A 57,671-nucleotide genomic window follows, 5' to 3' on the forward strand; every position below is an offset into this window, starting at 1 on the left:
CTTTCTCCGTTTGTTTAACCATTATGCCGAATTTAACCGTCCCCTGAGTCGCCATATTCAGCGGCATATCGACGGCATTATGCAGGTGGAGGAAAGCCTGATTGACCGAATGAAACTAGGCAACCCGATCCGGGGGCATTTGTTGTCACTGACCCTGAACCCCGATGGTTATGCCAATCCGGGAGAAATGTACCGCTTTTGCCGCTTAATCCATGAGGCAATGGCCTGTTTTGTTAGCCAGTCCACTTTCGTCAAGCTGGATGTCTCTACCCTCAATCAAAAAATTCTCTGGGAATTCAAAGAAGTCTATGGATCACGCATGGAGATGTAACTGTTCAACCATCATGACAAGGAGCAAAATAGGATGAATATCATGAACGGGCTGGCGGCGGCCAAAAGCGGATTACGCTTTACTTTTCAGATAGCAGGTCTGCCTGAATCCACCTTTGCTGTGGGCGAATTTTCCCTTCAGGAAGGGTTATCTGAACTGTTTACCCTCAATCTGACATTGGTTCAGTCGCTGCCTGATAACCCCTTTCGACCGAAGCCGGAAATCGATTTAACCACGCTGTTGATGCAGGAAGCGATGTTGCAGGTGTTTAACGGCGCAACGCTGCAACGCAAAATTACCGGCATCGTCTCCCATGCTGACTGGGCAGGCACCGATGGCAATAAAACCCTTTATACCGTGACGGTGCGACCTGCACTCTGGCGCCTGACGCTTAATCAGGACAGCCGGATTTTCCATCAGCAAAATGTGCCTGCTATCCTGAATGGCTTGCTGAAAAAGCATAAAGTGCGTGCTGATTTGAAGCTCTACGATCCCCATCAGGACAGGGAATATGTCACTCAGAAGCGAGAATCTGACTATGGTTTTTTCAGCCGTCTTGCAGCGGAAGAAGGGATCAGCTTCTGGTTTGAAGATGAAACGTTGTTTTTCAGTGACAGCCATCTGGGAATGACCGCCGGATTGCCACTGACCTACAGCCCGCAGCCGGAAACCGCCCACGGCATCGATACAGTTTGTCAGGTGCGGCTGGGTGTCGGGATGAGTCCGCAACGCAGTTTCCATAAAGATTTCAACCCAGAAAACCCGCGTTATCACCTTTCCCATATGCACAGCAGCGAAGGCTTCCGCGATTTCGGCAGCAAAACGCCCTATACCGTGTTTGAAAGTTATGGGCGTTTTCAGAAAGATGCGGCGGCTAAACCGTTTCTCAAATACCGCCATGAGGCGCTGGATAACCAGAAAAAAACCGGCAGCGGAAGCAGTAACTGCATCAAACTGATGCCGGGCAAAATTTTTGAGATCAAAAGTCACCCCCACGCCCCGCTGAATGCCCGCTGGCAGGTAATCGGTATCAACCATCACGGGCGCTGCCCGCAAGCATTGGGGCACGACGGTGGTGAAGGCACCACGCTCAGTAATCATTTCAGTTTTATCGACGGCCTTGTCGACTGGCGTCCACCTTTCCACTACAAACCACTGGCCGATGGCGATGAAACCGCAATGGTGGTCGGGCCGGAAGGGGAAGAGATTTTCGTTAATAAAGACGGCGCGATTAAAGTCCATTTTCACTGGAATCGCTATGACCAACCCGATGATGGCGCTTCTTGTTGGGTGCGTGTGGCGCAGGGCTGGAACGGCAACGGCTATGGCTTTATGGCCATTCCGCGTATCGGGCAGGAAGTGATTATCTCTTACCTCAATGGTGATATTGACCGTCCGATAGTGACCGGTTGTGTTTACAACGGCCTGAACCGCCCGCCACTGGATTTACCGGCGCAGAAAACCCGTACCACTTTTAAAACTAAGACCCATAAAGGCAAGGGTTTTAACGAGCTGCGCTTTGACGATGCCAAAGGCAGTGAAGAAGTGTTTATTCATGCGCAAAAAGATATCAAAGCGCAGGTGCTCAATGATGAAATCCACAATGTAGGCCATAACCGGACACACCACATTAAAAACGACGCCCATTTATGTATCGATAATGAGTACCGGATACAGGCAGGTAATGACATTTCGCTGTCAACCGGGCAAAAGCTCCATATCAAAGCCGACGATGCGCTGTTAACCCAAAGCGGCAATGAAATTCATTTGAGTTCTGGCACTAAAGTGGTGATTGATGCGGGTTCTGAATTGACCATTCAAGCCGCCGGCCATTTTCTGAAAATCGACGCGGGCGGGATCAGCAGCAGCGCGGCGATTAATTTTGGCAGTGGTGCGCCGGGTAATGGCTCGGGTTGGGGCGGTAAGTTGCCCGATATGCTGGATAAACTGGCCCCCATTAATGTAGCCCAGGCTGAAAAAATGGTCACCGCCCCACCGGAAAAAATTTGTTTGTCCTGTCTGATGGAAGCGGCATCAACGGGGTCTGTGATGGTCATGAGGGGAGAATGATGACAACCACGTTAAAGGAAAAATGGGAAAAATACCGCGAAACCTGTCCGGAAATGAAATTATATGCCTTGGTGGATGGTTTACAGTACGAGCGCCATTTTGATGAAGAACTGGCTTATATGGCAGGACTGAATAATCCGTTGTTCCGTCAATTTCCGGATTCGGAAATCGCCTTTGCCGGGCCGTGGCTGTTTGATATGTGTCAGGCTCAGGTATGGGAAGAAAAATTTCTGCGGCTAGAAAGCGCTGCACCGACTGTTTCCTGGCTGTATACCACACAGTCACTGGATAAACTGACCCGCCATCTTGAAGCGCATTTAAATATTCGGTTAAAGAACGGGGAAACGGCATTATTGCGCTTTTATGACCCCCGTGTTCTGCATCAAATTCCACACCTTTTTACGCCGGAACAGTTGACTCATTTCACTCAGAATATTGAGGAGTGGCGGTATCAGCTTAATAACAATGCCTATATTGTAAAAGGAATTGCATTATGAAGGAAAAAAACAGCCTGGCTTCAACCTTATCTGGTTGGAAAAATGACATTGCCAAAAAGATTGAAAAAGAAAAAAGTAAAATCCCTCACCCGACCAGTGTTCCTAACTGTGCGGGAAAAGTGGGGGATGTGGGTGTGAAATGCAACCAGAAATTCAGTCATCAGCTAAAATTAGTGCCGATTGATAATCAGGTTAATATCAGTAATGTGCCTTATGCCTATATTTCCATCTCCGCCAGGGGATTTGGTAAAACGAATGACAAAGGCGAAACTGACCGTATTATGACCCGACAACCGGAAGAGGTAGCCGTGCTGGTTGGCAAGCTGGCGAAAAGTTATGAAAGAAGACGTGGTAGTTTTGGTTCACTGAAGGAACTGGAAGAAAGAAAGATCAGCTTGCTCACAAATACGAATGAACCCTCCACAGAGAAACCGTATATTAGCGGGTATGATTATATTACTGTGGTGGGAGCCAGAACCGCACCTTGGGAACTTAGCCTAGGATCAGTTAAGAGAACATTTACAGAGGGGGAATTCCTTAGTGAATCACTGGGAAATCAGTACCGTTTTATTAATTGTGGATTACACCAGTTGCAGCTTTTTCCTGAAGCCAGTCAGGGCGATCATGCACTTCAGCGTATTATGGTAGTGTTTCAACAGGGGTATGCCCAAAAGGATATTGAGAGAATTAATGATTATACCCAGAAACTGGGTGGGCGGATTGTCTATGTGAAGGGCAAGCAAGAACTGATCGAATATCTGAATCAGAGGAAAAAAAAGAAAAGACTGATCAAGGAGATGGTGTTTTTCTGTCATGGCATTATTGATTATGCCACGTTTCATTATCAGGGAGATAATGTGGAGGAAGGGTTGTTTGGGCCAGCGGAAATTGAAAAGGTATATGAATCAATCTTTGATTTTGACGCGGAAATAACAACCTATGCTTGCCGGGCGGGTATCTCAAAGTCTGGAGGCGATTTTACAGGCGAGGATGCGGGACAGGATAAGAGCCCCGCACAGCGGATGGCAAATACCTGGGACGTTGAAGTCAAAGCATTTGAGAAGCGCTCTATTTATACCATAGTTTATGGGACGACACAGGAAATTCGAGATGCTAAGGAATATAGTAAAGTCATTAAAGAATATGAGGAATCTCGCAGAAATTATGAGCGTGAATTAGCTAAAGGGAATAAAAATGCCAAATTACCAGAAAAACCAGAAGATTATGACATAATGAAAAAACGTAATGAGGACGTGAAAACAAGAGAACATAATGAAAACAATGATGGTGGCCCTATATCGCCAAATGGTTCTTTTCGGTTACCGGGAACAGCTAAGACACCAACAGGATTAAAGGAAGGTCTACAGAATTATAAGCCAGCAGAGTGGATTTTATGAATTTACTGAAAAAAAATCTTATTGCTAAAATTTTTATTCCAATAGTTTTTATTTTATTTTTTTTAGGTGCTTATTATATGAATATGCAAAAATATCAAATGTATGTTAGGGTGACTTCATATGATGAGAATTCGCCTGAATTCCCGTCTAAAAAGGTTTGGTTTGATGCTAGTGAATGGTTAAGCTCTCCACAGTACATCAAGGTTCATGATACTTATCTGATAAATAAAAAATTTATCCCTATCGAAAATTTGAATATTTTAAATATAACAATGACACTGCAAGATGAAATTGATAAATCAAGGATATTCCCTGAACTCCAAGCGTTAACTAATATGAAACCTATGGAGTTTTTACATTTAATGAAAGATAAAATGAACTATGAATATATATATACAAAGTTTAATGAAGAATCATTAAAACCAGAACTAGACTTTTTTTTGATTAAATTTCCTTATAAAGAAAAAATGTATGAATTATTATTAATGAGAAGCGTATATAAAAATGAGTATGTATATGAACATTACGATTCCATTTACAATGAAGGAGGATGGCATAAAAATAATAAACACGCCATGACCTACCGAGATTACCTTGAAGGTAAAATTGATTCATATAAACAATAAATCGGAAACTATAGTTGCTGGGTTTAAAATAACATAACGAATAAATTACACCAGCAACTATAACTTTAACCATTATGATCGGAGATATCATAAATATGACTATAGAATTTAATGAAGAACAATGCAATAAACTAAAAAACCATGCATTTAATGCGTATCTTGATGAATTGGTCGTGCATTGTAATGAATACTTTCCCTATCTTGAAATAAAATTAGGCAAAGAAGGATTAAAAGCCGCACTGACAGACGCTGTAGAAAAAGCAAAAAACGATGGTTTCGATCAACGCGGTGCCGTTCAATTTTATATTGATATGCTTATTTTATTCGGATCAGAATTTCAGACTGACCCACAATATTTTTGGATAAGGAAAATCCTTGATAATCACCCCCATCTTGGTCAATTAGAAAAAACAACCCTCCTTTATCATGAAGTCACTCGATATTTAAATGAAGTGCATGGTGAGCAAGATGAACATTTAAAAACCAGCATATTTAAGTTCCAAAATATCAATATTGAAGACTTAAATACACAATGGCATACTTATGAAAGTAACGTAGGTACACTCTTAAACTCTATTTACCCGCAAAAATATCGATATATCAAACAAGAAAACATCAGAAAACTCATCCAACTTGGTATCGAAAAATCGAACCAGCATGGTATAGAAAATGCCGTTCATTCAGCTTTATTAACCCTGATAATGTTTTTATTAGGCCATGAATTCGATCAGGATATCTTCTTACCTCACTTAAATAAACGGATATTCAAGCAATATTATTCTGATATTGAATCTCCCATAATAAAAATAGAAAAACAAACAAAAGATTATTTTGAAATATTGCTTCAATCAAATTAGAAATATTTTAACCTATTATCTTAGAGGAAGAAAGCATGCCAAAAAAATCCGTTATTCGATTAAACGATACAACCGATCATGGTGGTCAAGTCATTACCGCTATTGAAAAATATATCTATCAGGATGCTCCTATTGCCGGAAAAGGTGATTTAGTCGTTTGCCCAAAATGTGAGGGCACATTCCCGATAATAGAAGGAAGTGAGTCATTAAAATATCAGGGTAAGCAGATTGCACTGGAAGGTATGAGCACCGAATGTGGTGCAAAACTGATTGCCAGCCAGAGCGAGTTTCTCGCTTAATAACGTGTCGCGTGCAACAAGAGTCAGCGTTGATCTTATTAGAGCATCGCTAATGCTGGATTAATGCAATAAGTATATAAAATGAATTATATAAGTAACATATATTTACTTTTCGCAAAAATCTTAAGTGACGAAATTAGTTTTTTTGTAAATTAAATATTTAAAATACATAAATTGTCAAGAGTATAGACATATGCCATTTATTCTCATTATTTTTATCCAGATTCTATGTGGGGTTCACGTTGTCAGAACTGATCAGGAGCGCTTTTGGTTATATTTGATTATCGGTTTACCCGGTATTGGCTGTACTATTTATATACTATCAATCATGCTCCCAGAATTCTTCGGCGGTCGTTATGGTCAACAAGGGCTTAGCCACATTCTTGATAAAATTGCGCCTGAACGCCATATAAACAGACAGCGTGATGCGTTAATGATCAGTGAGAACAGTGAAAATTACACACAACTGGCGGATGAATTAGCCTGGCTGGGGCGGTTACAGGAAGCAATACAAAATTATCAAAAGGCATTAACTGGTCTTTTTGAACATGACCCCACAATTATGGCTAAATTAGCAAGGGTTCAATTTGACAATAACGACCCGATTGGCTGCGAAAAAACGCTAACTGAACTGATCCAGGAGAATCCTGATTTCCGCTCCCAGGACTGCCACTTACTTTATGCCAGAGCACTACAACAAATGGGAAACTTAGACAAAGCGGAAGAAGAATATCGTGTACTTGTCGAATATTTTACCGGTCCTGAAGCCCGTTTTCGTTATTACGAGATGTTGTGTGAGAAAAGTGATTTAATTTCAGCAAAACAGCAATTAGAAACAATTGCTATTATCGCTCGTCGTTCCAAACCACACTACCGTAAATTGCATAAGGTGTGGCTACAGCAAGCCCGTCAGGAATTACACAAATTGAATTAGAGTAGGTTTGAGGAAGGTTTCTTGTCATGGATAGATAAGTATTTTCCCCAGCTTAGCGTTCCTCTGACGCGCTGCGCTTGTCTTCTCTGATTTATCTGGCTAATACATTAACCAGATAAATCAGAGATCCTTAAAACACCATACCCGCCAGAAAAACCATTTTTATTTAACCCCCCCCTCCCTATTAAAGAATTAGGGATAAAACTGTTCACCCTGTTCACCTCTAAATATTTTTATTTATATTCATAGTGTTAAAGGGTGATGACTTGAAATCCAACTCATCACCACTCTTCACCTAACCCTTCACCCTTAAATCTGAAAAAGGTGAACAGGGGTGAAAACTTGTGAACAGTTTAAAAATAACTGTTCACCCTTCAATGTATTGATATATATGGTTTAAATTACAGAGTAAATAGTGATGAACACTTTTCTATATTTTTCAGAAAATCTTATTAGGGTGAAAAAAATTATTCTTCTGGCAGGCTATCCCTTACCAATTGAGGTAACCATTCGATGGCGGTGTCGATATTCAGATCCAGATTACTGCGAATGCCCTGTTTGCTTTTTTTGCGCAGGTAGTGCTGGCTGTACTCAGACAGTGCACCGGGCATATCCATACCGAATCGGGTCACAGAAACCGGTTTATTCAGGTTGTTGCCTTTCATATAGGCAAGGTAGGCGTGATAAAGGTATTTACGGGGATTGAACGGCACAATCTCTGCATTGCCGATTAGCAGACCGTCGGCTTCATTAGAAGCAACAAGATAGCCGCAAAAATCAACCAAAGGATCTGTACCCCGTTTGATATCTAGCGCCTCTCCAGATTTTTGTTGCTCTGCCAATAAACGCCTTGCAGTTTGTGGATCAGCAAACCGGTGAAGCAATTGTCGGATAATAACCGGCAGTTCTGCCGCGATTTTGTCCCGCAAAAGCGGATCACGTTCATTTTCCGGCACGACTTCGGAAAAATTGAAAATCACCCGACGCCGCGACACCCCGCCACTGCGATCACTGAAACTCATGGCGTTATTGTTCACCGCCAGCACCACAGCAGGAATTCGGGTTGAATAAGGCTGTTTGTGCTTCGGGTCAATAGCGACTTCATCCCCGCCTGTGATGGCCTTGATGCCGGAACCATCGCCCACATAGCGGGTCTGGTCAGGCAGAATAATCAGCGAATACCCAACAATCAGCGCACGATCCCGTGGGTTTTCCAGTGCGGACATATTTGCCGATACCGTATTCCCTTTGCCTGCCAGCATTGAACAAATTTCAGCAAAGATACTTTTACCGCTGCCTCCCGCTCCAGTAACTTCCAGAAATAACTGCCAGTCGTAACGGTTTGCCAGCACCATAAACAGCGCAGCCAGCACTCTTTCTGCTTTGCTTTCACAATTAGCAGTTGCCCGGTTGAGCCAGCGCCAGAACTGAGGGGCATGGCTTTGCAGGGTTTCCCCCGAAACAGGAGAGTTGAATTCAACGTCATTCGCGAGCAATAACCAGTCATGTTTGTGGTGAGGCCGAAACTGACCGATTTTCAGATCAAATACCCCATTACGAAACCCGATTAAATGGCGTTCTGGCAGTTGCATCATGGGAAGCTGTAGTTTCAGAGCATCCACGGCAGCACTAATACCATGCGGTGAATATGGCATTTTTTCTTCCATAAAAGCCGCCACCATTTCCCGCTGTAAATCGCGGTTACTGACCGGACACCAAACAATACCATCATAGTGATGAACGGTTTCCGAAGCGCCATCCAGTGCCAAATCACCATCATAACGTGCCAGTAACACTTCTCCGCGCTGGCTGGCACCCATCTGACATAAGGTCAGTTTTGGCGATTCGGCATCATTGGGTTGAATAACTGCTTTTTTCTTCTCTGCCTCCGGTCGATAAAGCCCCTGAGCAAACGCCAGCTTTGCCGTTTCTACACCGTGTTGTTGGCGGTAGTCGTCCCAATCGGCTTTATATTCTGTCGGTGGCAATGTGATCCAGCCATTCACCGCAATAGCCGCTTTTTCTGCCGAGATTTTGCCGGTATTCACTTTCGGTTTACTGTTTTTATCCAGTTCGCCGGGGTGATGCCAGTCGTTATCAGCGGCAAGAATGATTTTCGTGTCCGGCCAGCGTTCTCTGACTGATTGAGCAACGAAGAACAGATTGCCTGCGTCCAGTGCTGCCAGAACAGCGCCGTTACAGAGTTGGTTAACCGTGAGTGCTGTGGCGTAACCTTCGGTAATGATAACCGTATCGGGATGTTCTCCCAGCGCTGACAGAGCAATAAACGCACCTTTCTTCTGACTACCGGTGAGTAATTTTTTCTCGCCATCCGGTTTGATGATCTGCGCACCTGTTACTTTTTTATCCAGTGCTGCGAATCGCAACACTACCGAATTATCAGGCAGTAGCCTTTGATTAGGGCAGTGCAACCCCTTTGCGGTCAGATAGGGAGATTGTCCGACAACAGTTTGCACCATCAGAGCCGCCACTCTGTCGGCAATCGGTTGTGTTGTTTGAATGGTTTTTCTGGTTGGTCTGGGTTCGGGCAAAGGTAATGCCAGTGCATCAGCGACGATTTTGGCTGCCTCAGCAATCGATATCCCTTGGGTTCTTGCCACTAAATCCAGCCCATCGCCATAATTTGGGGTGTCACACTGGCGGCAATGCCAGTTACCATGATGGTGATCATCAATAAAGTGAAAACGGTCAGTACCGCCGCAAATCGGGCAGACGCCATGTTTATCTTTTGCCGGGATATCAATACTACAGGCAGGCAGAAGATTTTCCCAATGGTACATAGCGGATTGCTTCACGGTTTGGATAATGCCAATTTGACGATTTTTCTGATTATTATTCCCATGACTCATGATTACTCGTCCTCGCCATTAACTGCCGCATGAAGTGAATAATGGACTTCATGATTGGTATCGCATACCAAAGAAAAAAAATCGTGTAATTCTTCTGAATAGTGTTGGCTGGACTTAGCAAGAATGACTTTACATAAAGAGGGGTATAAACTCGCACGAAACGTAGCCTCTGAACGCTTAGTGTTCAAAAACACGAATTTGAAGTGAGTTGGGGTAAGGGTTGTCGCCATAGTTGCGATCTCCGTGTGTATGTTTACGGAGTCACCGCGAGAGGTGCAAATCTCTATAGAGGCGGTGACGCTAGCAGGGTTTGCACTACTGGCACACACGGAAACCAGCCAGCCCGAAGGCTGCCCCGCTAGCATCACCATTGAATATGTATAGGTGAGTACAGACCTAAATGGTAGGTGCTGCGATGCTGTGACACAAAAAAAGACGCTTAGCGTCTCATATGTCGCCGTGTTGTTGTTATTCAGGGTGCAAATCCTGACACCAGATTTTGCTGGTGCGAAGCCAATATAGCCAATGTACGATGACAAAGTAAAGAGGTAATGAGTTCGATTTATTCCGTGGTGGTTCTTGTTTATGAACTCTGAAAACTCAATTCCTCGTGTAGTAGTGTAAGAAAAGCCTTTGAACGATATAATTTCTCTATTATTTAAATGGGCTTTCAAAGCCCACATAGATGATAAATCAGCGCAATATTCCACTAATAAGTGTTTGGAAATAATCGTACATCTAGAGGCTAAAGTTTCAGCCAATGGTTGAGCAAAAAGATTTGCAGAGATCATTGATTCAATGACCCTTGAGTCAGCAGAAAATCATTCACGTTGCAGGCAGTCATTAATTCGCCTCCATGCGCTGTGCTAGCCACTTTTGAGATAGTCCAGCCAGCTTGTTTTTACGGGCATGATAATCCATACCTAACTCAATCAGTGTTGTGTTGGTCTGTTCTAAATAAGAAAGGTGCTCAAGTTGGAACTCTCTCATAGCATCACGGGGATCGCCAATAATGCAGTATTGTTGCGCCCACTGTTTAGCTGTCAGGCCAGCCAGAACAATACGGTTCAGCATATTTGATTCATTGGTGTAATGGCGTGGCAGTGTGGTTTTTCCCTGCTCCATGCGTGCCATTTCCAATGCTGAACACATAGGTTTAAAGTAATTCGCAACTTTTAAGCGTGATTTCAGTTCATTACGTAACTGCTTACTGATTACAGGGACTACTTTGTGTAATGCTTCCTCACATTTGATAAAATACTGGCGGATTAAGCGGCCTTGTTCGGTACGTTCAACCATCCCTAGTTCTTTACCCATATTGAGAGACAGAAGATAATCTTTACTACGCCTGTCATCTCCACGCTTAGATTTCCATTGTTTTTTTTCTGTACTTTGGTTCCCCAAAATGGGGGAATCAAAGACTAAAAAATCGATATTTTTAATAAAACCATATTCCGTAACACGCCCATCGATCCACGTTGAAAAGTCGCGTCCTACACCTAATGCCCTATGTAATGCTTTTGCACTCACTCCATTGATTAATTGCCCATTAATATTGCTTTGAATAACAGGTAACATCTCAGCAAAAGATAATTCGTTAATATCGTTCTGGCTGTTTTCAGGATGAGAAAGCTCCTGACCAATTAAGGCCACATTTTTCTGTGTCATGTTTATTACTCCGTTATTCGGTAGGGTACAGAGATAAAATTAATTCAATTTGTGATTCAGGTATGCTTTATATATCTACCATCTTTAACGCATTTATTGATTCCTCGGTGCATCCTGCTGATTACGAATACACAAGGGCGCTTTCTTTTACATTATCCCACTTCGCGTTGTGCTTTTTTAGACTCGACCCATGCACGTATCTCCGCCGCGTCAAAGACAGAAAATCCCTCTTCAAGCTCAAATGGTGATGGTAGCTTTCCTGCTTTAACCCATCGATTAAGAGTTGCATCAGATATGCCTAAAAAATCGGCAGTGTGGCGTTTTCGAGCATTGCCACTGATAGGATATGGGGCGTTATTTTTAATGCGAGTCTTGCGCTGTTGATTCATGCTATCACTGGCTCCTTTGTGACTTGATGTGCCTATCCTAGCGTATGAAAATAGGGCTATCTATAGATAATGGAATCTATTGAAAAAACATATAAATCTCTTGAAATATAAAAATCTATCAAGAAAAAATAAAGTAGGTCACTGATATGAATGATAGGCATTTAATAGTTATAACATATTGTTTTTTAAAATGAGTCCTCTCAATCTTGATGGCTGTTATCTGTTTGATTTTGTTTGTTTTTGTTCCTATGTTTTATCCGATTGTTTTAGGTTGTTTTCCACAATATTAATTTCATATTGGCCGCCCAATAAGAATATTAATCGGTTACATTGATGAATATTGATGATCACTACTGGACGTAGTGAGACTAAACTTGCCTTTGGTTGCCTTTGGTTGCCTTTGGTTGCCTTTGGTTGCCTTTGGTTGCCTTTGGTTGCCTTTGGTTGCCTTTGGTTGCCTTTGGTTGCGGCGTATTGAGATAACTTTGAAAGGAATTGAATATGTTTGAAAGAGCTAGAAAAATGGGGCATTACGCCCCCGTTAGTCATGGATAGATGCTACTGCTTTCTGTATTTTATTATAGAAAGTTGCCCTCGCAAGCCCTTTCATAGTCACCCCTTCCGTTTCCACCATTCTTAAAACGTCTTTATAAATTTCTGATATTTTAGGATTTTCTGACGTTCCATATTTATCAGCTTTTGATGCCAGCAACTTAACTATAAGCCCTAACAGCTTATTTGTGCCCGCCTGTTCGTCGTCCTTACGGTGTGTTCCTCTCCCTGTCTTCCTGATCTGACGAACAGTGAAAAGCAAATCATTCCCGCCAAATGCCAGCATGTGATCTTCCCAAGTATTCCTATGGATAAATGACTCGACCGCATTACTTATATTTTCAGCTATTATTGGTGGTGTTTTCTCATTAGCATATCTAAAGGCGACGGCAAGAACTAAATCAAGAAAGCATTCAGTTGATGGTGTAAAAGATCTATTCCCATAATATTTTGATATTGAGTCTAGGTTGCGCCTCATATACGTCCTAACCTCTTTTATCAATGGTTTTATATCATCAGGTATATCTTTTGCTGTGGTAAAAGGAGATAAACCAAAGATAACAAGTGATACCTCGTTTATTGTTGAAGAACTTTGCATTAAGAAACGTTCGAACACATCTGCACTTAACACACTTTTAGTGCTATTCATTTTTTGACTCTCTGCTTACCCATTGGGATCACGTTGTAATCTTCACCTTTTTCCAGTGCCGTCAGCAAATTACACCATTGAGCTAATGCGGATTTACGTTCATCAAAATAATCATGCCTGTTATAGATACCCTCAACACCTTTTATACGGTGATTAAGGCAACGTTCAGCCACAAACGGATCAACACCTAACGCGGCTAAGTGAGTTCTGGCAGTTCGTCTAAAGTCGTGGATAGTGAAGTTAGGCATATCAACAGGTAATTCCCGTCTTACTTTGGCAAGCGCAACGGGTAAGGTAGATTCCTGAATATGTGGGATCATGCGATGCTGCATTTTTCTGGCGGGTAGAACGTACTGACTACCGCAGGCCATAGCCTTTAATTCCATAAACCACTCTATAACCTGCGGACACAGTGGAATGTCTACCGCATCACCGTTCTTGCTGCGTTCTGCCGGAAAATACCAGACTGCCTTTTTAAGGTTGAATTCTTCCCAGCGTGCGGCGCATAGCTCCATTTTCCGTAAGCATAGGGCAAGTAGTATCTTAAAACTGATTTCATTCTGGCGGCTGATTGAAGACGTTCTGAACGTTCTCAGTACAATGATTAATTCTTCTCTGGTTAGCCATCTATCGCGTGATACTTCTTTCCCGCCAGCGTCCGCAACCTCAAATGCCGAACACGGGTTAATCTCTATCATCTGCCGCTTAATGGCATAATCAAACATGCGCCTTAGCCACCGTAGAACATCGGTCGCCATAGTGGGTGCACCTCTGTCTACAATGCTCTTTAGCATTTCATCAATATGACGGGGTTTAACATCCTCCAGCTTCATATGGCCAATGCGAGGGTTAATGTCTTTGTCTATTCGTCTGCGGAGTATGTCGGGATGTTTCCAGCGTGGGAGTATCTGGCGCTCAAAATATTCAGCCGCTAAGTCTGATACCTTTATAGCGTTCTTTTCAGCCTCAATCTTTGCCAGCGCTTCGGCTTTGCGTTCCTGTTTCTCTCCGGCAACGTCATAGCCCAAAGCAACACGAGCTGATAGCTCTCTGGTGAGTTCTCGTGCTTTTGATAGTGATAGGTCAATGTATGAGCCTAGTATCATCACTCTGGGTTTTCCTGAGAATTTATACCTAAAACGCCATATGGGGTGCTTATAGGTTTGTCGATAGCATAGATACAGCCCGTTGCCGTCCGCTTTTCCTTCGAACCTTTCGCCAGATTTTATCCACGCCCTGATCTCTTTATCGGTGAGTTTAGGCATTGTGCAATCTCCAATAAAAAATAGCCTGTGTACCCCTAAATAGGTTGTGAGATCTTAAGGGGTACACCCTAGGGGTACACGATAATCATGCGCTACTGTGATTCGCTCTGCAATGCTCTGATAGTAAAAAAGCCAGATATAACAATGTATATCTGGCCTTATGGTCTTCTCTGAAATGCTAAGAAATATTACTCAATATTTTGGATCTGCTCTCTCATCTGCTCAATCAGCACTTTCAATTCAATTGCAGAGTTAGTTACATCAGAATTAATTGATTTGGAGGCCAATGTATTCGATTCGCGGTTAAATTCCTGCATCATAAAATCCAGTCGGCGGCCGACGGCTTCTTTTTTCTTCAGGATATTACGGGTTTCTTTGACGTGGGCATCAAGACGATCCAACTCTTCCGCGACGTCAACACGCTGTGCCAACAAAATCAGCTCTTGCTCCAGACGGTTATTCTCCAGCTGAATTTGTGCTTCTTCCAGCTTGGTCTGCAAGCGCTCACGCTGCCATTGCAGGATTGCCGGCATTTGCTCGCGGACTTTAGTCGCTTCCACAGTGACAGCATCCAAACGTTGTTCGATAAGTGCCTTAAGTGCCTGCCCTTCGGTCTCACGGCTTTGGATAAAGGCATCCAGTGCCAAGTCCAATTCTGCCAGTAATTGTGTGCTGATAGCATCCAAGTCTTGCTCTTCAGCGGACATTACGCCCGGCCAACGCAGGATATCCACCGGATTGATTTCACCTTCACCACCATGCGATTTAACCCATTTTGCAGATTCAACCAGCTGTTTTGCCAGTTTCTCATTCAGCATTAAAGCACCTTGAGCACGGGAATCCAGTTCAAAACGTAGGTTACATTCTACTTTTCCGCGAGTCAGGCGGGAACGAATGCGCTCACGGATGACAGGTTCAAGGCTTCTGAATTGCTCTGGCAGGCGAATATAAGTTTCTAGATAACGTTGATTGACGGAACGCAGTTCCCATGCTGCGTTTCCCCAATCTGCCTTGATATCTCGCCGTGCAAAAGCGGTCATACTACGGATCATAACTCGTTCCCAATTTATAAAATGATGGGCAGATTATAGCGCCCCATGTAGATGCAGGATAGGCATTCGCCGAGTTAGGCCGTATAATGCGCCCCCAATAATGTTTTAACAACGGAGACCACACTATGAGCTTAGTAGGAAAGCGTCCGGCAGGAAGAACAGCAGGACAGGTGCGTCCTATTAAAATGACCCGTCATTACACCAAACATGCTGAAGGCTCAGTTCTGGTGGAATTTGGGGATACCAAAGTGTTGTGCAATGCCTCCGTTGAAGAAGGTGTTCCACGCTTCCTGAAAGGCCAGGGACAAGGCTGGATCACGGCGGAATATGGTATGTTGCCACGGGCGACCAATAGCCGTAACGCACGTGAAGCAGCCAAGGGCAAGCAAACCGGTCGGACAATGGAAATCCAACGCCTAATTGCACGCTCATTGCGTGCCGCTGTGGATTTGAAGAAGCTGGGTGAATTTACCATTACGCTGGACTGTGATGTGATCCAAGCGGATGGCGGTACGCGTACCGCAGCTATTTCCGGTGCATGCGTGGCATTGGTTGATGCATTGAATAAGCTGGTTGCTGCTGGCAAATTGAAGGTAAGCCCGCTGAAATCGATGGTTGCGGCAGTTTCTGTCGGTATCGTTGAGGGCGAAGGCCTCTGTGATTTGGAGTACGTTGAAGACTCTGCGGCAGAAACAGACATGAATATCGTTATGATGGATGACGGTAGAATGATTGAAGTGCAAGGCACCGCAGAAGGCGAACCGTTCAGTCATGATGAATTGCTCTCATTGCTTTCGCTGGCAAAAGAGGGATTGGAAACTATTTTTGAAGCGCAGAGAGATGCGCTAGCACAAAATCTATCGAAATAAAAAATTTATCAGGCGGCTGAAGAGTCGCCTTTTTTATGCCTGCAATACCTGAAATACAGTAAAGAAAAACAGTAAAGACCAAAGAGGAGAACCCCAATGAAAGCCTATCAGCGCGAATTTATTGAGCTGGCACTGAAGAAACAGGTGCTGAAATTTGGCGAGTTTACGCTGAAATCTGGCCGTAAAAGTCCGTATTTTTTCAATGCGGGGTTGTTTAATACCGGGCGTGATTTGGCGTTGATTGGTCGTTTCTATGCAGCAGCATTGCTGGATAGTGGTATTCAGTGTGATCTGTTGTTTGGGCCTGCATATAAGGGAATCCCCATCGCAACGACCGCCGCGGTGGCACTGGCAGAACATCATGATATTGACATGCCTTATTGCTTTAACCGCAAGGAAGCCAAAGACCACGGTGAAGGTGGAACACTGGTTGGCAGCTCGCTGCAAGGCAATGTTGTGGTTGTGGATGATGTGATTACGGCAGGAACCGCTATTCGTGAATCAATGGAAATTATTAAGCAGCACGGCGCCACTCTGTCAGGGGTCATTTTGTGTCTGGATCGTCAGGAACGTGGACGGGAAACGCTTTCTGCTATTCAAGAAGTAGAACGTGATTACCATTGCCAGGTTTTCTCCATCATTACCTTGAATGATTTGGTGAGCTATTTGCGTGAAAATCCGGAGATGAAATCTCATCTGGATGCAGTTGAAGCGTATCGCAAAGAATACGGTATTTGACGGGTTAACTGGCTGAATGCCGATGACAGCACGGCTGTAGAAAAAGCGGTGAAAAAAATCCCTCGCCCAAAAGTGGGCGGGGTGAGTAGTAGAAATGGTACCGCGCATGATATGTAGGGATACATATGGTTGGGATACCATTATTGAGCTACTTTATAGTGAACTCAATGAGTTGTGGTATGTTAACACAACTCAATAAAAAAACCGCACGTTATCATCATTCACTGCATAAAAAGGAAAATTACAGCAGGGAGATAACTTATTGCAATTGGGTCAAGATCAATGGCCATCGGACTTCAAACTCTGTTGTCGGGCGATAGCGAAATTCGGAGCGGACAAAGCGGGAAAGCATTCCCTCACAAAATGCCAGCAATTGTGAGGCCAACACGGTCTCTTCATGGCTGAATCCCTGCCCATCACGGATCTTTTTCTCTTTTAAAATTTGACGAAGCTGCACTTCAATTCGTTCAAATAACTGGTTGATTCTATTTTGCAGCCTGTCTTGTTCGAACATTAGGGCATGACCCGTCATGATCCGGGTTAGACCTGGATTTTTCTCTGCAAAGCCTAAAATCAGAGTGAGGATTAACCGTATGCGCGTGATGGTATCTTTTTCATCTTGCAGGATTAGGTTGATGCGTGAAATTAAAGAATCTTCAATAAACTCAATCAGGCTATCAAACATCCGGGTTTTGCTCGGAAAATGACGGTAAAGTGCTGCCTCAGAAACGCCAACGTTTGCGGCGAGTTTTGCAGTGGTAATGCGCTGGCTGCCATCACTGGACTCAAGCATATGCGCCAGTGCCTGCAAGATTTCCTCGCGTCTATTTTTCTTTTTTGTACGTTCTTTTTCTGCCATGTCTGATAAAACCCCTGTAAAACAGCAAAACAAACCCTGCTATTTTTGCCCACAACATGATTGCTGAAAACGGTCTTCATCAATCACCCTGTAGGCAAAAAATATAAAAATCGGTTGACGGTATCAGGCTTTATGGAAAGTTATTGACGACCGGAATGACCAAAACCACCACTACCGCGTTTGCTGGTTTCAAAATCTTCAACCACATTAAATTCAGCTTGTACAACGGGAACGAAAACCATTTGAGCGATACGTTCACCCGGTTCAATGATGAATGTTGTGTTTCCGCGATTCCAGACAGAAACCATCAATTGCCCCTGATAGTCGGAATCGATGAGGCCGACCAAATTTCCCAGAACGACACCATGCTTATGGCCCAACCCTGAGCGAGGAAGAATAACCGCAGCCAATTGCTCATCCGCGATATGGATAGCAATTCCGGTTGGCAGAAGTTCAGTCTGACCGGGAGCCAGCTCCACTGCATTATCCAGACAAGCACGTAAATCTAAACCCGCAGAGCCAGGTGTAGCATAAGTCGGTAAAGGAAATTCTTGCCCGATGCGGGGATCAAGGATTTTAACGTCGATTTTTTTCATCATAGCGTTTGAATATCTCGTCTAATAAGCGGTGGCTGAGTTGTAATTTACCACTGTGGGGCAAATGAACACTACCATCATGCCAGAATAGATGTAATGCATTGGTATCACTGTTGAAACCGTGTCCGGCCAGGGATACATCGTTCGCGCAAATCAAGTCTAAGTGTTTTTGCTTGAGTTTTCCGCGGGCGTATTCTTCCACATTCTGGGTTTCGGCTGCAAATCCAACGACGAATGGACGATTTTTTTCCAGCGCTGCAACGCTTGCTACAATGTCAGGATTTTTTATCAGGGTGAATGTCATTTCGTCACCCTGTTTTTTGATTTTTTCAGGCGCGATTTGTTTGGAGCGGTAATCAGAGACGGCCGCACATCCGATAAATATATCTTGTGAGGTGGCTGTTGCCTGAACTTGCTCGTGCATTTCCAGCGCACTTGTTACGTCAATGCGTTTGACTCCGGCGGGAGTTGGTAGATTAACCGGGCCGGAGATTAAAGTAACCTTCGCTCCGCGCTCTGCCGCCGCCTGTGCAATAGAAAACCCCATTTTGCCGGAGCTGTGATTGCTGATGAAACGGACGGGATCTAAGGCTTCGCGGGTTGGGCCTGCGGTAATCGTGATGCTCAGGCCGGCAAAATCTTGTCGGGCGTTGAAATGTTGCGTTGCCTGTTCGACAATCGCCATAGGTTCTAACATTCTTCCGGGGCCCACATCGCCGCATGCTTGATTGCCTTCATCTGGACCCCAGAACATGACATTGCGCTCTTTAAGAACCTTCAGGTTATGTTGGGTGGCGTGCGCACGATACATTTGCTGGTTCATCGCTGGAGCAACTGCAATCGGTGCCGCAGAAGCCAAGCAAATTGTGGTCAATAAATCATTTGCCATACCCGCAGCTAAACGCGCCAGCAGATCGGCAGTCGCAGGGGCAAGAATGATTAAGTCAGCCCATTTTGCCAGTTCAATATGCCCCATCGCGGCTTCGGCTGCCGGATCCAAAAGATCGTCAGAAACAGGGTAGCCTGATACCGCCTGCAAGGTAAGCGGAGTAATGAAAGCTTTAGCCGCGGGCGTCATAACGACACGTACCTGAGCACCGCGATCACGTAAACGACGTACCAATTCGGCGGTTTTGTAAGCTGCGATCCCGCCGCTGATGCCGAGTACGATTTGTTTACCAGAAAGTTGTTTACCAGATATTTGTTGGCCGGAAGATCCTGTCATTTTGATTGCCCAGATGTAAGTGACGGTTCCTTAGTATTCTATCATAAGAAAATATTGAGTTGAGAATCCCTCTAGCTGCGGTACCTAAAAATAACGAATTTGCGAAGCGCTGCGCAGGCCATGAATATGGGGCTGGCGGTGAATTTTTCATCATGGGATATTGAGCGGGAAAATATTGCGGTGAGGGAGTCAGCCACCGGGGATTAAGGATGGTGGTTCATTAATGGGCATTATGGGATGGCCTGGATGGGACAAAGGATATGGAGAGTGAATATCATGGAAACAGACGATGAATTGCATTCAAATCTTGCTCCTCGGGAGAAATTACTGGCTTATGGTGCCATTTCCCTAACAGACGCTGAATTGTTAGCTATTTTTTTGCGCACAGGAACCCGGGGTATCCCTGTCGTGCAAATGGCAGAGAATTTACTGAAATCATTTGGCTCTCTTTATCATCTATTAACTGCCGATTATGCTGATTTTTGCTCCCATAAAGGCATGGGGCAATGCAAATATGTGCAATTGCAGGCAGTATCAGAATTGGCAAAACGTTTTTTCTCCGGTCAGTTTATTCATGAAGATATCATGAGTAGCCCGTCAATGACCCAGAGTTACTTACAGAATTTATTGTCTTGGCAAGATAGGGAAGTCTTTGTGGTGTTATTTTTGACGAACCAAAATAAAGTTATCTGCCATGACGAAATGTTTAAAGGAACGATAAACAAAGTTGAAATTCATCCGCGTGAAATTGTGAAACAAGCGGTTAAGGTTAATGCCGCTGCAATAATTCTTGCCCACAATCACCCTTCGGGCAATCCGGAGCCGAGCTTGGCAGACAAATTAGTAACAGAAAAAATTATTGCTGCTTGTGATTTGGTTGGTGTTAAGGTTTTGGATCATATAGTCATTGGTAAACAATATTGTGTTTCATTTCTGGAAAGAGGTTGGATTTAAAACGTTTTTTTAACGATCCGGTCAGATCTTAGTTGTTCGGGACTTGAGCATCGGCGAATGAGGGCGTATACTACGCCACCTTTGAGGATCTTGGGTTTGGCGAGAAGAGCCTATCTCAGTAGCTTTTTTACTGATAAATTGTGAGTCTTTTCAGTGACAGTCTTTTCGGTAAAGACGTTTTTTCGGTACAAAAATGTACTGAGATGGGCTCCTAAGCCTGACGAGGCGGCCACTCCCAATACGAAGCTCGAGCTGATTTGATTTTTGGAGAATAGACATGTCCCGAGTCTGCCAAGTTACTGGCAAACGTCCAGTGAGTGGTAACAACCGCTCGCACGCATTAAATGCGACTAAGCGTCGTTTTCTGCCTAACCTGCACTCTCACCGTTTCTGGGTTGAGTCTGAGAAGCGTTTTGTAACTCTGCGTGTATCTGCTAAAGGTATGCGTGTGATTGACAAAAAGGGTATCGATACAGTTCTTTCTGAACTGCGTGCCCGTGGTGAGAAGTACTAAGGAGCTGAAAAATGGCTAAAGGTATTCGCGATAAAATTAAGCTGGTTTCTTCTGCCGGTACTGGTCACTTCTATACCACTACGAAGAACAAGCGTACCATGCCTGAAAAACTGGAACTGAAAAAATTTGATCCAGTTGTTCGTCAGCATGTTATCTATAAAGAAGCTAAAATTAAATAATTTTAGTGGATTGAAAAAACCCAGCGATGCTGGGTTTTTTTATGCCTATTGATAAGGTTTCGAATGCCTGAGACAAATCAGGTTATTCGTAGACGTAACCCATTGTTCAGTTATACTACGCCTTTTTCATTATTAACCATCGGGCGTGACTGAAGGAAAATGGCTAAAAAGACCTTGAATATCTTACACACAGAATCGTCGTGTGGCTGGGGAGGACAGGAGATCCGTATCCTGACCGAATCTCAGGGCATGATACAGCGTGGTCACCATGTGGTTATCGTTTGTTGTCCTACTTCCACCCTTTATCGTGAAGCCCATCGTTATGGCGTACCTGTTATTGCGCTCCCGATAGAAAAAAAGCGTCTTGCTTGCTTGCAGGCAATGCGTCGCTGGCTAAAGACGGAAGGTGGTCAATTTGATGTTATTAATACACACAGTTCTACTGATTCCTGGCTGGTTGCTGCGGCATGTGCCACATTGAAAGACTCCCCTCCGGTTGTCCGTACACGTCATGTTTCCACCCATGTGTCTAAATCTATAGCAACGCGTTGGTTGTATCTGAATGCCAGTCAGCATATTGTGACTACGGGTGAAAAGCTGCGGCAATACTTGCACACACATAATGCTTATCCACTCTCCCATATGACTTCTGTGCCTACAGGGATCGATTTGACTCGCTTTCGCCCTGAAAATAAGCAGCAGAGCCGTCAACGTATCGGCATCAAGGATAAACCCACGCTTGGCATTGTTGCCACCATGCGAACTTGGAAAGGGCATCGTTATCTGCTTGAAAGCTGGAAAACCCTTCATCAGCGTTATCCAGACTGGCAGTTGTTATTTGTGGGGGATGGTCCACAGAGAAAAAATCTCGAGCCACAAGTTCAGCAGGAAGGATTGAACGAGAGCGTTATTTTTCTTGGCAACCGGCAGGATGTTCCTGATTGTCTGAATGCAATGGATATCTTTGCCTTACCTTCGTTTGGCAATGAAGGTGTGCCACAAGGTATCATGCAGGCAATGGCGTGTGGATTGCCTGTTGTCTCGACCTCTGTAGGGGCTATTGCAGAGGCTGTAATTGATGGGGATACGGGATACGTTATTGAACCCAAGCACGTCGAGCAGTTAACGGAAAAATTAGAATTTCTGATGAATGATGATGAACTGCGTTTGCGAATGGGAAGTACTGCATTGGGGCGGGCTACGGACTTATTTGGCATGGATAATATGTTAGAAAAAATGGAATCTATTTTCTATCAGAGTATAGAAAATAAGCGTTGATGAGCAGCCACTTAAAATTTATCGGGAAATGATGCTAGCGAGCACTGATTAGCTGAGTTAATTAAAATATGATGATTTTGTTTTTTTGTTGCCGATGAAAGCTATCTGTCAGTAAATAGAACATTTAATTACTTTGCGATATAGTGTGTGCAATATAGAGTATTTAAGCCAGTGATTGAATTGATTATTTGATATTCATTATTATGCAGCCTAAAAATATTCTGATCATAGATATAGCCCGTATTGGCGATACCTTGCTGGTAACGCCGGTTATTCGTGCATTGAAAGCAAAATGGCCGTCAGCAAATATTGATGTATTGGCGCATAAAAAAACAAAAGAAATACTAGAACACATTGACACGATTAATGAATTGAAGGCTTTTTCAAAAGGTAAGGCCAAGTGGTGTGGGTGGTTTTCTCGCCAACAATACGAATTGGCGCTAGTTTATGGTCACGATAAATCACTGGTGCAATATGCCAAGCGTAAAGCAAATTTGACCATTTATTTCTCGGATATTTCTGAGAAAAAATCACATGAATATACGGTGGCAAAACCTTTGCAACTTATGCTGGCACAGCAGGAAAGGGCACTGCTGTTAAATGTTCTGGGGGTTGAAGTAAATGATTGGCGTTTGCAGTATTGTGTCAATCCAGATGAAGAGGAATACGCCAGAGATTTTCTTCAGCGGCAAGGATTGGTTAATCAATTGCGGATAGGCTTTCAGTTACAGAGTTTTCCGGCTAAAGCTTACCGTGACTGGCCAGTTGAATACTTTCACGAGCTTGCCCAGCGTATTTATTGTGATTACCCGCATGCGCATATTTTGTTGTTGGGCAGCAAAGAGGGTGAAGAGAGTGCCCAAAAACTGGCTGACAAACTGGGAGCAAACAGATGTACGTCGTTGGCGGGTCAAACAACAATGCGGCAGAATGCGGCAATCATGAGCCAACTCGATCTATACATTGGTGTGGATACGGGAACGACTCATCTGGCAGGGGCATTGGGGATACCTATGGTTGCTTTGTATCATAGCTTTCATCCGGGCCGTTTTCTTGCCCCCCAGCAACATCCCAAGTTAATGGTAATTGAACATCCGGTAGATTATCAGCAGGCAACTCGTCAAGACACAATGTCAGCAATAGCGGTGGAGCAAGTTTGGCATTCTGCAAAGAGACTGCTGGAAAGTAAACGAAAGGATAATGAATAAAATGAAAATAGGGTTTATCGATGTTACCGTTACGATGTCTTATGGCGGAATTCAAACGGCTGTTTGGGAGTTGGCTAAAGCGTTGACAGATGCGGGGCATGAAATCCATATTTTCGGCGGCACGGGGGATGTTCGACCTGCATTGGGTGATCGGAATATCCATGTGCATACATTCCCCTTTACCCCCAGGGAGCGGGTAATTAACATTGGGCGCCGTTTTCAACGCATTGTTGAACGTTACTCTTTTGCCCGGCATGCCCGCGAAACGGTGATTGCTGAAGAATTTGATTGGGTGGTTTTAACAAAGCCCTTTGATTTTTTCTGGCCCAGAATGATACCTGAAACCTCTCATACAAAGTTTTGCTATATGAGTGGTGGCACCAGTTTTTTTAAAGGGGATCGCATCTTAGGCAAAAAAATATCCGCATGGGTTGCATGCAGCCATTTTAATGCCTGGCAGATACAGCATCATTTTAAGCAATTCCCAAGAGTCATCTATAATGGTGTAGATATTGATAAATTCAAGCCTGCTGACTCTGATGTCAGAACCCGACTGGGTATTAGTGAAGAAACATTTTTGTTAACTTTTGCTGGTAGATTGGTGGGTTGGAAAGGCATGAAGGTGGCTATTGATGCAATGGCTTTGCTGCGGGAGCAGGATGTGAAGCTATTGATTATTGGTCATGGTGAGAATTTGCAGTCACTGAAAAAGCGGGTTTCCGATCTGCGGTTGGAAAAATCTGTTATTTTCCATCCGTCAGTCAATCATGATCAATTACCTGAGTTTTATGCTGCGGGAAATGCGGGTATTTTTCCCAGTATTGGTGATGAAGCATTCGGCATTACAATTGCTGAAGCGATGGCATGTGGACGCCCCGTGATCGCCAGTTATATTGGTGGGATACCTGAAGTCGTTGGCAATGAGAATAATGCAGGTATTCTGGTCGCCCCGGGAGATGCCAAAGCCATTACTGACGCAGTCAATCATCTTTTATCCTTGCCTGATAGAGGAAAACGTATGGGCGCATGTGCTCGCCAGAGGATTGAGTCCCTGTATACTTGGGAACATTCTGCTATTCGTTTATTGAGTGCCATAAAAAAATAATGAAAATAGCCTATATTGATCCTTATCCAGTGCCTGATTACCGAGTGGCCTCATTGCAGATTTTGCAAAATGTAGATGCTTTTGCGCGTCAGGGGCATCATGTGTGTCTAATCACGCCGAAAGGACAAAATTGTGTTGAGGAGATCATTGATAGGCCATTGCCACCTTCTGTGGAATTAATCTCTTTGCATAATATTCGTAGGAAATGGTATTTCCCGCTGAATACACAGAAATTGTTTTATTTTCAGGTAACGAAATGGCTTAAAGAACATAAGATTGATGCCATTTTCACCCGCAATATTAAAATGGCAAACTATTTGTTGTGCAAACATCCGGAAATCCCTCATTTCTTTGAAAGCCATGAAATATTCGCTCAATCATTTAAAGAATCCCATGATTTGCTAAGACGCCAAAACCAACGCAAATATCAAAAATTGAAGAAAATTGAACGGCAGGTTTATGGTAAGTCTCAGGTTATTTTTACCCTGACTTCGTTGTTGAGGGAGGATATCTATCAGGAATATGGTGTGAAAACACCGATTGTCGTGGCTCCTGATGGTGTTGATATACTGGCGGTTGAGTCGGTGCAACAAACACTATCTGGCGGAGAAAATAAACGTCCAACCCAAGTCTTGTATCTGGGAAGTTTACATCGTTGGAAAGGGGTTCCTACGGTGTTGAAAGCGATGTCTTACCTCGATGATGCTGTATTGAATATTGCAGGTGGTACTACCGAACAGATCTCAAAATTGAAGCATACCGCTAAGCAGATTGGTGTAAGTGATAAAGTTAATTTCCTCGGTTTTATTCAACCTAAAAATCGTTTTCAGGTTATTGCCGATAGTGATATTTGTGTTCTGCCATTGACAAAAACCAGCATTGGCAGCCGTTATACATCCCCTCTCAAACTTTTTGAATATATGGCAATGGGCAAACCTGTTGTTATTTCTGATTTCCCTTCCATTCGAGACGCCGTCGATGAAAGGGCCGTCAATTTTGCTGACAGTGAAAATGCAGAAAGTTTTGCTGAGCAGATCCGATGGTTGATTCATCATCCTGTTGAATTGGCAGCAAAAGTTGATCATTCTCAACAATTAATTACGGCACGCTTTAACTGGGATCAGCGTGCAAAACTGATTACGGGCGTGATGGCAGAAAAATTATCCCTGTGATTATTAATTTGAAGCAAATGATGTGCATAAATCCAGCCCAAAACATTGGTGATGTATGGGCTGGATTTATTGATTAGCCAGCCTTTTTATCGGTGGCTTTTTTGGATAGCGCAATCATTAAGCCAAATAAGATACCTATTTCATTAATATAGGCATTTTCAAAAGCACCTCTAACGATGAATAACCCAATAAATGCTGTCAGAAGAATAAGTCCAGCTTGTTGAATAATAGCGCTATGTTGCCGGATGATTGCTCTTCCGGTAAATAATGCTGAAAATGTCATCAATAGTGTTGTTATCAGGCCGAAAATACCAGCTGAAAACCAAAGTGACAAAAAGACATTATGTGGGCCAATTGAAGTTCTGAACGTCCAGTCAGGGTAATCGGCTACGCGGCTATTGTATATTTGATGATAAATTTTATTGCCAAAACCATATCCTTTAATTGGATTTTCCGTAATCAAAGACCAAGCTGAGCCCTGGGTTCCATTATGATAGCGATAACTGCTGTCTGTTTGGGTAAGTTTATGGAGTAGTAGCTGAGTGTTGGGATTGGAAGTGGCTGACCAATGTGTTATTCCAGCTAATAAGCTCAGACATATCGTTGCAGCAATGGCAAGTTTCCATTCTCTATTAATGGCAATGATTAATACGGTGGCCACTGCAACGGCAACCCAGGCACCGCGAGCCAGGGTTCCGAGCAATAAGAATAGGCTAATTGCGGAAGAAGCCATCAGTAGGAACCAGCTTAACAAAGAATGCTTTTTCCATAACGCCCAGCTGCATAGCAATACAGGGAAATAAAAAATAAATCCGTAGGAAAATTCACGATGATTAAAATTCGTGAATGGCATTTCACCAGTGGTATGGTAATTGATAATGTATTTCGCAATATCTGCCAGAGAAATAGCAACCATGCCGGCGATAAAAGCAATGAGGATCATTTTCGCGATATCTTTTTTGCTCTCTCGATAAAGCACAATGGGAAAGGTAACGCTGAATATTAGCAATCCATTCAAGATAGGCTTGTTCATTTCTTTGAAACTCAGCGCAGGATCGATGGATATCCCGACAGAATAGAACATAGCCAAAACAAACAGCACAATGGATAAGAATAGATGACTGCGCAGAGTGCTGATTACTTGGCGATAATCTTTTACCAAATAATATAGCGCGGTTATGCCGATCAGGATCATGACAAGATTTTTATACCTTGTGATATCAGGGAGATATACAAGAATAATGTACAACCCTACAATGGATAAGTTCCACAAGGATTTCTTGTTGTTATTAAGGTCAAAAGCATTTTTTATATTAAGCATAGTGATTAACCTGTTTTCTCAACTATCCCATCAAATCTGGCTGCAAATAATACATGAAAACGGTATTGTTATCTGCTTAGATGTAACGCTGTAGATAAATTATTCAAGGAGTCGGTATGCCGGAGTTGCCAGAAGTGGAAACCAGCAGGAGAGGGATTGAACCTCATTTGGTTGGTAATGTTATCCAATATGTCGAGGTCAGGAATTCGCGTTTGCGCTGGCCTGTTTCCGAGCAGATCATGAAACTCTCTGAGAGGCCGGTTCTCAGTGTCCAGCGGCGGGCAAAGTATTTGCTTCTTGAGCTGCCTGAAGGATGGATAATTATTCACTTGGGAATGTCTGGTAGTTTACGCATTTTGTTGCATGAACATCTGCCGGAAAAACATGATCACGTCGATTTGGTTATGGCTGATGGTAAAATTCTCCGTTATACTGATCCCAGACGCTTTGGCGCATGGCTATGGAGCGATAATCTTGATGAGTGCTCCGTACTGACTCACTTAGGCCCAGAGCCTCTTTCTGAACAATTTGATGGTGAATATCTATATTCTCTTTCCCGCAATAAAAAAACTGCCATCAAACCTTGGTTGATGGATAACAAAGTTGTTGTTGGTGTTGGAAATATTTATGCCAATGAAGCTTTGTTCGTTGCGCGCATCCTACCTGAGCGTCCGGCGAGTTCACTGACACAGCAAGAAGCCTATTTACTGGCTGATATTATCAAACAAATTTTACGCCGTTCTATTGAACAAGGCGGAACGACGCTGAAAGATTTTCTGCAATCAGACGGTAAACCAGGATACTTTGCTCAGGAATTGTTTGTTTACGGCAAAAAGGGTGAACTTTGTCCGCTATGTGGTGAAAAAATTGAGAGTATAAAGTTGGGGCAGCGTAGCACGTTTTTTTGCCGCCAGTGTCAGCATTAGCAATATAGGGGGCGGAGAATGATAGTTGCCCCCGATAACCCGTTCACTGGTCGTATTACTTGCCTAATTTTTGTAACATTGCGTGTTCAACGGGTTTAGGCAGGAAGGATGAGACGTCGCCACCATGATATGCAACATCCTTGATTAAGGATGATGAAACAAAAGACAGTTTCTGAGATGGCAATAAAAAGACACTTTCCAATTCCGGCGTAAAGTGGCGATTCATATTGGCAAGCTGGCACTCATACTCAAAATCAGAAACAGAGCGCACGCCACGAATCAAAATGGTCGCCTGTTCTTTTCTGGCAAAATTAGCCATGAGTTCACTAAATCCAACAACTTCGACATTCTCCAAATGAGCTGTGACTTCTTTTGCTAATGCAACACGCTCTTCCAGATTGAACATCGGTTTTTTTCTGTCGCTGTTGGCGATAGCCAGTAATACATGATCAAACATGTTTGCGGCGCGAGTGACGATATCAAGGTGACCGTAAGTGATGGGATCAAAGGTGCCGGGATAAATCGCTTTTCTTTTCATTTTTTTTACTCTTTGTTTGAGTCAGTTCCCAAAGTGCAGCATATTTATTGAATGTATATTGGGCATTTACGATTGCCAATATTAACCCTTGCTTACCATCAAGAAACCCAGCCCTTAACAGCCAGGTTTTACAGAAGGCACCTAATGTATGGCTTATGATAGCAAAATAATGGGTTTTTCTGCCTTGCTCATAACGATGTTTCGCCCAATCCCTCGCATAATTCAATTGTTTTTGCTGAAATTCCATTAAATTGCGGCAGGTTAGATGACGCAAATCACCGTTTAGTGCCACGATGGTTGCACCTTGAGTATCAAGGGATTCATGAACATGATTGTCATTATATTGGTAATGTTCACGGCGATAGAGGCGAATAACCCTATCAGGATACCAACCGCTGTGTTTCATGAATCGCCCCATAAACAGATTGAGGCGAGCACAGCTATAGACTTTATTACTGGTATCCGGGTCAGCATCCGGAGCTGCCAGAATATGCTCGATAGATGCCCTTAACTCTGGCGTTACGCGTTCATCGGTATCGATCATAAAAACATAATCACCGCTGGCGTAGGATTGTGCTAGTTGCCGTTGGCGCCCAAAGCCGGGCCATTGTGTATTGGAGTAAACTTTTGCTCCCATCTCACGGGCTATTTGGCAGGTTGCATCTGTACTGCCGGAGTCTAACACGATGATTTCATCTGCCCAATTTACGGAAAGCAGGCAATCGGTAATTAAATCGGCTGAATTTTTGGCAATCATGACCACTGACAGGCGTTTTTTGGCATTCATCAATGGCTCCTTGGCGGGAGATAAGGTTCCAGTAATTTTAGTAAGCGCTGAAGAGCCCCTTGATTCTCGTGCAAAACCTCTGCGGCATGGTGCCCATAATAGCGGCGATAGTCTTCGTCTGTCAGCAGGCTATAAATGGCTGAATTTAACGATTGGCTATCAGTGACAGTAATGAGCCCATCAGCTTTGTCCAACTTGGCACAGATATCTTTAAAATTGAATGTATGCGGCCCCATAATCACCGGGATAGCATGCGCTGCTGCTTCCAATGGGTTATGCCCTCCACGCTCTACCAAGCTGCCACCGACAAAAGCCAAGTCAGCAATGCCATACAGGAGCATTAGCTCACCCATGGTATCCCCAATAACGACTTGCGCATCGGCATCCGGAACCGTTCCGGTACTTCTCAATATCGCGTTCAATCCGGCTTTTTGCGTTAACTCTGCAGCTTTGCTGAAGCGTTCAGGATGGCGAGGAACCAAAATCAGTAAAAGATCAGGAAATTGCTTAAGCAGTTTACAATGGGCTTCCAGGATAATGCTTTCTTCACCATCATGGGTACTGGTTGCTATCCAGACGGGGCGATGGGGAGCCCATTGGCGGCGTAATGTGAGAGCTTTTGCTGCCAGCTCAGGTGTAACGGAAATATCGAATTTAAGGCTACCCGTCACTGAAAGTTGAGAGCGTCTTAATCCTAGTTCGATAAAACGTTCGCCATCTTCCTGATTTTGCGCAGCGATTAGGGTTATTTTATTTAAGATGGTTTTGATAAAACCGTTAATTTTCTGGTATCCCGCTGCCGAACGGGCTGATAAGCGTGCATTGGCGATAACCAGAGGAATTTCACGCTGGTGCAATTGTGTGATCAGATTGGGCCACAGTTCAGTTTCCATAATGATCACCAACTTGGGGTTGATGTTATCTAGAAACCGGCTCATTGAGCCCGGTAAATCGTAGGGAAGATATACATGGTTAACATCAGCCCCAAGTGCAGATAGAACCCTCTCAGAGCCTGTTGGCGTCATGGTGGTGATAGTAATGGGCAAAAAAGGGTAATGATGCCGCAAGATCCGCACTAATGGAATGGCGGCCAGTGTCTCTCCAACAGAAACGGAGTGAAGTAAAATTCCCCCTGGAGTCACCTTCTTGGCACAAAAACCATAACGTTCTCCCCAGCGTTTACGATACGCAGGGGATTTGCGGCTGCGCAGCAGCAGACGTAACCAGATAATGGGCTGGATAAGGTAGAGAAGTACCTGATATAAACGAAGCAACATTCTATCAAATTCACTGACATAGACTGCGGGTATAATATCACATTGACTCGAAGAAAGTGTGTAAAATACAACCCTGTTTAGCCATAACCAAGCATCGCTTGGCTATTCCTCTATTAATTCAAGATATTGTTTCTGTATATAGCGTGCATCAAACTTGTCATACATATCATCTGTGATTAGTGGTGGCGAATCGTAAACGAGCTGTATTTTTTTTGCCAAAGCATCGGGATCGAGAGCGGACAGATATTGTCCCAACTCACCTGTCATTATTTCCCTGACCCCTCCGGGGCAATCTGTACTGACAACAGGGGTATGGCATATTAACGCTTCAATTAAGACCGTTGGTAACCCTTCGCTATCTGAGCTGATAACAACCGCTTTTGCATCATTGATAATAGGGTGCGGATTAGCATGGAAACCAGCCAAAATGACTTTATCATCTAACCTATGCTCATGAATTTTCATTTTGAGCTGTTCTTCCATTGTTTTTGTGCCCTGCCCCACGATGAGCAGCTTGCATGGAATATTAGCCTTTGCAAATGCATCAATTAGCCTATCCTGGCGTTTTACTTGATGAAAACGTCCAACATGCAATATGTAATCCAAACCATGATAAGGATTTGTTTCTGATGCTTTTTCTCTTATTTCGGTAAAGTCAAAAGGGTTATAGATGGTTTTTAACTTCTGGGGCTGTATCGAAATATTTTTTAGCAGATCGTCACCAACTGCATTGGAGACACAGACGAGCTTTCTATTTTCATAAACTTTTTTTATTTTTTCTTTTTTTATCCAATAAGAAAGCCCGCTTTTATTGCTCAAATAGGATTGAGAAAAAATGCCGTGAATACAATGCCATACATTGCATTCTTTTAATGTTTTTGATTTGACGACAATACGGTCAGTTTTATGAAGATTAGAAACCACAAGAGCTGGCTTGCCTTTTTGTTGGAAAAGCTCAAGTAACACTTTATCCATTTTTTTTGCTCTACGGCTTATCTCCTTAAGTTTTCTCAATGGTCCTTGGTAATTATCTGCACTGACAATGTAATGAATCCCTTCAGGTATGATGTAATCCAACTGAGTATTGAGTGAAAGTAATGAAATTTGATAGCCCGATTTATTCAAACCAGACGCAAGGCGAAGAGTTACGTTTTCAGCTCCCCCGCCAGGTAATCCGTCAATAATAAAAAGAATGTGTTCTTTCACTATGCTAAAACTCGTTGATAAAGTTCAGTTAACTGTCGAGATAAATTTTCAGGCGTGACTGTCATTATTTGATTTCTGGCTGCAATAGACATATCTGTTCCAAATATATTATCAGGGATACCATGGACTGCATCCCTTAATTTTGCAATATCAAGGGCATCGCAGATAAAACCGTTCTTCCCTTCGGTGATAAATTCCGCTCCTCCGCAGGTTGTGCTTGTAATGACAGGCAACCCACAAGCCATAGCTTCCAGAATCACATTGGGGAATGGATCGTAGAGTGTGGGTAACAATAAAGCATCAGCCAATTGATAAAAGGGTAAAGTATTTTTTTGTAATCCCATAAAGCGGATACGGTGATCACATCCCAGCGTTTTTGCCATTTCCTGATATTTTTTCTGTTCTTTGTCTTTGCCTATGACTAATAAATAACTCTCTGTTTTTGCCACGGTTTGAATGGCTACTGATAATCCTTTTCGTTCAAATCCAGAACCGACATAGATCAAACACTTGGCAGCGAGTGGGATTTGATATTGTTGTCTGAGTTGCAAACGCAATTGTTCGTCGGCAGGAAAGAATTTTGTGTTATCAATAGAATTATAGATGACGGCGATTTTATCTTCGGCTACGCCAAATTCGTCGATAATTTCTTTTTTCACCATTTCGGCGTTACAAATCACCTTTTTTAATGACGGATCTGCATACATTTCAGCTTCTGCATTCATCACATAGCGGTGATATCGATCGTTTAACAGCCATTTCGCTTTCCATGCTGGCAGGATACGTGCGCGCTGAAGCAACCAACGTTTATGTACGCCATCTCCGGCCCGATAAATGTCGCAGCCAGCAATGCGTTCATGGCTTTGAACTAAATCAAACTGTTCTTGTTGCCATAATTTTCGCGCTGATTTGGCAAAACCTTTTTCGCGACTGATTCTTCCATATTTAATCGGGTCACAGAGATGAATCCGCCAGTTGGGATTATTTTCTCCCAACCAAGAACGTGTAATGACATTAAGTTCAAGTTGTCCGTGTTCCAGCGCTTCCAGAGCCCTTGAAATAAAACGTTCAGCCCCGCCATCTGGGCGGTATTTTTGGCGAACAATGGCTAAACGCAATGGTTTCATGAAATATATTTCCTTGCTGCTGAAATGACGGCGTCTACGGGGATAAGATCTAAATAACGTTTATTTGTGTGAGTTTTTATGTCGTCTGGATGAGGAATATCACCATAGTCACCAGCCCAAATGACTTCGCCAATAGATTCCCAAGGTTTCCAGAATGTTAGCTTAGATGGACCAAATAACGCTATGCAAGGTGTTTTTAACGCAGCAGCCATATGCATGGGTACTGAATCTACGCCAATAAATAGTTTAGCTTGATTAATTAGAGCGGCAAGTTTAGGTAAAGTTAACCTTCCTGCGAGAGAGAGGATCTTTCCTTTATTATCATGGCAATATGCAATAATGGTTTTTACCATCTCCAATTCTCGCTCATCAGGCCCAGAAGTAATAATAATGTTATGTCCATCATTCAATAATGAAGTTATCACTTCTGCCATTTTCTTCTCATCCCAACATTTAAAGAACCATCGAGATGTCGGTTGGATAACAATATATTGTTCTGAAAAATTATGTTCAGTGAGCGTGTTATTTACCCAATGTAAATCCTCACTGTCATAGCTCATTGTTACTTTAGTAATGAGGGAGGGGAGTTGCAATGGCTTCAGGATAGAAAGGTTTTGCTCTACCGTATGTAGAGAATCATGGTCATCGGTAGAAATAATGTCAGTGTGGAAAAAACGCCATTTCCAATTTTGTCTTTTCGGGAAATCAAGGGCCAGACGAGTGGGCGCACCTGTGAAACGAGCGATAAAGGCACTCCGCCATTGATCAGCAAGATTAACAACTAAATCATAGTGTTGCTGCCGCAATGCTTTTAGCAGCTTCCATTCATGGGATAACTTTTTTCTTGTGCCCAATTGCTTCCATTTTCTATCTATCGAAAAAATACGGGAAATCTCTGTTGAGTTTTCCAGCATAGGTAACGTTTCTTGATAAAGCAGTACATCAATTTTGGCATCTGGATAGTGAAAGGCGAGCGTGCTGATAACGGGAGTTGTCAGTAACATATCACCATGATGTTGTAGTTTTATCACCAGAATTTGTTTAACTTTTTTGTTTTTTGAAGCCATGTGCTCAGTTCTTTAGAATATCTGTGTAAATGGTGATCTGAATGTGAAAGTCATAGCGTGTTAATCTTTGTGAACATCAATCAATAGATGCTAACTTTGGCAAAGCCATTGTGCCGGATAGAGCTTACATTTTATCAGATAGTTATCTTTCTCTAATTGCGCTATTTATCTGCTATGCGTACCATTAAGGCAACTATTATTATCACACTTTGGTGCATATCCATGTCATTACCTGCTTTTATTATCACGATCGACACCGAAGGTGATGATCTGTGGCAGAACCGCGAAAAAATCTCGACAAAAAATACGCGTTATCTACCAAGATTTCAAAATCTCTGCGAACGTTTTGGGTTCAAACCTGTTTGGCTAACCAACTATGAAATGGCAATGGATGATCATTACATCGAATTTGCTAAAGATGTGATTGCCAGAAATACGGGAGAAATTGGTATGCATTTGCACGCATGGAATAGTCCTCCCATTGTTCCTCTCACGGATGACGACATGCATTATAAGCCTTATTTGATTGAGTATCCGCAAGATCAAATTAAAGCAAAAATTGATTTTATGACCAATCTGTTGGAAGAAAAACTTCAGACTAAAATGCTGAGCCATCGTGCTGGCCGTTGGGCATTCAATGAATATTATGCACAATTATTGCTCGAATATGGCTATCAGGTGGATTGTTCCGTTACTCCAAAGATTAATTGGAGCTTAACTAAAGGCGATCCTAGCGGAAAGGGTGGAACCGATTACAGTCGTTTTCCAACCCATGCTTATTTTATGGATCTTCAGGATATATCCAAAGAAGGAGATTCTTCTTTGTTGCAAGTGCCAATGAGCATTCAATATAAGCACGCTCCATTAATGAATTTTATTAAGCAACAATATGATTATTTGCGAGGCAAGCTGCGTTCACCATCGGTCAATTGGTTACGTCCAAAAGGTGGAAATTTGGAACAAATGAAAGAAGTGGTTCAGAAAACATTAGTGTCTGGCAGTGATTATGTTGAATTTATGCTGCATTCATCTGAATTTATGCCGGGCGGGAGCCCGACTTTTCAGAATGAAGAACGGATAGAGCAGTTGTATCAGGATTTGGAAGGGTTATTTGAGTTTTTGAAACCATTGGTGCAGGGAATGACATTGGCGGAGTATTATCAATTAATATATGAGCAATGATTTTCTCTTCCATTAGCTATTTTGTAACATAAAGAAAGAGAAGTTAATATTCATGGATGAATTGCATCATAATTAATTGATTGATTTTATTAGATAAATAAAATCATCTTAAATTATTAATTAACATTATTTAGCTAAGAGCATCTTTTTTGTTTAAAATATAAAGGCGGATTGCTTAATATACGCTCACTGTTAATAATTTAATTTAGGATAATTTTATGAAAAGAAAAAGATTTTCAACATTAAGAGCTTGGAATCGCAAGCGAAATTATCTGATGAAAGATTTTAGATATTATATGCGGTTACTTGTTGCGAAACTTATTTGGGATAAGAATAGGAAAAATTCTTTCGATATTAATATCATCGAGTCTGTACTGTTATTGCGTAATGAGGGAAAAATTGGTGATATGATAGTTGATACTATCTTACTGAGAGAGCTGAATAAGTCAGGGTATCAGGTCGATGTATTGGCAACGATAACCAATAGTATTATATTAAAGCATAATCCCTATATTAGAGATATCTATCTTGCTGATAATATTGATACACCATCTTTTATAAAAAGCTATTTTCATAATATACCTGAAGAAACTATAAATATTCTAAAAAGCAACAATTATGATCTTGTCATTGATACATCTTTGTTTGATACTCCTATTCACAGATTGAAGTTATTTAAGAAAATAAATGCAAAAAATGTAATTGGATTTAATAAGGAGAAATGGTTAAATTGTTATACTAAGAACATATGTTTTGATTTTAATGAAAATCATGTGAAGTTGACATCCAGAGAAATAATGCATGCCTTGAATAAAAGTGTTAGTAATTTTAATTATGATTTATATTATCCAGGAGAAATAGATATTAAGACCCAAGAGATTATTAATGAATTAAAATCAAAATCAAAAAGAGTTATTATTATAAATTCTTTCGCAGGGGATGCTGAACGTTGTTTGTCTAGAGTTCAGATTAAGAAAATAACAGAAAAATTAAGATTTATCTATAAAGATATCAGTATGGTTTTTTTGGATCATGAGAATAAAATTGATATGACTGAATTCCCTAGTGTATATAAGTACCCATCTGAATCATTATATCATACCATGTCTATTATATCACAAGCGGATCTTATCATATCGCCTGACACATCTATTGTTCACATCTCTGCGGCATATAAGAAGCCATTAATTGCAATTTATCAGGATTTTAAATCAAATAAAAAATTATGGGAGCCTGGATATGATGAAGCAATTCAAATATTAGCAATTAATGGAAAGTTGCACGAAAATGAAGATATTGATGACATTATTGTTGAATCAGTAAAGACAATATTTCCAGTGTAATAAATTACCATCAGTATGATTCTATTTTATTTTTTATTTCCAAGTTACAAATATTATGAACATCATACCTATAGGCATATTATTGTTTGAAATTAATAATCTTCTGTTTGATGAGCACCCATTAAATGGTAAATTATCGACATGGTTGTCAAGAGATAACCTGTTGTGAGTGAATTGGCGTAGCGTGAGATTTTACCATCAATGATGGTTCACAATCGAAAGAATAATTAATAAAGTTTACTTATTGACAAGTGAGTATTTATTTTTAATATAATATGAACTTGAAAGTTAACGATCACTGAATAAGTGATCGTCATTCACATTTCAAAACCAATAGTAATAATTCACCTTGCTATTTCGGTTGTGAATTAGCTATTTCATCTTTTATAATCTGATGAACCTTAGATATAAAATCATCATTATTATGATTGTTCTTAATATAATCAACTGCTTGTTTAGCAAGTTCTTCTCTCTTAGTATCATCTTCCATTAATTCGCGAATGGCTGAAACGAATAAATCTATTTTATCAAAGCCATCCCCTAAAACATCACCTACATGAATACCAAATTTTGATGTTAAATCATCAGGATTACGGTTACTAACTAGTAAGGTACCAAATGATAAAGCCTCAAGAAAAGAAACGGGTAAAGCTTCATGAATTGAAGTGTTAACTAAAATCTTTGCATCACGTAAAAACGCATTTTTTCTCTCACCTTCAAGATGTCCAGTGAAATGTAAGTTATTTATTTTTTTATAATCTGCCATTATTTCATGGTTTTTATCATCATCTCTATATATTTTTCCTAACACATAAAAATCATATTCAGGCATTTTTTTTGCAATTTCACAGAATAACCAACCACGTTTTACTGATGCAATTCTGCCTAAGAATATAATCATATCCTTTTTTTTATGAGTAGTTACATCAAAACTCTCATCAATGTCGATAGGATTTGGAATATACTCAATATCAACGTTTGAATCTAGTTTATATAAATCTTTAGCTTTATCATTCAAACAATAAGCTTGTGATATAAATTTAACTCTACCTTGCTTGTACCAATCATGAACTAAATCATAGATTTTTTGATTATAATAAGATGTTTCAGGAAAAAGTTTTACAGTGAATATTTCATCCCATTCATACATTGGACGAGGATCTTGAATCCATAATATTAATCTTTTATCCTTATTGGGTTCATTTTCTATAACATGATCATATGTTAGTTCAACACTAAAGTAGATGTCATAATTTTTCTTTTTTAGCCATTGGCGAGCAAACCACTTCCTGCGAGGAAGTTTATAAAGAGAAATATTATCTACAGTATGTTTTTCTGCTGAAAAATGATTTTTTCCTTTCCCTAGTAGAACATCGATTTCCAATTCCTTATTTGGCAAGTACTTAGCTATATAATTACGTGCTAAATAACCATAACCACCGAATCTAGTATTAGCGGCACCGAAAAATTCATCAACAATTAACCCTACTTTGATTTTGTCTTTGTTATTAATTTTCATAAAACCTTCATATTCTTTTAGTCACTGGGAGTCATATCCACAACTTGAATTTATAAATTTATCCTATGTGGATTATCTAAAACCGCACTTATTTTGTTGGTGTAGAAATTTCTTTCAATAATTGCATAACCTCCAATGGCCCAACACCCTGCATCGTACAATCCACGGACTTCAGGGGATATTGCTCTTTCCCGTATCCCCCAATCAGTCCCGGATCTGTCGGCCCAAATAATGTAATGTTGGGCCGATCAAGTGCCGCGGTCAGGTGGCTCAACCCGGTATCAACGGATACCACGGCTTTTGCACCAGCAAGGACTCGAGCAACTTCAGCAAGTGTTAATTTCGGCAGGATATCAACATGGGAAAATCCTTCGGCTAGCCTGATTGCCCGTTGGTGTTCATGCTCTGCGCCCCATGGCAGTTTGATTCGCATACCTGTTGATTCGATTTCCGCGATAAGTTGTCGCCAATGATTTTCAGGCCAATGTTTTTCATCGCGAGTTGTTGCATGGAGAAAAACCAGATAGTTGCTTTGGTTTCCTGTTTTTTGGTTCAGGAAATGGCGGGCAATGGCGTAATCACCTTGCTCCAATGGTTTTTTATAACCCAGACTTTCAGCAAATAAAATTCGAATGCGTTCAACGGCATGCTGTTGTTTGCTGACCGCATGACAATGGTCGTAAAAGAAGCTTGCAAGGGGTTCTCGGATGTTTTTTTTGTCATAACCGTGTTTAGGGCCGTTCGCCAGTCGAGTCACCAGAAAAGCACTTTTTAACAGCCCCTGAGCATCAATGATTGCATCATATTGGTGTTGTAGCAGTTTTTGCCGGAATAGAGCACGCTCTTGGCGAATGTCTTCTCTGAACCAATTTTTCCGCCAACGACGGATGGCGACAGGAATGACGTTTTCTACAGCATCGTGCCAAGTTGGAATTTGCGCAAATCCTTCTTCGACCACCCAATCAAATTTAATATCAGGAAACTGATTTCTTGCATCAGTTAATGCCGGTAGAGTATGTAGCACATCCCCCATTGAAGATGTTTTTACCACTAAAACACGCATTAATTCTGGTTCTCCGGTCGTAATAATTTCTCTAACGAAGCTAAAACCATTTCAGGTTGGATATCTATCAAACTTTGGTGATAACCACCGTCACTGTCACCTTTCCTGATTTTGTGGTACCCCGTGATCAAACGGATCACTTCGGCTTTATCGGAGAGCGGAGGAGTGAAATCTGGACTACTTGGGCCATATAACGCGACTAAAGGACGGTTTAAGGCTGCTGCAACATGCATCAAGCCAGAATCATTCGTTACGACGGCGTCACAGGCTGCGATGATATTAACGGCTTGCTCAAGTGAGGTTTTCCCTGCCAGATTGAGGCATTCTGCACGGGCATCATCGCTTAAGAGTGCACGAATATCTTCCCCGGCTTGGTGATCTTTAGCTGAGCCAAACAGCAATACCTGATAGCCTTTTTGAGTGATTAACTCTTCGGCGAGAGCGGCATAGTGATAATGAGGCCAGCGTTTGGCTGGACCGAATTCAGCTCCCGGACAAAAACCAATAATCGGGCGATGATCAGCAATATTGAATGCCGTGGTTGATTCTGCAATCTCTTCGTCATTGACACTCAACTGTGGCCATAACAGCGGTTGTGGAAGATCTTCAGCACCACGAATTTTCTTTCCTTCGTACGCGAGAGCCACATAGCGTTGAACCATCAGAGGGAAGGCACTTTTATTCAATATCCGGATATCATTCAGCAACCCATAGCGCATTTCACCGCGCCAGCCTGTACGTAGTGGGATATTGGAGAAGAAAGGCACCAGTGCAGATTTGAATGAATTGGGCAGTACGTAGGCTCGGTCGTATTTATTTTCCCGTAATGCGACGCCAAGCCGACGGCGTTCCCCCAAAGCAAGGGCACCATGACCAAGTGGCATGGCTAATGCTTGATTCACTTCCGGCATTTTTGCCAGTAATGGACGGCACCATGCCGGCGCCATCACATCAATTTCTGCATTGGGGTACAAAGCTTTCAAAGTGCGGTAGAGGCTTTGTGACATCATCATGTCACCTACCCATGATGGGCCGATCACCAATATCTTCATAGAAGTCGATTAATTATCCTGATTGAGCCATTGCATATATTCAGCGACACCTTCGGCAACAGTCTTGAATGGTTTTTCATAACCGGCAGCCCGAAGTTTTGTCAAATCCGCCTGAGTAAAACCCTGGTAGCGACCTTTTAATTTTTCTGGGAAATCGATGTATTCCAGTGTTGGAGATTTCTCTTTATGGAATTCCGTGACGGCATCTGCAACAGCTTGGAAGGATTCTGCCCGGCCAGTACCACAGTTAAAAATACCGGAAACGCTGTTTTTCCAGAACCACAAGTTAACGGCAGCAACATCACCTACGTAAATAAAATCGCGGCGGAAATTTTCGCTACCAGCAAAGAGCTTTGGATTTTGCCCTTGGTGAATTTGGTTGTTTAAATGATAAGCAACGCTCGCCATGCTGCCTTTATGCCCTTCGCGAGGCCCATACACGTTGAAATAACGGAAACCGCAGATTTGGGAATTCGCGTGAGGCAAAATATCGCGGACATACTGGTCAAACAGGAATTTTGAGTAGCCATAAACATTGAGGGGTTTTTCGTATTGACGTTCTTCAATGAAATTATCACTGCGGCCACCGTAAGTTGCAGCAGAAGAGGCGTACAGGAACGGGATTTCACGCTCAAGGCAATAATGCAGTATGTCTTTGGAATATTGGTAGTTATTGTCCATCATATACTTACCATCCCACTCTGTTGTGGATGAGCAAGCACCTTCATGGAAAATGGCGTCAATGTCACCTAAATCGTCACCTGCAACGATACTGGCGATGAAATCTTCCTTATCCATGTAATCGGTGATGTCCAAATCAACCAAATTGACAAATTTTGTACCGTCTTTCAGGTTATCAACAACCAGAATGTCCTTATAGCCTTCATCATTCAGTGCCTTGACAATATTGCTGCCAATAAACCCTGCGCCACCAGTGACAATAATCATTTGGCTCACCTCTAAATAGTTTGTTCACTTTATACCCTACACCTGTCGTCTTTCAAGTTGCAGCTTTATTGGCGGTACTTATTCACCTCGGCCACTCAGTTATCTGTGCTTCCGGGGGTGACTGAGAAGTTTCTGCCTCTCATCGGAGGCCAGCCTTTGGCTGGGCAAACTCGTTCCCTTGCCGTTGCGTTGCACTTTGAAATTCAATGGGTATATCTATCAAGTAATCGCGCTTCCGGCCGCAATTAGAATCTTATCGGGCATATCTTTGGGGGCGTATAATACCACTTAACCCTACTGACGACAGCTGCTTAAACAGGGGAATATCCTGAAACATTGTCGCATAGCAGTTTCTGAGCCGTGATCAACCTTACAAAGTTGATATTATCTTTCTCGTTGTGTCGTCACTGGCAGGATCTATCAGTAAAATACATCCGCCTTTCACTTTATTAGGTACTCAGGAGAGAAAAATGTCAGCGTCGTTTTACCAGAAAATTAATGAACAGTTAGAGCAAACCCGTTCCGAAGGGTTATTCAAAAGTGAACGTATTATCACTTCTGCCCAGAATGCCAATATTTCTGTTGCTGAGGGTAGCCAAGTCATTAATTTTTGCGCCAACAACTATTTAGGTTTGGCCAATCATCCTGACCTGATCACGGCCGCAAAAGCAGGAATGGATAGCCACGGTTTTGGTATGGCTTCTGTCCGTTTTATCTGTGGTACACAAGACTCCCATAAAGAATTAGAAAATAAGATAGCTGAATTTTTGGGTATGGAAGATGCCATTCTGTATTCTTCATGCTTTGATGCAAACGGCGGTTTGTTTGAAACACTGTTTGGGTCGGAAGATGCCATTATCTCTGATGCCTTGAACCACGCTTCCATCATTGATGGCGTCCGTCTGTGCAAAGCAAAGCGTTATCGTTATGCCAATAACGATATGCAGGAATTAAGAGCGCAGTTGGAGAAGGCAAAAGCTGAGGGTGCGCAAAATATAATGATCGCAACTGATGGCGTATTCTCTATGGACGGCGTAATTGCTGACCTGAAATCCATCTGTGATCTGGCTGATGAATTCGGGGCATTGGTTATGGTTGATGATTCACATGCGGTTGGGTTTGTAGGCAAGAATGGCCGTGGCACACATGAATATTGTGATGTCATGGGACGCGTTGATATTATCACCGGTACACTCGGCAAGGCTTTGGGTGGCGCATCTGGTGGCTACACAGCAGCACGAAAAGAAGTTGTAGAGTGGCTGCGCCAGCGTTCACGTCCTTATTTGTTCTCCAATTCATTGGCTCCTGCCATTGTTTCAGCATCTATTAAGGTACTGGATATGCTGAAAAATGGTGATGATCTGCGTGACCGCCTTTGGAAAAATGCAAATTTATTCCGTGAAAAAATGACTGCGGCAGGCTTTACGTTGGCAGGTGCAGATCATGCCATTATCCCTGTTATGCTGGGGGATGCGAAATTGGCGCAGGAATTCGCGGCTGAATTGCTGAAAGAAGGCATCTATGTGATTGGTTTCTTCTATCCGGTTGTTCCTAAAGGTCAGGCTCGTATCCGAACCCAAATCTCGGCAGCTCACACAGAAGAACAAATTGAACATGTAGTTGCTGCATTTACACGCATTGGCAAGCAACTGAATGTCATTGCCTAAGGTATCCCTATGAAAGCACTGTCAAAATTGAAGTCAGAAGAAGGGATTTGGATGACAGATGTGCCCACACCAGAGCTTGGGCACAATGATGTAATGATTAAAATCCGCAAAACTGCCATTTGCGGGACGGATGTGCATATCTATAACTGGGATGATTGGTCTCAGAAAACGATCCCGGTTCCGATGGTTGTCGGGCATGAATATGTGGGTGAAGTGGTAGCGATTGGCCAGGAAGTGAAAGGATTTAAGATTGGCGATCGTGTATCGGGTGAGGGCCATATTACCTGTGGTCACTGCCGTAACTGCCGAGGTGGGCGTACTCACTTATGCCGCAATACTACTGGTGTTGGTGTGAACCGAGCGGGAGCTTTCGCTGAATATCTGGTGATCCCGGCCTTTAATGCTTTCAAAATTCCTGACAATATTCCAGATGAGTTGGCGGCTATTTTTGATCCGTTCGGTAATGCTGTACATACGGCCTTGTCTTTTGACTTGGTTGGAGAAGATGTTCTGGTCTCCGGCGCTGGCCCTATCGGCATTATGGCAGCAGCAGTATGTAAGCATGTAGGTGCCCGCCATGTTGTGATTACGGATGTCAATGAATATCGCCTCGAATTGGCTCGCAAAATGGGCGTGACCCGTGCTGTGAATGTCAGCAAAGAAAACTTGACTGATGTGATGCATGAATTGGGCATGACGGAAGGCTTTGATGTTGGTCTGGAAATGTCGGGTGCTCCTCCTGCGTTTCGTACATTGCTCAATGCCATGAATCATGGCGGACGCATTGCTTTGTTAGGTATTCCACCTTCAGATATGGCAATAGATTGGAATCAGGTCATTTTCAAGGGGCTATTTATCAAAGGCATCTATGGGCGCGAAATGTTCGAAACATGGTACAAAATGGCTGCCTTGATCCAATCTGGTTTAGATCTGACACCAATTATTACTCACCAATTCTCAATTGATGATTTCCAAGAAGGTTTTGACATCATGCGGTCAGGGCAATCTGGCAAAGTTATTCTGAATTGGGATAAATGAGTCAATTTAATCTGAGATTAGATTGCTAAAAGCCTGAGCAGGCGCCTGTCTTTTTAGTGGCGCCTGTTTTAGCATTTTCGGGTCGGCTATCTGGCTCTGCTTGTCCTGATAGTTTGCCCAAAATGTTTTGAATTTGCTGATTTAAGGTATTTACGATGGCATTATTAGTCAGAGCTTTTGCTGCCATCTTAAGATAATCCAATTGAGTTATCGGCGCTGGCTTTGCTCCCTGAAGCTTTATACATTCAAGAGCGGTCTGTTTATCATTTTTATTTGCCGATTGTTTGTCGTTTTTACTTGTCGGTACTGGGGCGAGTAACATGCCTGGCGTGACTAACTCAACGTCATTGGGTAATGTCGCCAGTGTTTGCTGTAAAGCCCGGATGGTTGTTGGGTGTGGGTGCCCGATGGCAATGGCAAAACCTTGCTTGCGGGCAAGGACTATCGCACGGTTGAGTTGATGCCGTGTTTCAGCTTCAGTTTGGATATTATCTAAAAAAACATTCCGGCGGATCACTGGAACTGATGTGCCTATCGCTGCTTTGGTCGCCTGCGTATTGCCGATAGTCACACTATCCAAAAAATAGAGATGATGATGGGATAACACTTGCATCACTTTCTCCATACCTGCGAGATTAGATGTCATTGCGCTGCCCATGTGGTTATTCATGCCTACAGCATGGGGGACTCTCTGTATGGCATGCTGGATAATACGTTCAATTTCTTCTCGGCTCATGGTGGGAAGCAGAGTGTTTTTTTCTAAAGGCTGCTCACTCAGTGGCGCCATCGGCAGATGGATCAAAATTTCCCGTCCCTGCTGATGCGCTTTTTCTGCCATTTTTCTGCCGTGCGGCGAATCCGGAAGGATGGCGATAGAAACCGCAGCGGGCATTTGCAATATTTTAGTTTCTTCATTCACACGATAGCCAATATCATCAATTACAATGGCTAAACGAGCTGCGTGGGCATTTAGGTTGATAGACAATAAGGTGAAGAATAAAAGTATCCAAAACAACAGCATGAACGGGTTGGCACGCTTTATGGAGCGGTTCTTCATCTTCACCATTAGAATATTCATCCTATCTTTTTCTTGTCCCTTATTTTCCTAGCCATGGCAATGGGTTAACAGCCCGCCCTTGACGGCGAATTTCAAAGTACAGGGAAGGTTGCTGTTGTCCACCACTGTTGCCGACCAATGCAATTGGCTGGCCTGCCCGAACTTGTTGCCCCACTTTGACCAGTGTGCTTTGATTGTAACCGTAAATGCTCATATCGCCTTTACCGTGCTCAATGACGACAACTAAGCCATAGCCTTGTAGCCAGTCTGCCAACAGTACACGTCCATCAGAGATAGCTCTCACTTCTGTGCCTTCAGCAGCAGAAATAACAACTCCTTTCCAGCGCAGTTCGCCTTGTATTGTGTCGCCAAAATTATGAATGACACGGCCGCGTACTGGCCAAACAGCTTGCCCAGCCGGACGCCCAAGTCCCCCTGTTCTGGCCATCAAGGCACGCTCATCTTCTGTTGGTTTGTAACTGGAACCTTTTTGTTTAGCTTGTTTCTGCTTCGCGGCAACTTGAGCGCGAACACGGGCGGCTTCACGAGCTTCCCGCTCAGCACGAGCTTTAGCTTCTCGTTCAGCTTTGGCGATTTTATTCCTCAGGCTGATTTCGTTTTGCCGCAGTTCTGTCAGGCTCTGCTGATCTTTTTTCAGTGAAGATTCCAAAACAGTTAACGTTTTTTGCCTGGCTGTACGCGCAACTTCCATTTGTTGTTTTTGTTGTTTTTGGCTTACAAGTATTTCTTTTTGTTCACTTTGCTTTTGTAGCTGCAATTTTTTTTGCTGATTAAGTTTTATGGTAGTTTGTTGCAGTTTAGCGATAGTTTCTTGCCGGGCCTCATTTAAGTAGCTGTAGTAAGCAAGAATGCGTTCTTTGCGTTGAGTATCTTGCCTATTGAGCAACAATTCTAATCCTTGGTGATTCCCTTGCCGAAATGCTGCATTCAATTGTTTGGCAAGTAATTGCCGCTGTTCTTTTTGTTGCGTTTGCAGCCGTTGGATATTTGAATCCAGTGATGAAACTTCACTTCCCAGCTTGTTCAAACGAGTCTGTGTAGTGTGCAGTGAACGCCCTACTTCTGAGATAATGCCTTCTTGCTCTTTCAATTGACTTAGTAAATTAGTGCGTTGTTTTTGCTGTAGTTTTACGCTTTTTTCTTTCTCGGCAATATCCTGCTGAATATCCTTCAGTTGGTTCTTATTATCTGAAATCTGATTTGCGAAGGTATTTGCACTTAAACTGAAAAAAGCAAACAACAAGGCACAAAGCAGCGATATTCTGCTTTTACTGTGCCACTGATATTGTTTATGCCGACTATTACGGCTCATCAATTCCTTATTTCCAGCCATCTTATTGAATACCTTGCTGCTATATAGCCATATAGTGTTCGATTATTTCATGAGGAATCTCACCTGACCAGAGAACAACCTGTTTTTTATCATTAATATAAGTTTTAGTTAATTTAGTTCATTTATTGTCGAAGATCCTGCTTTGGCCTTAGTGTTGCATGAAATATTTCGATATTGCATTACAACCCTGTGATTGTTGGCAGATTTTTTGTTTTTTCTCGAAACTCTCCGCAAAATCTGCACAAATGTGCATAGTGTTGGTGCTAATTGGCTGTAATTGACGCAACACACAGGTATACTCTGCTACCTTAGATATTTGTTATTAACTAACGGGAGTTGTTGCCCTCCATGCTGCAAGAAATCATGCAATTTATTAGCCGGAACACGATCCTGAGCCTTGCCTGGATTGCATTGCTGGTGGCTGTCATTGTCATGACGGTAAAAAGTGTGTTCTCCAAGAGTAAAGAGATCACCCGTGCACAAGCTATCCATTTTATCAACAAGGAAGATGCTGTCGTCGTGGATTTACGCTCCCGTGACGATTTCCGCAGAGGGCATATCATTGGTTCCGTTAATCTGACGCCATCTGAGATTAAAGACAATAATCTGGGTGAGTTGGAAAAACATAAAAAACAGCCTGTCATTGTTGTGTCAGCGAATGGGATGGAATCGAGAACACCAGCAGAACATCTGGTGCGTTTCGGTTTTGAGCAAGTTTACTCCCTGAAAGAAGGGGTTGCCGGGTGGTCAGGTGAGAACCTGCCGTTGGCCCGAGGCAAAAAATAACGAACTCAGGTGTGAGCAGTATGCTCGCACCATTAAGGTTTAATAAGGACATCTGAAAAAGGTAAATATTATTATGTCAGAGCAAAACACCCCAGAAATGGCTTTCCAGATCCAACGTATTTACACGAAAGACGTTTCTTTTGAAGCACCAAAAGCCCCGCAAATTTTCCAGCAAGAATGGCAGCCGGAAGTGAAATTGGATCTGGATACGGCGTCCAATGAGCTGGTTCAGGGCGTTTATGAAGTTGTTTTGCGTGTTACCGTAACCGCAGCATTAGGGGAAGAAACCGCATTTTTGTGTGAAGTTCAGCAGGCGGGTATTTTCTCCATTGATGGCATTGATGGAACCCAGCTGGCACATTGCTTAGGCGCATACTGCCCGAACATCCTGTTCCCATATGCCCGTGAATGCATCACCAGCCTGGTAGGCCGTGGTACTTTCCCACAACTGAACCTGGCACCTGTTAACTTTGATGCTTTGTTCATGAACTACCTGCAACAGCAGGCTGAATCTCAGCCTAGTGAGGCTGCACAGGAAGCCTAATGAATACTGCTTCTATGACTGTGATCGGTGCCGGCTCATATGGCACCGCTTTAGCGATTACTTTGGCCCGCAATGGATATGACGTTGTTCTTTGGGGACATAATCCAGAACACATAGATTCCTTGCAGCAGGCGCGTTGTAATCAGGCATTTTTGCCGGATGTTTCTTTTCCTGATAGTTTACGGCTTGAGGCTGATTTGGAGAATGCCGTTTCAGCAAGCCGCAATATCCTGATTGTTGTTCCAAGCCATGTTTTCGGTGACGTTTTACAGCAAATAAAGCCGCATTTACAGCATGATAGCCGCATTGTTTGGGCTACTAAAGGGCTAGAGGCAGAGACTGGTCGCCTATTACAAGATGTGGCTCGTGAGATATTAGGTAATGAAATCCCCTTGGCGGTAGTTTCTGGCCCGACATTTGCTAAAGAGCTGGCAGCGGGCTTACCGACAGCAATCGCTGTTTCTGCTACAACTCCTGAGTTTGGTGAGGAGCTTCAGCAACTTTTCCATTGTGGTAAAAGTTTTCGGGTGTACAAAAATCCCGATTTCATTGGAGTACAGCTTGGCGGAGCAATAAAAAATGTTATTGCAATTGGTGCTGGGATCTCTGATGGTATGGGATTCGGGGCGAATGCCCGTACGGCATTGATTACCCGCGGGTTGGCTGAGATGAGCCGCCTCGGTGTGGCGTTGGGTGCTGATCCTTCCACATTTATGGGAATGGCTGGGTTGGGTGACTTAGTTCTGACATGCACAGATAATCAATCTCGTAACCGTCGTTTTGGTATGATGCTGGGGCAGGGCATCAATGTTGATGACGCTCAGCGTGAAATCGGGCAAGTTGTTGAAGGTTATCGCAATACCAAAGAAGTCAGGGCGCTGGCAGAACGTGTAGGTGTTGAAATGCCTATCACAGAGCAGATCTACCAGATACTGTACTGCAATAAAAATGTGATTGAGGCGGCCCAGGCATTACTGGGAAGAGCTACAAGAGATGAAGGTGACGGCTCTGCCCTATGAATTTCAAATTGCATTGAGGCGACATGGGAATGACAAATTCGTCGGGAACGAATTTGCCCAGCCAAAGGCTGGCTTCCGGTGAGAGGCAGGAGCCTCTCATAATCCCCAGAAGCATAGATAACCGTATGTTTATAAAAATGGTGATTGGGGTGAGTGAATACAGCCAATAGAGCTGCAACTTGAAAGGCGACGGGTATCAATCTAAAAAAATGAGAACACAGATTATGTCGCGAGAAGAGCTGAACGAAGTCTGGAACAATATAAAAAACGAGGCAAAGGCTCTGGCAGATTGCGAGCCATTATTAGCCAGTTTTTTTCACGCGACACTACTCAAACATCAAAATCTGGGTAGTGCTTTGAGTTATATGTTGGCAAATAAGTTGGCAACACCGATTATGCCTCCCATCGAGGTCAGGGAAGTTGTTGAAAGCGCGTATTGCAGTGATCCTCAGATGATTGAATCGGCAGCACGTGATATCAAAGCTGTTCGCCTGCGAGACCCTGCAGTAGACAAATACTCAACACCTCTGCTTTATCTTAAAGGTTTCCACGCGCTACAGGCTTATCGCATCGCTCACTGGCTGTGGAAACAAGATCGCCAAGCACTAGCGATTTACCTGCAAAATCAGATTTCAGTTTCATTTGGAGTAGATATTCATCCCGCCGCAAAAATTGGCTGTGGCATCATGCTTGACCATGCAACGGGTATTGTTATTGGTGAAACAGCGGTTGTGGAAAATGATGTTTCTATTCTGCAGTCCGTAACACTTGGCGGTACCGGTAAAGCGGGGGGCGATCGTCACCCGAAAGTGCGTGAAGGGGTAATGATTGGTGCGGGTTCCAAAATCCTCGGAAATATTGAAATTGGTCGGGGAGCCAAAATTGGAGCGGGGTCGGTTGTATTAAGACCCGTTCCACCGCACACCACAGTGGCAGGTGTACCGGCTAGGATTGTCGGAAAACCGGAGAGTGATAAACCATCACTGGACATGGATCAGCATTTTAATGGTGCCAACAATGGATTTGAGAATGGGGATGGGATTTGAAATTCTGTTTTCATCTTGTAATCACCAGATAGAACATTCAGCGCGGGTTAGGCGCTGAATGTGACTAATGTTCAATTTAATCCCGCAATAACGCCCCTGGATAACCCAGTTGCCGCCACGCTTCAAATACAATCACAGAAACAGAATTGGATAAATTCATGCTTCGGCTATCTGGCAGCATAGGAATTCTGATCTTCTGTTCAGGTGGCATATTATCCAGCACATAAGATGGCAAGCCACGAGTTTCTGGGCCAAACATCAGATAATCACCATCACGATAGCTTACATTACTGTGTGCAGGCGTGCCTTTTGTCGTTAAAGCAAACAGCCGTGCGCCAGAAGGGGATTGTGAATTGACGGAACTGAGCCCTTCACTTTCCAAGAATGCGTTGTAGTCATGGTGCTGCTTGATATTGGCAAATTCATGGTAGTCCAACCCTGCGCGGCGGAGGCGCTTGTCATCCCATGTAAAACCTAAAGGTTGGATAAGATGAAGCTGACAGCCTGTGTTGGCGCAGAGGCGAATAATGTTGCCGGTGTTAGGCGGGATTTCTGGTTCGAATAGGACGATGTTTAGCATATTTTCAGTAAGTTATTACAGATATAATTGTAGTTTTCAACAGTATCCATTTCTGCTGCATGTGTTTTGTCTACTAAGTGAGTAGTAACTTCTATTTCGCCAAATAGAGAGATAGGGATATTATCCCAATAAAGCTTACTGTTTTTTAATGTTTCGTCATTGAGATATTTAGGAAGTTCTTTTCTGATGAGTTCACATGCAGAAGCATTCCAGTAGGATATACCGAGGAGGGATGGAGCATTGGCATTACTCACTTGCATGCTTTCAATTATGCCATAGTTATTCAAGATAGGTATCCACTCTTTATCGAGGTTCTCTGGCCTTTCAATAACATAATAAGCACTTTTTTCTAGTGTAACGAAAATATTTTTAAGTAATACTACATCTGCATCTATTACTATAGAATTATTAAAAAATTCAGAAGCGAGATTAAAAGAATATATGCTATTATAATCGGCGTAGTGTTGATTATAAATTAGATTACACTGGTATTTATCTTTCAGATAATTAAACAAATGAGACATGTGCCCAGTGACTACATTTATCTCATTTATTCCAAATTTCTTAATATGTCTTATGGTGTGTTCAATATTAGGTATTCCATTAATTGGAAGTAATGCTTTATGGTTATTGGTTGTTAGCTCGTTGAATCTAGAACCTAAGCCTGCAGCTAAAATTATTGCATTCATTTGATAGCCAATTTAAATTTTTTGATATTGATGGGGTTTACTGCTGTTAAAAATGAGCCTAAAGAAACACCAATGCATATAAGTAATAAATTTATAGATATGGGTTCATCTATAATTATATATGAGAAGACTATTGCCCATGCAGAATAGGTTATATTTAAAGCCATTGCTCTAATAGGAAGTAATCTTTCTATTGCCCGGTAATAAAAAAGATAGGAAATTGTTGAAATTAAAGAAGTTACCAGTAATAGGGTGGTTAATTTTAAGTCTGAGAAAATATAAGTTCCCCCAGGAAAAGAATGAATGAAGACCGCAATAAGGATAAAATAGCCTAGTGAAGATGATGATTGTCTTATAAAATAAGCAATGTCTGAAGGAATATCTTTATTCATGCCGTACGAGCTGATTACTACTTCAGAGCCCCATCCTAATGCACATAAGAAAGCAAAAAGAAAACCAACCCATCCAGATATAGCTTGGGTCGTAGCTGAATAACCTAAAAGAATTGTACAAGTTATAGCTAATACTAAGCCGAGTAATCCTATTTTATGAATTCTATCTTTAAGTAGAAAAAATGATATCAAAGCGCCAATGGCCGGATATAATGCAGAAATAGCTGCGGTGTATCCAACACCAATATATTTTATTGATAAAATGTAAAAAGACATTCCCATTGGGCCACCGAATATGGCAGCTATAGTAATAATAAAATAGTTTTTATTTTTTAAAATAGATAATATATTTTGATGTTTTTTATGATATAGGAGATAGAGCAACATGTATATAAATGAAATTAAATCATTCAGAAATGCAATAATTATAGGAACAAGAAAGTAGGAGGAAAGTGTATTATCTTTTAATAATAAAGCTAAAAGAACACCACTTAATCCCCAGAATAATCCGGAAAAAAATCCGTATAAATTTGACGTTAATTTGGAGTGGCTATTAAGCATGATTTAGTTTGATTTTTTATATTACTTGCATTCACATAATGGCGGGATTGCTGGGCAGCATATCCCACTGACAGTTGATCTTTAGAAGATATGATAATGCACAAAATCCTCATAAAAATCGATTTTTCTGGGGCGTTGCGCTCCCTGATGCTGAGCATCAGGGGCTCATTCTCGACTAATGTCACTGGCATAAATTTTCTCATCCCAGTAGTTTATATGAAAAACTATTCAGGTTTAAAAAGACTCTGAATAGTTTCTAAAACGTCAACACAGCCCCGAGGTATTATTCTGTAATATCCATATCATAGTCATGTATCCCACCATTAAGAACAAATCTTTTTGTTTCAATTAGATTAGGATCAACTAGACTACATCCTTTTCTTATTTTTGTTTGTATTAACGATAAATCCAAACTAGTATCAACAAAACATTCTGTTGTTATTTTTTTATTTTTATTACTTGCTAAATTACCAATCATTTGTGGATATCTTGAGTAATACTCATTATTAAACCAATAAAATTGCCCTATATTGAAATTACCTTTAGTGTTTCCACCATAAAGTGATTTTCCATCATCATAAATGGCTGTGCCATGATCGGAAACAAAAGATAAGTATACTAGGCCATCCTCGTTCTTAAGTACATTGATAAAATCACTTACGTTTTTATCAACTGAGTATAAAATTGAGTTGGCATAGCTGTTCTCCAATTTTTCTTTATCTTTTATTGTAGGATTTGAGTATGTTTCTTTAGTAAATGATGGCTTAAAAATAGAATATTCATCAGGGTAGCGGGTGTGATATAAATAATGGCTACCAACAGTCTTATATACAATTAATTTTTTATTGCTTTTTTCTTTTAAAATTTCTTTTAACGTACTGGTGTTTACATTTGACCGAATATAATGATTTGCTTCATTTGCAATCAGGTTTATTTCATTGTCACCTATATGACTTCTTGATAAATAAGAAACATACCATGTTTCAAAACCAGCCTCTTTATATGCACTTATAAGGGATTTTTCTGGGTATAAACCTGAATCACCCACTGTTTTTCTGGTTAAAATCATCGGTGTTGATATTAATGTATACGCGCCTTGTGATATTGAATTATTGAAAGATATAATTTTTTCTTTGTCTAAGTTAGGAGTGGTATTTTTATGATATCCATTGAAGTGAAGATAGTCACCTCGATGTGTCTCACCTAAAAATATGATGACTGTTTGTTTGTTATTGATGGTTGTTTTAGCATCCCAATAGAATGATTTTTTTTTGGATATAATCTCAGCATTGAATTTTGTTTTGTCAAAATTTTTTATCACTTTATTAACTGCAATATTTATTGGGCTGGAAATAAAAAACATTGTCAATAATAAGGCCGGAGTTACAGTTATAAATAATGGAAGATCATATTTTTGTTTTTTTCCTGGCATAAATATGAATATTGAATTTATTATTATGATAATAACACATAGAATTTCCTCTTTAGAAAAAAACAGGTTGCTATATATTTCATCGGGGTTTGTGTCAATTATTATATTTATTATTTCATTTGGTATCTCGTGAAAATAAAATGAACTCATCCTAAATGTCATGAATTCAACAAATAAGAATGCCAATAAAATAGAACTAATTAGTAATGCGGTTATTTTTTTGGTCTTAGAGAAAAAGCCATACAGTAAAACAAGAATTAAAAACAATTCTTGTAGGTAAAAATATAGTTTATCCTCAAATATCTTTGGTGAAAAAATGGAAAAATAGATCAGGTTAGTTACTGAAATAATTATGTATGTGAGCTTGTATTTATCTAAGGTTCTGTTTTTCATGTCGTTTGGTTTTATTAAAAGGTATAGTGTGGAATAAAATTAATCGTAGTTTACTATACTAATGGTACTTTAAGTTGCATTTATGCTGGGTTAACATAATAAATGCAATGTGCGCCCCGTATAGGCATCAGGGCAACCGCATGAGTGTTTAGTTTTTCATCACTGGACTAAAGCCAGCACTTAGTACTGTCTCTAGCATCGATGTATTCATCATGCATCGCTTTTGTTTTCCGATGATGCTCAACTTAGTGCACTCTGCTCGAAGCATATTCAAGCTCATATGGCGTAAGCAAGACAGGTTCTCTGCACCATGTGCTTTGTATATCTGGCAGGCATCTTCGTTCATGCTCACATCCAGTACCCAATGCATTGATTCTATACCCCAGTACTCTCTCACGGCCTGCGCCGCTTGCTCTGCGCTCAGCTCTTTGGAATTGATATAATATCGATATTCTAAGTTGACCGATTTTCCTTTTTCAAGGCGGTAGTTTTCAACCATCACCATTCGCTTCAAGCCTTTCCAACGAGAGAAGTCACCTTCCAGCTTTGTACTATCAAAAACATAGCATTGGCGAGACTCTATTCGTCCATGTCCCTCTTCAATCGAGAGGCCATCTGCCACCTTGGCTCGACAAGATGAGAAAGCTTTTTCTATCGCTTGACGGAGTTTGCCTTGGTTACTTTTAACCACAAGCAGGTAATCGCCACCCTGGTCAATAATCGCTTTGGCTATCTTGGCTTGGCAGGCCATCGCGTCAATGGTCACCAAGGCTCCCTTGATATCGAGCACCTTTATCAATTCAGGGATCGCTGTTATTTCATTGCTTTTTTGCGCGGTTTTAAGTTGTCCCAACACGAGTCTGTTTGATGAGGCATAAGCACTGATCATATGAATGGTGCTCGTTCTATCCTCTCGGTTGTATGAGCCTCGAAGCGTTTTACCATCTATCGCAATCACTTGACCTTCGGTAAGCGTATGTACCGATGACATCCAATTGACGAAATATTCATGAAATTGTTCAGGGTCAATCGCCGATATGATGCGAGCAATGTTGTCGTCAACGGGAATTCCGTTCAAAAACAGGTCATTGCGCTTAAACCAGTCATGGTGCCCGAGGATATATTCGCGAATATCAAACCACCCCTTTGCGCCCGAGATAACGGCACACAGTGAGCCAAACAAGACTTCAAAGAGGCAATACGTAACCTTAGCCCCTTGGCGTTGGTCACTAATGGTTTGAAAATGCTCTTTGAAGTGGTCAATGTGCATGGTGCTCTCCCGAAAAAGGGAGTATATGATCACAGCTAAATGTGATCGTCAAATCGATCGTTATTTTTGCTAAAAAATGTTCGCGATCTTACCCTGCGTCCTAGGGTACTGTGAGAGATATAATTCATTCATGTTTTTTATTTTTAAATCAATAGAGCGATCAAAGTCTTTGAAAGTGAACTGTATTTATAAATTTTTAAATTCCTTTTTTACTGTATTTGATATACCTTGCTCAAGTGTTACCGGGGGAATAAATCCTATTTTATCTATATTATCAGATCTAAATTGAGTGCGAGCACAGAATTTTTTTATGCGAATACAGCTAATTGGGAATTCTTTTCTAGTGATCTTGGATAAGATATCGAAAAAATATCCACATAAAGCTCCAATAGAATATGGTATATGAATATTAGATTTATTTTTACCTAGAGTCTGACAAATAACATCTGTTAATTCATTCATGGTGAAATCAGGTTTGTCAATATAATTGAAAATATAGCGTCCTGATTTGAAATTGGTTGCAAATTTTAAGAATGCAGCCACATTTTCAACATATGCCATGGATTTTTTATTATTACCTGAACCTATCATTACAAAACGCCCTGAGGCTATTTGTTTGAATAGATTGTAAACGTTACCTCTATTGTTCTCACCAAAGACAACAGTTGGGCGAATTGTTACTAATGTCCTATCAATATTTTCTGATTGCCAAGTATCATATACAATTTCAGCTTCTAATTTAGATTTTCCATAATCATTAAAAGCATGTAAATTGCCATTTTCACTAGTTTCTTGCTCAACAAAGCCATAAACTGCAACAGATGAAGTAAAAATAATATGTTTTATATTTAACTTTTTTGCTGCTTCACATAAATTTTTCGCCCCATCAACATTTACTTTATAATATAAACTTATAGGTCGTACATTATCTTTATGTTCAGCCGCCAAGTTAATAATAATTGAAGCTCCTGCTAGAGGTATCAATAAAGTATTTAGTTTTGTAATATCACCATATTCCCAATACTCAGAAAATATTTCACTTTTTTTTATATCAACAATCTTAAAAGGAATGTTTTCTTTTTTTAACTGAGAAGATAGGCGAGTTCCTATGAATCCAGAACCACCGATGATTACTATCATACTGACTCCTTATTATTTTCTTATCAATCTATAAACTTTAGACAATAGTGAAGTTGGAAGTATCCTGATAATACTTCTTAAAATAAAAGTAAGTAACGCTGGGAAAAAGCTATCTATATTTTTTTCTACTTTTAGTTTTGCTAATTTTAGTTCGCTTTTAATATATGATATACCTCTCCTTTTTTTTATCATTGCATTTCCAGTTCTAACTTTTAACAATCTATCAGACAAGTTTTCAACCTTGTAGCCTAGAGATATTACGCGTATCCATAAGTTGTAGTCTTCCATAAAAATATGATGTTGGTAATTACCTGATTTCATTATTATATCTTTCCGTAAAATAACGCTCATATGATTAAATGGGTTTCTTTTTTTTATAAATTTAATAATATCATTATGTGATAAAGCCAAAGTCTTTTTAGTTATGATATTTGACATCGTTTCATCATATTCAATGACATTTGAACCAAGGATAGATATTTCTGGCATTTTGCACATATATGCTATTTGTTTTTCAAATCTATCGGGAAAACAAATGTCATCTGTATCCATTCTGGCAATAAGGTTGTGTTTACATTGCAATAGGCCAAAGTTTAAAGAGTAACCCAATCCCATATTTTTTTCTGTTTTGAAAATTTTTAAAGGGAGTATAGACTTCCATTTTGATATTACTGCTTCAAGTTCTACGTTTATTGAACCATCAAAAATGATTACAATTTCATCAGGTTGAAGGGTTTGTTGATACAAACTTTCCAAGCATTGATGTAAATAAATAGGTTTTTCTTTGTCATACAAAGACATCAAAACAGAAAAATTATTATGCAACATTTTAATTTTTTCTTAGTTAATAATATATGGAAATAAATTCATTTTTTAAGCTTAATATTGATCTCTGCTTTTTTCAAATGATGCCGGAACTGGAAAGTTTTCATCTAAAAATAAAATCAATTTATTTTTTACAGAAAAAAACTCTTTATCTGATAGAGCGGTTGAATCATTAAAGCAAATAAAGTTAAAGTTTTTCAGTTTAATTTCTTTAATCATTCGTTCTAATGAAAATGTGGATTCAATATTTTTAACTAAACCATCGTTATATTTTTGAGGATAAAATTGGCCTGCTGTTAAATTCCAATATCTATAAAGATATTGAGTAAGGTCATTATTAGAGCGGAATTTATTTTTTGAACAAATTGA

At 41.6% G+C, this 57,671-nt stretch carries 58 protein-coding genes (1 of these 58 running past the window's edge); 27 read left to right on the forward strand and 31 right to left on the reverse strand.

Annotated features, from left to right (window positions below):
- The 8 genes from BM100_RS14040 to BM100_RS14085 form a co-directional block, all read left to right on the forward strand.
- Positions 1 to 331 (forward strand): type VI secretion system baseplate subunit TssF (locus BM100_RS14040; protein ID WP_139216964.1); only part of this gene is annotated, 331 nt, incomplete at its 5' end.
- Positions 332 to 364: 33 nt separating this feature from the next.
- Positions 365 to 2,401 carry a type VI secretion system tip protein TssI/VgrG gene (tssI, locus tag BM100_RS14045; RefSeq protein ID WP_092512000.1) on the forward strand — a complete coding sequence of 679 codons (2,037 nt, stop codon included), beginning with the start codon at positions 365 to 367 and terminating at the stop codon, positions 2,399 to 2,401.
- On the forward strand, positions 2,398 to 2,898 hold the full coding sequence (locus BM100_RS14050) for a DUF4123 domain-containing protein (protein WP_244590638.1): 501 nt from the start codon (positions 2,398 to 2,400) through the stop codon (positions 2,896 to 2,898). The genes tssI and BM100_RS14050 overlap by 4 nt, the downstream gene beginning before the upstream one ends.
- The gene (locus BM100_RS23100; RefSeq protein ID WP_244590637.1) at positions 2,895 to 4,295 is read left to right on the forward strand and encodes a hypothetical protein; all 1,401 of its coding nucleotides are present in this window, start codon (positions 2,895 to 2,897) and stop codon (positions 4,293 to 4,295) included. Before BM100_RS14050 ends, BM100_RS23100 begins: the two co-directional genes overlap by 4 nt.
- On the forward strand, positions 4,292 to 4,921 hold the full coding sequence (locus tag BM100_RS14065; RefSeq protein ID WP_139216966.1) for a hypothetical protein: 630 nt from the start codon (positions 4,292 to 4,294) through the stop codon (positions 4,919 to 4,921). Before BM100_RS23100 ends, BM100_RS14065 begins: the two co-directional genes overlap by 4 nt.
- A 95-nt stretch (positions 4,922 to 5,016) precedes the next feature.
- Positions 5,017 to 5,778, forward strand: a complete 762-nt coding sequence (locus BM100_RS23615) for a hypothetical protein (protein ID WP_244590636.1) — start codon at positions 5,017 to 5,019, stop codon at positions 5,776 to 5,778.
- A gap of 35 nt (positions 5,779 to 5,813) precedes the next feature.
- On the forward strand, positions 5,814 to 6,077 hold the full coding sequence (locus BM100_RS14080) for a PAAR domain-containing protein (RefSeq protein ID WP_092512010.1): 264 nt from the start codon (positions 5,814 to 5,816) through the stop codon (positions 6,075 to 6,077).
- Between the two features lie 193 nt (positions 6,078 to 6,270).
- Positions 6,271 to 7,011 carry a tetratricopeptide repeat protein gene (locus BM100_RS14085; protein ID WP_092512012.1) on the forward strand — a complete coding sequence of 247 codons (741 nt, stop codon included), beginning with the start codon at positions 6,271 to 6,273 and terminating at the stop codon, positions 7,009 to 7,011.
- A gap of 467 nt (positions 7,012 to 7,478) precedes the next feature.
- On the opposite strand, the gene BM100_RS14090 is transcribed toward BM100_RS14085, so the two are convergent.
- The 4 genes from BM100_RS14090 to BM100_RS14105 form a co-directional block, all read right to left on the reverse strand.
- Complete coding sequence (locus tag BM100_RS14090; protein ID WP_244590635.1) at positions 7,479 to 9,881, reverse strand: DUF5906 domain-containing protein; 2,403 nt, start codon at positions 9,879 to 9,881, stop codon at positions 7,479 to 7,481.
- A gap of 2 nt (positions 9,882 to 9,883) precedes the next feature.
- The gene (locus tag BM100_RS14095) at positions 9,884 to 10,672 is read right to left on the reverse strand and encodes an ash family protein (protein ID WP_092512014.1); all 789 of its coding nucleotides are present in this window, start codon (positions 10,670 to 10,672) and stop codon (positions 9,884 to 9,886) included.
- 52 nt (positions 10,673 to 10,724) lie between these two features.
- Positions 10,725 to 11,549, reverse strand: a complete 825-nt coding sequence (locus BM100_RS14100; protein ID WP_092512016.1) for an antA/AntB antirepressor family protein — start codon at positions 11,547 to 11,549, stop codon at positions 10,725 to 10,727.
- Positions 11,550 to 11,701: 152 nt separating this feature from the next.
- Positions 11,702 to 11,938, reverse strand: a complete 237-nt coding sequence (locus BM100_RS14105; RefSeq protein WP_092512018.1) for a helix-turn-helix transcriptional regulator — start codon at positions 11,936 to 11,938, stop codon at positions 11,702 to 11,704.
- A 343-nt stretch (positions 11,939 to 12,281) separates the two neighbouring features.
- Between BM100_RS14105 and BM100_RS23840 the strand changes: the two genes are divergently transcribed.
- Entirely contained in the window at positions 12,282 to 12,416 is a 135-nt protein-coding gene (locus tag BM100_RS23840; RefSeq protein ID WP_274539940.1) for a hypothetical protein, read from the forward strand.
- Positions 12,417 to 12,479: 63 nt separating this feature from the next.
- On the opposite strand, the gene BM100_RS14115 is transcribed toward BM100_RS23840, so the two are convergent.
- The 3 genes from BM100_RS14115 to BM100_RS14125 all read right to left on the reverse strand — a co-directional run bounded on the left by BM100_RS14115 (position 12,480) and on the right by BM100_RS14125 (position 15,456).
- On the reverse strand, positions 12,480 to 13,139 hold the full coding sequence (locus BM100_RS14115) for a hypothetical protein (protein WP_092512022.1): 660 nt from the start codon (positions 13,137 to 13,139) through the stop codon (positions 12,480 to 12,482).
- Positions 13,136 to 14,404 carry a tyrosine-type recombinase/integrase gene (locus BM100_RS14120; protein ID WP_092512024.1) on the reverse strand — a complete coding sequence of 423 codons (1,269 nt, stop codon included), beginning with the start codon at positions 14,402 to 14,404 and terminating at the stop codon, positions 13,136 to 13,138. The genes BM100_RS14115 and BM100_RS14120 overlap by 4 nt, the downstream gene beginning before the upstream one ends.
- Before the next feature lie 188 nt (positions 14,405 to 14,592).
- Positions 14,593 to 15,456 carry a YicC/YloC family endoribonuclease gene (locus tag BM100_RS14125; RefSeq protein WP_092512026.1) on the reverse strand — a complete coding sequence of 288 codons (864 nt, stop codon included), beginning with the start codon at positions 15,454 to 15,456 and terminating at the stop codon, positions 14,593 to 14,595.
- Positions 15,457 to 15,581: 125 nt separating this feature from the next.
- Here BM100_RS14125 and rph point away from each other — a divergent pair, with 125 nt between their 5' ends.
- The gene (gene rph / locus BM100_RS14130; protein ID WP_092512028.1) at positions 15,582 to 16,325 is read left to right on the forward strand and encodes a ribonuclease PH; all 744 of its coding nucleotides are present in this window, start codon (positions 15,582 to 15,584) and stop codon (positions 16,323 to 16,325) included.
- Between the two features lie 96 nt (positions 16,326 to 16,421).
- Positions 16,422 to 17,063, forward strand: coding sequence for an orotate phosphoribosyltransferase (gene pyrE / locus BM100_RS14135; protein WP_092512030.1), 642 nt, complete (start codon positions 16,422 to 16,424; stop codon positions 17,061 to 17,063).
- A gap of 259 nt (positions 17,064 to 17,322) precedes the next feature.
- Here the strand turns inward: pyrE and slmA are convergent, their stop codons facing one another.
- The 3 genes from slmA to coaBC form a co-directional block, all read right to left on the reverse strand.
- Positions 17,323 to 17,922: a nucleoid occlusion factor SlmA gene (gene slmA, locus BM100_RS14140; RefSeq protein WP_092512032.1), complete on the reverse strand. Its 600-nt coding sequence runs from the start codon at positions 17,920 to 17,922 to the stop codon at positions 17,323 to 17,325.
- Positions 17,923 to 18,062: 140 nt separating this feature from the next.
- On the reverse strand, positions 18,063 to 18,521 hold the full coding sequence (dut, locus tag BM100_RS14145) for a dUTP diphosphatase (RefSeq protein ID WP_092512034.1): 459 nt from the start codon (positions 18,519 to 18,521) through the stop codon (positions 18,063 to 18,065).
- Complete coding sequence (coaBC, locus tag BM100_RS14150; RefSeq protein WP_092512036.1) at positions 18,499 to 19,743, reverse strand: bifunctional phosphopantothenoylcysteine decarboxylase/phosphopantothenate--cysteine ligase CoaBC; 1,245 nt, start codon at positions 19,741 to 19,743, stop codon at positions 18,499 to 18,501. The genes dut and coaBC overlap by 23 nt, the downstream gene beginning before the upstream one ends.
- A 276-nt stretch (positions 19,744 to 20,019) precedes the next feature.
- Here coaBC and radC point away from each other — a divergent pair, with 276 nt between their 5' ends.
- From radC to BM100_RS14190, 7 genes are all read left to right on the forward strand, one after another.
- A complete protein-coding gene (gene radC, locus BM100_RS14155; RefSeq protein ID WP_092512038.1) occupies positions 20,020 to 20,697 on the forward strand; it encodes a RadC family protein in 678 nt (225 codons plus the stop codon).
- A 277-nt stretch (positions 20,698 to 20,974) separates the two neighbouring features.
- Positions 20,975 to 21,211 carry a 50S ribosomal protein L28 gene (gene rpmB, locus BM100_RS14165; RefSeq protein ID WP_092512040.1) on the forward strand — a complete coding sequence of 79 codons (237 nt, stop codon included), beginning with the start codon at positions 20,975 to 20,977 and terminating at the stop codon, positions 21,209 to 21,211.
- 11 nt (positions 21,212 to 21,222) lie between these two features.
- Positions 21,223 to 21,390, forward strand: a complete 168-nt coding sequence (rpmG, locus tag BM100_RS14170) for a 50S ribosomal protein L33 (protein ID WP_092512042.1) — start codon at positions 21,223 to 21,225, stop codon at positions 21,388 to 21,390.
- 159 nt (positions 21,391 to 21,549) lie between these two features.
- Positions 21,550 to 22,668 carry a glycosyltransferase family 4 protein gene (locus tag BM100_RS14175; protein WP_092512044.1) on the forward strand — a complete coding sequence of 373 codons (1,119 nt, stop codon included), beginning with the start codon at positions 21,550 to 21,552 and terminating at the stop codon, positions 22,666 to 22,668.
- A 203-nt stretch (positions 22,669 to 22,871) separates the two neighbouring features.
- Positions 22,872 to 23,876, forward strand: a complete 1,005-nt coding sequence (locus tag BM100_RS14180; RefSeq protein WP_092512046.1) for a glycosyltransferase family 9 protein — start codon at positions 22,872 to 22,874, stop codon at positions 23,874 to 23,876.
- 1 nt (position 23,877) lies between these two features.
- On the forward strand, positions 23,878 to 24,981 hold the full coding sequence (locus BM100_RS14185; protein ID WP_092512048.1) for a glycosyltransferase family 4 protein: 1,104 nt from the start codon (positions 23,878 to 23,880) through the stop codon (positions 24,979 to 24,981).
- The gene (locus BM100_RS14190; RefSeq protein WP_092512050.1) at positions 24,981 to 26,153 is read left to right on the forward strand and encodes a glycosyltransferase family 4 protein; all 1,173 of its coding nucleotides are present in this window, start codon (positions 24,981 to 24,983) and stop codon (positions 26,151 to 26,153) included. Before BM100_RS14185 ends, BM100_RS14190 begins: the two co-directional genes overlap by 1 nt.
- A gap of 73 nt (positions 26,154 to 26,226) precedes the next feature.
- Here BM100_RS14190 and rfaL read toward each other — a convergent pair whose 3' ends face one another.
- Positions 26,227 to 27,474, reverse strand: a complete 1,248-nt coding sequence (gene rfaL / locus BM100_RS14195; protein ID WP_092512052.1) for an O-antigen ligase RfaL — start codon at positions 27,472 to 27,474, stop codon at positions 26,227 to 26,229.
- Between the two features lie 116 nt (positions 27,475 to 27,590).
- On the opposite strand from rfaL, the gene mutM reads away from it, so the two are divergent.
- On the forward strand, positions 27,591 to 28,400 hold the full coding sequence (gene mutM, locus BM100_RS14200; RefSeq protein ID WP_092512054.1) for a bifunctional DNA-formamidopyrimidine glycosylase/DNA-(apurinic or apyrimidinic site) lyase: 810 nt from the start codon (positions 27,591 to 27,593) through the stop codon (positions 28,398 to 28,400).
- Positions 28,401 to 28,455: 55 nt separating this feature from the next.
- Here mutM and coaD read toward each other — a convergent pair whose 3' ends face one another.
- The 6 genes from coaD to rfaQ all read right to left on the reverse strand — a co-directional run bounded on the left by coaD (position 28,456) and on the right by rfaQ (position 34,402).
- Positions 28,456 to 28,938, reverse strand: coding sequence for a pantetheine-phosphate adenylyltransferase (gene coaD, locus BM100_RS14205; RefSeq protein ID WP_092512056.1), 483 nt, complete (start codon positions 28,936 to 28,938; stop codon positions 28,456 to 28,458).
- Positions 28,904 to 29,725, reverse strand: a complete 822-nt coding sequence (locus BM100_RS14210; protein ID WP_092512058.1) for a glycosyltransferase family 2 protein — start codon at positions 29,723 to 29,725, stop codon at positions 28,904 to 28,906. The genes coaD and BM100_RS14210 overlap by 35 nt, the downstream gene beginning before the upstream one ends.
- Positions 29,725 to 31,002 carry a lipid IV(A) 3-deoxy-D-manno-octulosonic acid transferase gene (gene waaA / locus BM100_RS14215; protein WP_092512060.1) on the reverse strand — a complete coding sequence of 426 codons (1,278 nt, stop codon included), beginning with the start codon at positions 31,000 to 31,002 and terminating at the stop codon, positions 29,725 to 29,727. The genes BM100_RS14210 and waaA overlap by 1 nt, the downstream gene beginning before the upstream one ends.
- 102 nt (positions 31,003 to 31,104) lie before the next feature.
- A complete protein-coding gene (locus BM100_RS14220; RefSeq protein WP_092512062.1) occupies positions 31,105 to 32,208 on the reverse strand; it encodes a glycosyltransferase in 1,104 nt (367 codons plus the stop codon).
- The gene (locus BM100_RS14225; protein ID WP_092512064.1) at positions 32,208 to 33,335 is read right to left on the reverse strand and encodes a glycosyltransferase family 4 protein; all 1,128 of its coding nucleotides are present in this window, start codon (positions 33,333 to 33,335) and stop codon (positions 32,208 to 32,210) included. Before BM100_RS14225 ends, BM100_RS14220 begins: the two co-directional genes overlap by 1 nt.
- Complete coding sequence (gene rfaQ / locus BM100_RS14230; protein WP_092512066.1) at positions 33,332 to 34,402, reverse strand: putative lipopolysaccharide heptosyltransferase III; 1,071 nt, start codon at positions 34,400 to 34,402, stop codon at positions 33,332 to 33,334. Before rfaQ ends, BM100_RS14225 begins: the two co-directional genes overlap by 4 nt.
- A gap of 222 nt (positions 34,403 to 34,624) precedes the next feature.
- Between rfaQ and BM100_RS14235 the strand changes: the two genes are divergently transcribed.
- The gene (locus BM100_RS14235) at positions 34,625 to 35,584 is read left to right on the forward strand and encodes a polysaccharide deacetylase family protein (RefSeq protein WP_092512068.1); all 960 of its coding nucleotides are present in this window, start codon (positions 34,625 to 34,627) and stop codon (positions 35,582 to 35,584) included.
- A gap of 218 nt (positions 35,585 to 35,802) precedes the next feature.
- A complete protein-coding gene (locus BM100_RS14240) occupies positions 35,803 to 36,927 on the forward strand; it encodes a glycosyltransferase family 9 protein (protein ID WP_092512070.1) in 1,125 nt (374 codons plus the stop codon).
- A gap of 352 nt (positions 36,928 to 37,279) precedes the next feature.
- Here BM100_RS14240 and BM100_RS14245 read toward each other — a convergent pair whose 3' ends face one another.
- The 4 genes from BM100_RS14245 to rfaD all read right to left on the reverse strand — a co-directional run bounded on the left by BM100_RS14245 (position 37,280) and on the right by rfaD (position 41,509).
- The gene (locus BM100_RS14245) at positions 37,280 to 38,446 is read right to left on the reverse strand and encodes a glycosyltransferase family 4 protein (protein ID WP_092512072.1); all 1,167 of its coding nucleotides are present in this window, start codon (positions 38,444 to 38,446) and stop codon (positions 37,280 to 37,282) included.
- Between the two features lie 88 nt (positions 38,447 to 38,534).
- Entirely contained in the window at positions 38,535 to 39,509 is a 975-nt protein-coding gene (gene rfaC / locus BM100_RS14250; protein WP_092512074.1) for a lipopolysaccharide heptosyltransferase RfaC, read from the reverse strand.
- Positions 39,509 to 40,561: an ADP-heptose--LPS heptosyltransferase RfaF gene (gene rfaF, locus BM100_RS14255; RefSeq protein WP_092512076.1), complete on the reverse strand. Its 1,053-nt coding sequence runs from the start codon at positions 40,559 to 40,561 to the stop codon at positions 39,509 to 39,511. Before rfaF ends, rfaC begins: the two co-directional genes overlap by 1 nt.
- Positions 40,562 to 40,570: 9 nt before the next feature.
- Positions 40,571 to 41,509: an ADP-glyceromanno-heptose 6-epimerase gene (gene rfaD, locus BM100_RS14260; RefSeq protein WP_092512078.1), complete on the reverse strand. Its 939-nt coding sequence runs from the start codon at positions 41,507 to 41,509 to the stop codon at positions 40,571 to 40,573.
- A 470-nt stretch (positions 41,510 to 41,979) separates the two neighbouring features.
- Between rfaD and kbl the strand changes: the two genes are divergently transcribed.
- A complete protein-coding gene (kbl, locus tag BM100_RS14265; RefSeq protein WP_092512080.1) occupies positions 41,980 to 43,176 on the forward strand; it encodes a glycine C-acetyltransferase in 1,197 nt (398 codons plus the stop codon).
- Between the two features lie 9 nt (positions 43,177 to 43,185).
- Positions 43,186 to 44,214, forward strand: coding sequence for an L-threonine 3-dehydrogenase (gene tdh, locus BM100_RS14270; RefSeq protein ID WP_092512082.1), 1,029 nt, complete (start codon positions 43,186 to 43,188; stop codon positions 44,212 to 44,214).
- Positions 44,215 to 44,239: 25 nt separating this feature from the next.
- On the opposite strand, the gene BM100_RS14275 is transcribed toward tdh, so the two are convergent.
- Positions 44,240 to 45,280, reverse strand: a complete 1,041-nt coding sequence (locus BM100_RS14275; RefSeq protein ID WP_092512084.1) for a divergent polysaccharide deacetylase family protein — start codon at positions 45,278 to 45,280, stop codon at positions 44,240 to 44,242.
- A 31-nt stretch (positions 45,281 to 45,311) separates the two neighbouring features.
- Positions 45,312 to 46,625 carry a murein hydrolase activator EnvC gene (envC, locus tag BM100_RS14280; protein ID WP_092512086.1) on the reverse strand — a complete coding sequence of 438 codons (1,314 nt, stop codon included), beginning with the start codon at positions 46,623 to 46,625 and terminating at the stop codon, positions 45,312 to 45,314.
- 348 nt (positions 46,626 to 46,973) lie between these two features.
- Between envC and BM100_RS14285 the strand changes: the two genes are divergently transcribed.
- The 4 genes from BM100_RS14285 (at position 46,974) to cysE (ending at position 50,020) form a co-directional block, all read left to right on the forward strand.
- The gene (locus BM100_RS14285; protein WP_092512088.1) at positions 46,974 to 47,411 is read left to right on the forward strand and encodes a rhodanese-like domain-containing protein; all 438 of its coding nucleotides are present in this window, start codon (positions 46,974 to 46,976) and stop codon (positions 47,409 to 47,411) included.
- A 73-nt stretch (positions 47,412 to 47,484) separates the two neighbouring features.
- Positions 47,485 to 47,955, forward strand: a complete 471-nt coding sequence (secB, locus tag BM100_RS14290) for a protein-export chaperone SecB (protein ID WP_092512090.1) — start codon at positions 47,485 to 47,487, stop codon at positions 47,953 to 47,955.
- Positions 47,955 to 48,974 (forward strand): NAD(P)H-dependent glycerol-3-phosphate dehydrogenase, encoded by a 1,020-nt coding sequence (gene gpsA / locus BM100_RS14295; protein WP_092512092.1) that lies wholly within the window; start codon positions 47,955 to 47,957, stop codon positions 48,972 to 48,974. Before secB ends, gpsA begins: the two co-directional genes overlap by 1 nt.
- A gap of 224 nt (positions 48,975 to 49,198) precedes the next feature.
- On the forward strand, positions 49,199 to 50,020 hold the full coding sequence (cysE, locus tag BM100_RS14300; RefSeq protein ID WP_092512094.1) for a serine O-acetyltransferase: 822 nt from the start codon (positions 49,199 to 49,201) through the stop codon (positions 50,018 to 50,020).
- Positions 50,021 to 50,096: 76 nt separating this feature from the next.
- Here cysE and trmL read toward each other — a convergent pair whose 3' ends face one another.
- The 8 genes from trmL to BM100_RS14345 form a co-directional block, all read right to left on the reverse strand.
- Complete coding sequence (gene trmL, locus BM100_RS14305; protein WP_092512096.1) at positions 50,097 to 50,600, reverse strand: tRNA (uridine(34)/cytosine(34)/5-carboxymethylaminomethyluridine(34)-2'-O)-methyltransferase TrmL; 504 nt, start codon at positions 50,598 to 50,600, stop codon at positions 50,097 to 50,099.
- The gene (locus BM100_RS14310; RefSeq protein ID WP_092512098.1) at positions 50,594 to 51,289 is read right to left on the reverse strand and encodes an NTP transferase domain-containing protein; all 696 of its coding nucleotides are present in this window, start codon (positions 51,287 to 51,289) and stop codon (positions 50,594 to 50,596) included. The genes trmL and BM100_RS14310 overlap by 7 nt, the downstream gene beginning before the upstream one ends.
- Entirely contained in the window at positions 51,286 to 52,242 is a 957-nt protein-coding gene (locus BM100_RS14315) for a DMT family transporter (protein ID WP_244590634.1), read from the reverse strand. Before BM100_RS14315 ends, BM100_RS14310 begins: the two co-directional genes overlap by 4 nt.
- 283 nt (positions 52,243 to 52,525) lie before the next feature.
- The gene (locus BM100_RS14325; protein ID WP_092512104.1) at positions 52,526 to 54,067 is read right to left on the reverse strand and encodes a phosphoethanolamine transferase; all 1,542 of its coding nucleotides are present in this window, start codon (positions 54,065 to 54,067) and stop codon (positions 52,526 to 52,528) included.
- 148 nt (positions 54,068 to 54,215) lie between these two features.
- Entirely contained in the window at positions 54,216 to 55,337 is a 1,122-nt protein-coding gene (locus BM100_RS14330) for an ISAs1 family transposase (protein ID WP_092512106.1), read from the reverse strand.
- A 186-nt stretch (positions 55,338 to 55,523) separates the two neighbouring features.
- A complete protein-coding gene (locus tag BM100_RS14335; protein ID WP_092512108.1) occupies positions 55,524 to 56,477 on the reverse strand; it encodes an NAD-dependent epimerase/dehydratase family protein in 954 nt (317 codons plus the stop codon).
- Positions 56,478 to 56,489: 12 nt separating this feature from the next.
- Entirely contained in the window at positions 56,490 to 57,305 is an 816-nt protein-coding gene (locus BM100_RS14340; RefSeq protein WP_092512110.1) for a glycosyltransferase, read from the reverse strand.
- Between the two features lie 51 nt (positions 57,306 to 57,356).
- Positions 57,357 to 57,671 carry the 3' portion of a stealth family protein gene (locus tag BM100_RS14345; RefSeq protein ID WP_092512112.1) on the reverse strand. The gene runs 732 nt beyond the window's last position, so only the last 315 of its 1,047 coding nucleotides appear in the window; its start codon lies off the right edge, out of view — the gene reads right to left on this strand; it ends in the stop codon at positions 57,357 to 57,359.

Source organism: Xenorhabdus mauleonii (genome assembly GCF_900113945.1).
GTDB classification, from domain to species: domain Bacteria; phylum Pseudomonadota; class Gammaproteobacteria; order Enterobacterales; family Enterobacteriaceae; genus Xenorhabdus; species Xenorhabdus mauleonii.

Coding starts and splice junctions, on each gene's coding strand:
- tssI (WP_092512000.1), top strand. CDS start 365: ATGAATATCATGAACGGGCTGGCGGCGGCCAAAAGCGGATTACGCTTT.
- BM100_RS14050 (WP_244590638.1), top strand. CDS start 2,398: ATGATGACAACCACGTTAAAGGAAAAATGGGAAAAATACCGCGAAACC.
- BM100_RS23100 (WP_244590637.1), top strand. CDS start 2,895: ATGAAGGAAAAAAACAGCCTGGCTTCAACCTTATCTGGTTGGAAAAAT.
- BM100_RS14065 (WP_139216966.1), top strand. CDS start 4,292: ATGAATTTACTGAAAAAAAATCTTATTGCTAAAATTTTTATTCCAATA.
- BM100_RS23615 (WP_244590636.1), top strand. CDS start 5,017: ATGACTATAGAATTTAATGAAGAACAATGCAATAAACTAAAAAACCAT.
- BM100_RS14080 (WP_092512010.1), top strand. CDS start 5,814: ATGCCAAAAAAATCCGTTATTCGATTAAACGATACAACCGATCATGGT.
- BM100_RS14085 (WP_092512012.1), top strand. CDS start 6,271: ATGCCATTTATTCTCATTATTTTTATCCAGATTCTATGTGGGGTTCAC.
- BM100_RS14090 (WP_244590635.1), bottom strand. CDS start 9,881: ATGAGTCATGGGAATAATAATCAGAAAAATCGTCAAATTGGCATTATC.
- BM100_RS14095 (WP_092512014.1), bottom strand. CDS start 10,672: ATGATCTCTGCAAATCTTTTTGCTCAACCATTGGCTGAAACTTTAGCC.
- BM100_RS14100 (WP_092512016.1), bottom strand. CDS start 11,549: ATGACACAGAAAAATGTGGCCTTAATTGGTCAGGAGCTTTCTCATCCT.
- BM100_RS14105 (WP_092512018.1), bottom strand. CDS start 11,938: ATGAATCAACAGCGCAAGACTCGCATTAAAAATAACGCCCCATATCCT.
- BM100_RS23840 (WP_274539940.1), top strand. CDS start 12,282: ATGATCACTACTGGACGTAGTGAGACTAAACTTGCCTTTGGTTGCCTT.
- BM100_RS14115 (WP_092512022.1), bottom strand. CDS start 13,139: ATGAATAGCACTAAAAGTGTGTTAAGTGCAGATGTGTTCGAACGTTTC.
- BM100_RS14120 (WP_092512024.1), bottom strand. CDS start 14,404: ATGCCTAAACTCACCGATAAAGAGATCAGGGCGTGGATAAAATCTGGC.
- BM100_RS14125 (WP_092512026.1), bottom strand. CDS start 15,456: ATGATCCGTAGTATGACCGCTTTTGCACGGCGAGATATCAAGGCAGAT.
- rph (WP_092512028.1), top strand. CDS start 15,582: ATGAGCTTAGTAGGAAAGCGTCCGGCAGGAAGAACAGCAGGACAGGTG.
- pyrE (WP_092512030.1), top strand. CDS start 16,422: ATGAAAGCCTATCAGCGCGAATTTATTGAGCTGGCACTGAAGAAACAG.
- slmA (WP_092512032.1), bottom strand. CDS start 17,922: ATGGCAGAAAAAGAACGTACAAAAAAGAAAAATAGACGCGAGGAAATC.
- dut (WP_092512034.1), bottom strand. CDS start 18,521: ATGATGAAAAAAATCGACGTTAAAATCCTTGATCCCCGCATCGGGCAA.
- coaBC (WP_092512036.1), bottom strand. CDS start 19,743: ATGACAGGATCTTCCGGCCAACAAATATCTGGTAAACAACTTTCTGGT.
- radC (WP_092512038.1), top strand. CDS start 20,020: ATGGAAACAGACGATGAATTGCATTCAAATCTTGCTCCTCGGGAGAAA.
- rpmB (WP_092512040.1), top strand. CDS start 20,975: ATGTCCCGAGTCTGCCAAGTTACTGGCAAACGTCCAGTGAGTGGTAAC.
- rpmG (WP_092512042.1), top strand. CDS start 21,223: ATGGCTAAAGGTATTCGCGATAAAATTAAGCTGGTTTCTTCTGCCGGT.
- BM100_RS14175 (WP_092512044.1), top strand. CDS start 21,550: ATGGCTAAAAAGACCTTGAATATCTTACACACAGAATCGTCGTGTGGC.
- BM100_RS14180 (WP_092512046.1), top strand. CDS start 22,872: ATGCAGCCTAAAAATATTCTGATCATAGATATAGCCCGTATTGGCGAT.
- BM100_RS14185 (WP_092512048.1), top strand. CDS start 23,878: ATGAAAATAGGGTTTATCGATGTTACCGTTACGATGTCTTATGGCGGA.
- BM100_RS14190 (WP_092512050.1), top strand. CDS start 24,981: ATGAAAATAGCCTATATTGATCCTTATCCAGTGCCTGATTACCGAGTG.
- rfaL (WP_092512052.1), bottom strand. CDS start 27,474: ATGCTTAATATAAAAAATGCTTTTGACCTTAATAACAACAAGAAATCC.
- mutM (WP_092512054.1), top strand. CDS start 27,591: ATGCCGGAGTTGCCAGAAGTGGAAACCAGCAGGAGAGGGATTGAACCT.
- coaD (WP_092512056.1), bottom strand. CDS start 28,938: ATGAAAAGAAAAGCGATTTATCCCGGCACCTTTGATCCCATCACTTAC.
- BM100_RS14210 (WP_092512058.1), bottom strand. CDS start 29,725: ATGAATGCCAAAAAACGCCTGTCAGTGGTCATGATTGCCAAAAATTCA.
- waaA (WP_092512060.1), bottom strand. CDS start 31,002: ATGTTGCTTCGTTTATATCAGGTACTTCTCTACCTTATCCAGCCCATT.
- BM100_RS14225 (WP_092512064.1), bottom strand. CDS start 33,335: ATGAAACCATTGCGTTTAGCCATTGTTCGCCAAAAATACCGCCCAGAT.
- rfaQ (WP_092512066.1), bottom strand. CDS start 34,402: ATGGCTTCAAAAAACAAAAAAGTTAAACAAATTCTGGTGATAAAACTA.
- BM100_RS14235 (WP_092512068.1), top strand. CDS start 34,625: ATGTCATTACCTGCTTTTATTATCACGATCGACACCGAAGGTGATGAT.
- BM100_RS14240 (WP_092512070.1), top strand. CDS start 35,803: ATGAAAAGAAAAAGATTTTCAACATTAAGAGCTTGGAATCGCAAGCGA.
- BM100_RS14245 (WP_092512072.1), bottom strand. CDS start 38,446: ATGAAAATTAATAACAAAGACAAAATCAAAGTAGGGTTAATTGTTGAT.
- rfaC (WP_092512074.1), bottom strand. CDS start 39,509: ATGCGTGTTTTAGTGGTAAAAACATCTTCAATGGGGGATGTGCTACAT.
- rfaF (WP_092512076.1), bottom strand. CDS start 40,561: ATGAAGATATTGGTGATCGGCCCATCATGGGTAGGTGACATGATGATG.
- rfaD (WP_092512078.1), bottom strand. CDS start 41,509: ATGATTATTGTCACTGGTGGCGCAGGGTTTATTGGCAGCAATATTGTC.
- kbl (WP_092512080.1), top strand. CDS start 41,980: ATGTCAGCGTCGTTTTACCAGAAAATTAATGAACAGTTAGAGCAAACC.
- tdh (WP_092512082.1), top strand. CDS start 43,186: ATGAAAGCACTGTCAAAATTGAAGTCAGAAGAAGGGATTTGGATGACA.
- BM100_RS14275 (WP_092512084.1), bottom strand. CDS start 45,280: ATGGTGAAGATGAAGAACCGCTCCATAAAGCGTGCCAACCCGTTCATG.
- envC (WP_092512086.1), bottom strand. CDS start 46,625: ATGGCTGGAAATAAGGAATTGATGAGCCGTAATAGTCGGCATAAACAA.
- BM100_RS14285 (WP_092512088.1), top strand. CDS start 46,974: ATGCTGCAAGAAATCATGCAATTTATTAGCCGGAACACGATCCTGAGC.
- secB (WP_092512090.1), top strand. CDS start 47,485: ATGTCAGAGCAAAACACCCCAGAAATGGCTTTCCAGATCCAACGTATT.
- gpsA (WP_092512092.1), top strand. CDS start 47,955: ATGAATACTGCTTCTATGACTGTGATCGGTGCCGGCTCATATGGCACC.
- cysE (WP_092512094.1), top strand. CDS start 49,199: ATGTCGCGAGAAGAGCTGAACGAAGTCTGGAACAATATAAAAAACGAG.
- trmL (WP_092512096.1), bottom strand. CDS start 50,600: ATGCTAAACATCGTCCTATTCGAACCAGAAATCCCGCCTAACACCGGC.
- BM100_RS14310 (WP_092512098.1), bottom strand. CDS start 51,289: ATGAATGCAATAATTTTAGCTGCAGGCTTAGGTTCTAGATTCAACGAG.
- BM100_RS14315 (WP_244590634.1), bottom strand. CDS start 52,242: ATGCTTAATAGCCACTCCAAATTAACGTCAAATTTATACGGATTTTTT.
- BM100_RS14325 (WP_092512104.1), bottom strand. CDS start 54,067: ATGAAAAACAGAACCTTAGATAAATACAAGCTCACATACATAATTATT.
- BM100_RS14330 (WP_092512106.1), bottom strand. CDS start 55,337: ATGCACATTGACCACTTCAAAGAGCATTTTCAAACCATTAGTGACCAA.
- BM100_RS14335 (WP_092512108.1), bottom strand. CDS start 56,477: ATGATAGTAATCATCGGTGGTTCTGGATTCATAGGAACTCGCCTATCT.
- BM100_RS14340 (WP_092512110.1), bottom strand. CDS start 57,305: ATGTTGCATAATAATTTTTCTGTTTTGATGTCTTTGTATGACAAAGAA.